General features: G+C 65.8%; 64 protein-coding genes, 1 tRNA gene and 2 pseudogenes (1 of these 67 cut by a window edge). 47 read left to right on the forward strand and 20 right to left on the reverse strand.

The window, feature by feature from the left end:
• Positions 1 to 168 precede the first annotated feature (168 nt).
• From rpsJ to ACZL02_RS05265, 36 genes are all read left to right on the forward strand, one after another.
• The gene (gene rpsJ / locus ACZL02_RS05090) at positions 169 to 477 is read left to right on the forward strand and encodes a 30S ribosomal protein S10 (RefSeq protein ID WP_007066362.1); all 309 of its coding nucleotides are present in this window, start codon (positions 169 to 171) and stop codon (positions 475 to 477) included.
• Positions 478 to 502: 25 nt separating this feature from the next.
• Entirely contained in the window at positions 503 to 1225 is a 723-nt protein-coding gene (gene rplC, locus ACZL02_RS05095) for a 50S ribosomal protein L3 (RefSeq protein WP_472937529.1), read from the forward strand.
• Positions 1225 to 1845 (forward strand): 50S ribosomal protein L4, encoded by a 621-nt coding sequence (gene rplD, locus ACZL02_RS05100; protein ID WP_472937530.1) that lies wholly within the window; start codon positions 1225 to 1227, stop codon positions 1843 to 1845. The genes rplC and rplD overlap by 1 nt, the downstream gene beginning before the upstream one ends.
• A complete protein-coding gene (locus ACZL02_RS05105) occupies positions 1842 to 2135 on the forward strand; it encodes a 50S ribosomal protein L23 (protein ID WP_472933198.1) in 294 nt (97 codons plus the stop codon). The genes rplD and ACZL02_RS05105 overlap by 4 nt, the downstream gene beginning before the upstream one ends.
• 22 nt (positions 2136 to 2157) lie before the next feature.
• Entirely contained in the window at positions 2158 to 2994 is an 837-nt protein-coding gene (gene rplB / locus ACZL02_RS05110; RefSeq protein WP_472937531.1) for a 50S ribosomal protein L2, read from the forward strand.
• 15 nt (positions 2995 to 3009) lie between these two features.
• Positions 3010 to 3288 (forward strand): 30S ribosomal protein S19, encoded by a 279-nt coding sequence (gene rpsS / locus ACZL02_RS05115; protein ID WP_472933201.1) that lies wholly within the window; start codon positions 3010 to 3012, stop codon positions 3286 to 3288.
• A gap of 2 nt (positions 3289 to 3290) precedes the next feature.
• On the forward strand, positions 3291 to 3680 hold the full coding sequence (gene rplV / locus ACZL02_RS05120; RefSeq protein ID WP_472933202.1) for a 50S ribosomal protein L22: 390 nt from the start codon (positions 3291 to 3293) through the stop codon (positions 3678 to 3680).
• On the forward strand, positions 3680 to 4387 hold the full coding sequence (gene rpsC / locus ACZL02_RS05125; protein ID WP_472937532.1) for a 30S ribosomal protein S3: 708 nt from the start codon (positions 3680 to 3682) through the stop codon (positions 4385 to 4387). Before rplV ends, rpsC begins: the two co-directional genes overlap by 1 nt.
• A 25-nt stretch (positions 4388 to 4412) precedes the next feature.
• On the forward strand, positions 4413 to 4826 hold the full coding sequence (gene rplP / locus ACZL02_RS05130; protein WP_472933204.1) for a 50S ribosomal protein L16: 414 nt from the start codon (positions 4413 to 4415) through the stop codon (positions 4824 to 4826).
• An 11-nt stretch (positions 4827 to 4837) separates the two neighbouring features.
• Entirely contained in the window at positions 4838 to 5038 is a 201-nt protein-coding gene (gene rpmC / locus ACZL02_RS05135) for a 50S ribosomal protein L29 (RefSeq protein ID WP_472933206.1), read from the forward strand.
• Positions 5039 to 5049: 11 nt separating this feature from the next.
• The gene (gene rpsQ, locus ACZL02_RS05140; RefSeq protein ID WP_472937533.1) at positions 5050 to 5295 is read left to right on the forward strand and encodes a 30S ribosomal protein S17; all 246 of its coding nucleotides are present in this window, start codon (positions 5050 to 5052) and stop codon (positions 5293 to 5295) included.
• Between the two features lie 146 nt (positions 5296 to 5441).
• The gene (rplN, locus tag ACZL02_RS05145) at positions 5442 to 5810 is read left to right on the forward strand and encodes a 50S ribosomal protein L14 (protein ID WP_472933210.1); all 369 of its coding nucleotides are present in this window, start codon (positions 5442 to 5444) and stop codon (positions 5808 to 5810) included.
• A 12-nt stretch (positions 5811 to 5822) separates the two neighbouring features.
• Positions 5823 to 6146: a 50S ribosomal protein L24 gene (gene rplX / locus ACZL02_RS05150; protein ID WP_472937534.1), complete on the forward strand. Its 324-nt coding sequence runs from the start codon at positions 5823 to 5825 to the stop codon at positions 6144 to 6146.
• Positions 6139 to 6696 carry a 50S ribosomal protein L5 gene (rplE, locus tag ACZL02_RS05155; RefSeq protein ID WP_472933212.1) on the forward strand — a complete coding sequence of 186 codons (558 nt, stop codon included), beginning with the start codon at positions 6139 to 6141 and terminating at the stop codon, positions 6694 to 6696. Before rplX ends, rplE begins: the two co-directional genes overlap by 8 nt.
• 25 nt (positions 6697 to 6721) lie before the next feature.
• Entirely contained in the window at positions 6722 to 7027 is a 306-nt protein-coding gene (gene rpsN / locus ACZL02_RS05160) for a 30S ribosomal protein S14 (RefSeq protein ID WP_472933214.1), read from the forward strand.
• Positions 7028 to 7039: 12 nt separating this feature from the next.
• A complete protein-coding gene (gene rpsH, locus ACZL02_RS05165; RefSeq protein WP_472933215.1) occupies positions 7040 to 7438 on the forward strand; it encodes a 30S ribosomal protein S8 in 399 nt (132 codons plus the stop codon).
• A gap of 41 nt (positions 7439 to 7479) precedes the next feature.
• Positions 7480 to 8013 carry a 50S ribosomal protein L6 gene (rplF, locus tag ACZL02_RS05170; protein ID WP_472933217.1) on the forward strand — a complete coding sequence of 178 codons (534 nt, stop codon included), beginning with the start codon at positions 7480 to 7482 and terminating at the stop codon, positions 8011 to 8013.
• Position 8014: 1 nt separating this feature from the next.
• Positions 8015 to 8377, forward strand: a complete 363-nt coding sequence (gene rplR, locus ACZL02_RS05175) for a 50S ribosomal protein L18 (RefSeq protein ID WP_472937535.1) — start codon at positions 8015 to 8017, stop codon at positions 8375 to 8377.
• A gap of 168 nt (positions 8378 to 8545) precedes the next feature.
• Positions 8546 to 9106 carry a 30S ribosomal protein S5 gene (gene rpsE, locus ACZL02_RS05180; protein ID WP_472933221.1) on the forward strand — a complete coding sequence of 187 codons (561 nt, stop codon included), beginning with the start codon at positions 8546 to 8548 and terminating at the stop codon, positions 9104 to 9106.
• A 51-nt stretch (positions 9107 to 9157) separates the two neighbouring features.
• Positions 9158 to 9361 carry a 50S ribosomal protein L30 gene (gene rpmD, locus ACZL02_RS05185; RefSeq protein WP_472933222.1) on the forward strand — a complete coding sequence of 68 codons (204 nt, stop codon included), beginning with the start codon at positions 9158 to 9160 and terminating at the stop codon, positions 9359 to 9361.
• A gap of 19 nt (positions 9362 to 9380) precedes the next feature.
• Positions 9381 to 9863, forward strand: a complete 483-nt coding sequence (gene rplO / locus ACZL02_RS05190; protein WP_472937536.1) for a 50S ribosomal protein L15 — start codon at positions 9381 to 9383, stop codon at positions 9861 to 9863.
• Positions 9864 to 10023: 160 nt separating this feature from the next.
• On the forward strand, positions 10024 to 11367 hold the full coding sequence (gene secY, locus ACZL02_RS05195) for a preprotein translocase subunit SecY (RefSeq protein ID WP_472937537.1): 1344 nt from the start codon (positions 10024 to 10026) through the stop codon (positions 11365 to 11367).
• Positions 11364 to 12008: an adenylate kinase gene (locus ACZL02_RS05200; protein WP_472937538.1), complete on the forward strand. Its 645-nt coding sequence runs from the start codon at positions 11364 to 11366 to the stop codon at positions 12006 to 12008. Before secY ends, ACZL02_RS05200 begins: the two co-directional genes overlap by 4 nt.
• A 178-nt stretch (positions 12009 to 12186) precedes the next feature.
• Positions 12187 to 12555 (forward strand): 30S ribosomal protein S13, encoded by a 369-nt coding sequence (gene rpsM, locus ACZL02_RS05205; RefSeq protein ID WP_472937539.1) that lies wholly within the window; start codon positions 12187 to 12189, stop codon positions 12553 to 12555.
• Positions 12556 to 12646: 91 nt separating this feature from the next.
• Complete coding sequence (gene rpsK / locus ACZL02_RS05210) at positions 12647 to 13033, forward strand: 30S ribosomal protein S11 (RefSeq protein WP_472933228.1); 387 nt, start codon at positions 12647 to 12649, stop codon at positions 13031 to 13033.
• Between the two features lie 244 nt (positions 13034 to 13277).
• Complete coding sequence (locus tag ACZL02_RS05215) at positions 13278 to 14297, forward strand: DNA-directed RNA polymerase subunit alpha (protein WP_472937540.1); 1020 nt, start codon at positions 13278 to 13280, stop codon at positions 14295 to 14297.
• 184 nt (positions 14298 to 14481) lie between these two features.
• Positions 14482 to 14901, forward strand: a complete 420-nt coding sequence (rplQ, locus tag ACZL02_RS05220) for a 50S ribosomal protein L17 (RefSeq protein WP_472937541.1) — start codon at positions 14482 to 14484, stop codon at positions 14899 to 14901.
• Between the two features lie 166 nt (positions 14902 to 15067).
• The gene (locus ACZL02_RS05225; RefSeq protein ID WP_472937542.1) at positions 15068 to 15649 is read left to right on the forward strand and encodes a YqaA family protein; all 582 of its coding nucleotides are present in this window, start codon (positions 15068 to 15070) and stop codon (positions 15647 to 15649) included.
• 7 nt (positions 15650 to 15656) lie between these two features.
• The gene (locus ACZL02_RS05230; protein ID WP_496258417.1) at positions 15657 to 16691 is read left to right on the forward strand and encodes an NAD-dependent epimerase/dehydratase family protein; all 1035 of its coding nucleotides are present in this window, start codon (positions 15657 to 15659) and stop codon (positions 16689 to 16691) included.
• 281 nt (positions 16692 to 16972) lie between these two features.
• Entirely contained in the window at positions 16973 to 17104 is a 132-nt protein-coding gene (locus ACZL02_RS05235) for a hypothetical protein (protein ID WP_472937544.1), read from the forward strand.
• A gap of 223 nt (positions 17105 to 17327) precedes the next feature.
• Positions 17328 to 18731: a DegQ family serine endoprotease gene (locus ACZL02_RS05240; RefSeq protein WP_472938134.1), complete on the forward strand. Its 1404-nt coding sequence runs from the start codon at positions 17328 to 17330 to the stop codon at positions 18729 to 18731.
• Between the two features lie 21 nt (positions 18732 to 18752).
• Positions 18753 to 20099 carry a replication-associated recombination protein A gene (locus ACZL02_RS05245; RefSeq protein WP_472937545.1) on the forward strand — a complete coding sequence of 449 codons (1347 nt, stop codon included), beginning with the start codon at positions 18753 to 18755 and terminating at the stop codon, positions 20097 to 20099.
• Positions 20100 to 20402: 303 nt separating this feature from the next.
• Positions 20403 to 20783 (forward strand): fluoride efflux transporter CrcB, encoded by a 381-nt coding sequence (crcB, locus tag ACZL02_RS05250; protein WP_472937546.1) that lies wholly within the window; start codon positions 20403 to 20405, stop codon positions 20781 to 20783.
• A 37-nt stretch (positions 20784 to 20820) separates the two neighbouring features.
• Entirely contained in the window at positions 20821 to 21807 is a 987-nt protein-coding gene (locus tag ACZL02_RS05255) for an RluA family pseudouridine synthase (RefSeq protein ID WP_472937547.1), read from the forward strand.
• A gap of 1 nt (position 21808) precedes the next feature.
• Positions 21809 to 22504 (forward strand): HAD-IA family hydrolase, encoded by a 696-nt coding sequence (locus ACZL02_RS05260; protein ID WP_472938135.1) that lies wholly within the window; start codon positions 21809 to 21811, stop codon positions 22502 to 22504.
• 31 nt (positions 22505 to 22535) lie between these two features.
• Complete coding sequence (locus ACZL02_RS05265; protein ID WP_472937548.1) at positions 22536 to 23318, forward strand: ATP12 family chaperone protein; 783 nt, start codon at positions 22536 to 22538, stop codon at positions 23316 to 23318.
• A 124-nt stretch (positions 23319 to 23442) separates the two neighbouring features.
• Here the strand turns inward: ACZL02_RS05265 and ACZL02_RS05270 are convergent, their stop codons facing one another.
• Positions 23443 to 24585, reverse strand: coding sequence for an acyltransferase family protein (locus ACZL02_RS05270; RefSeq protein WP_472937549.1), 1143 nt, complete (start codon positions 24583 to 24585; stop codon positions 23443 to 23445).
• Positions 24586 to 25025: 440 nt separating this feature from the next.
• On the opposite strand from ACZL02_RS05270, the gene ACZL02_RS05275 reads away from it, so the two are divergent.
• A complete protein-coding gene (locus ACZL02_RS05275; protein WP_472937550.1) occupies positions 25026 to 26558 on the forward strand; it encodes an acyl-CoA carboxylase subunit beta in 1533 nt (510 codons plus the stop codon).
• Between the two features lie 15 nt (positions 26559 to 26573).
• On the opposite strand, the gene ACZL02_RS05280 is transcribed toward ACZL02_RS05275, so the two are convergent.
• The 5 genes from ACZL02_RS05280 to ACZL02_RS05300 form a co-directional block, all read right to left on the reverse strand.
• On the reverse strand, positions 26574 to 26975 hold the full coding sequence (locus tag ACZL02_RS05280; protein ID WP_472937551.1) for a hypothetical protein: 402 nt from the start codon (positions 26973 to 26975) through the stop codon (positions 26574 to 26576).
• Positions 26976 to 26980: 5 nt separating this feature from the next.
• Positions 26981 to 27253 carry a DUF433 domain-containing protein gene (locus tag ACZL02_RS05285; protein ID WP_472937552.1) on the reverse strand — a complete coding sequence of 91 codons (273 nt, stop codon included), beginning with the start codon at positions 27251 to 27253 and terminating at the stop codon, positions 26981 to 26983.
• 49 nt (positions 27254 to 27302) lie between these two features.
• A complete protein-coding gene (locus ACZL02_RS05290; protein WP_472937553.1) occupies positions 27303 to 28082 on the reverse strand; it encodes a molybdopterin-dependent oxidoreductase in 780 nt (259 codons plus the stop codon).
• The gene (locus ACZL02_RS05295) at positions 28082 to 28894 is read right to left on the reverse strand and encodes a cytochrome b/b6 domain-containing protein (RefSeq protein ID WP_472937554.1); all 813 of its coding nucleotides are present in this window, start codon (positions 28892 to 28894) and stop codon (positions 28082 to 28084) included. The genes ACZL02_RS05290 and ACZL02_RS05295 overlap by 1 nt, the downstream gene beginning before the upstream one ends.
• Positions 28895 to 29064: 170 nt before the next feature.
• Positions 29065 to 29550, reverse strand: coding sequence for a YaiI/YqxD family protein (locus ACZL02_RS05300; RefSeq protein WP_472937555.1), 486 nt, complete (start codon positions 29548 to 29550; stop codon positions 29065 to 29067).
• A 33-nt stretch (positions 29551 to 29583) separates the two neighbouring features.
• Between ACZL02_RS05300 and ACZL02_RS05305 the strand changes: the two genes are divergently transcribed.
• The 3 genes and pseudogenes from ACZL02_RS05305 to ACZL02_RS05315 form a co-directional block, all read left to right on the forward strand.
• Entirely contained in the window at positions 29584 to 30564 is a 981-nt protein-coding gene (locus ACZL02_RS05305) for a DMT family transporter (RefSeq protein ID WP_472937556.1), read from the forward strand.
• 197 nt (positions 30565 to 30761) lie between these two features.
• Positions 30762 to 32474, forward strand: a pseudogene (locus ACZL02_RS05310) (acetyl-CoA carboxylase biotin carboxylase subunit); the annotation flags it as partial.
• A gap of 18 nt (positions 32475 to 32492) precedes the next feature.
• Positions 32493 to 32762 (forward strand): annotated as a pseudogene (locus ACZL02_RS05315) (acyl-CoA carboxylase biotin carboxyl carrier protein subunit); the annotation flags it as partial.
• A 3-nt stretch (positions 32763 to 32765) separates the two neighbouring features.
• On the opposite strand, the gene lipB reads toward ACZL02_RS05315, so the two are convergent.
• Positions 32766 to 33524, reverse strand: a complete 759-nt coding sequence (lipB, locus tag ACZL02_RS05320; RefSeq protein ID WP_472937557.1) for a lipoyl(octanoyl) transferase LipB — start codon at positions 33522 to 33524, stop codon at positions 32766 to 32768.
• A gap of 143 nt (positions 33525 to 33667) precedes the next feature.
• On the opposite strand from lipB, the gene ACZL02_RS05325 reads away from it, so the two are divergent.
• The 3 genes from ACZL02_RS05325 to mgtE all read left to right on the forward strand — a co-directional run bounded on the left by ACZL02_RS05325 (position 33668) and on the right by mgtE (position 36235).
• Positions 33668 to 33752: transfer RNA gene (locus ACZL02_RS05325), tRNA-Leu, on the forward strand.
• Between the two features lie 181 nt (positions 33753 to 33933).
• A complete protein-coding gene (locus tag ACZL02_RS05330; protein WP_472937558.1) occupies positions 33934 to 34614 on the forward strand; it encodes an HAD-IA family hydrolase in 681 nt (226 codons plus the stop codon).
• Between the two features lie 169 nt (positions 34615 to 34783).
• Positions 34784 to 36235: a magnesium transporter gene (mgtE, locus tag ACZL02_RS05335; protein ID WP_472937559.1), complete on the forward strand. Its 1452-nt coding sequence runs from the start codon at positions 34784 to 34786 to the stop codon at positions 36233 to 36235.
• Between the two features lie 19 nt (positions 36236 to 36254).
• Here mgtE and ACZL02_RS05340 read toward each other — a convergent pair whose 3' ends face one another.
• Positions 36255 to 36938 carry a glutathione S-transferase family protein gene (locus ACZL02_RS05340; RefSeq protein ID WP_472937560.1) on the reverse strand — a complete coding sequence of 228 codons (684 nt, stop codon included), beginning with the start codon at positions 36936 to 36938 and terminating at the stop codon, positions 36255 to 36257.
• Between the two features lie 327 nt (positions 36939 to 37265).
• On the opposite strand from ACZL02_RS05340, the gene ACZL02_RS05345 reads away from it, so the two are divergent.
• The 4 genes from ACZL02_RS05345 to glnT all read left to right on the forward strand — a co-directional run bounded on the left by ACZL02_RS05345 (position 37266) and on the right by glnT (position 41633).
• The gene (locus ACZL02_RS05345) at positions 37266 to 38174 is read left to right on the forward strand and encodes a class II glutamine amidotransferase (RefSeq protein ID WP_472937561.1); all 909 of its coding nucleotides are present in this window, start codon (positions 37266 to 37268) and stop codon (positions 38172 to 38174) included.
• A gap of 34 nt (positions 38175 to 38208) precedes the next feature.
• Complete coding sequence (locus ACZL02_RS05350) at positions 38209 to 38895, forward strand: GltB/FmdC/FwdC-like GXGXG domain-containing protein (protein ID WP_472937562.1); 687 nt, start codon at positions 38209 to 38211, stop codon at positions 38893 to 38895.
• Between the two features lie 15 nt (positions 38896 to 38910).
• Positions 38911 to 40239, forward strand: coding sequence for an FMN-binding glutamate synthase family protein (locus ACZL02_RS05355; protein WP_472937563.1), 1329 nt, complete (start codon positions 38911 to 38913; stop codon positions 40237 to 40239).
• 86 nt (positions 40240 to 40325) lie between these two features.
• Positions 40326 to 41633: a type III glutamate--ammonia ligase gene (gene glnT, locus ACZL02_RS05360; protein WP_472937564.1), complete on the forward strand. Its 1308-nt coding sequence runs from the start codon at positions 40326 to 40328 to the stop codon at positions 41631 to 41633.
• Positions 41634 to 41724: 91 nt separating this feature from the next.
• Here the strand turns inward: glnT and ACZL02_RS05365 are convergent, their stop codons facing one another.
• From ACZL02_RS05365 to ACZL02_RS05420, 12 genes are all read right to left on the reverse strand, one after another.
• The gene (locus ACZL02_RS05365; RefSeq protein WP_472937565.1) at positions 41725 to 42225 is read right to left on the reverse strand and encodes a cupin domain-containing protein; all 501 of its coding nucleotides are present in this window, start codon (positions 42223 to 42225) and stop codon (positions 41725 to 41727) included.
• Positions 42226 to 42380: 155 nt separating this feature from the next.
• A complete protein-coding gene (locus tag ACZL02_RS05370) occupies positions 42381 to 43574 on the reverse strand; it encodes an MFS transporter (RefSeq protein ID WP_472937566.1) in 1194 nt (397 codons plus the stop codon).
• 278 nt (positions 43575 to 43852) lie between these two features.
• Entirely contained in the window at positions 43853 to 44560 is a 708-nt protein-coding gene (locus ACZL02_RS05375) for a GntR family transcriptional regulator (RefSeq protein WP_472937567.1), read from the reverse strand.
• 47 nt (positions 44561 to 44607) lie between these two features.
• Positions 44608 to 45711 carry an ABC transporter ATP-binding protein gene (locus tag ACZL02_RS05380; RefSeq protein WP_472937568.1) on the reverse strand — a complete coding sequence of 368 codons (1104 nt, stop codon included), beginning with the start codon at positions 45709 to 45711 and terminating at the stop codon, positions 44608 to 44610.
• Positions 45708 to 46508, reverse strand: coding sequence for an ABC transporter permease (locus ACZL02_RS05385; protein WP_472937569.1), 801 nt, complete (start codon positions 46506 to 46508; stop codon positions 45708 to 45710). The genes ACZL02_RS05380 and ACZL02_RS05385 overlap by 4 nt, the downstream gene beginning before the upstream one ends.
• A 1-nt stretch (position 46509) precedes the next feature.
• Entirely contained in the window at positions 46510 to 47385 is an 876-nt protein-coding gene (locus ACZL02_RS05390; RefSeq protein ID WP_472937570.1) for an ABC transporter permease, read from the reverse strand.
• Positions 47386 to 47508: 123 nt separating this feature from the next.
• Complete coding sequence (locus tag ACZL02_RS05395) at positions 47509 to 48516, reverse strand: ABC transporter substrate-binding protein (RefSeq protein WP_472937571.1); 1008 nt, start codon at positions 48514 to 48516, stop codon at positions 47509 to 47511.
• Positions 48517 to 48576: 60 nt separating this feature from the next.
• On the reverse strand, positions 48577 to 50040 hold the full coding sequence (locus ACZL02_RS05400) for an aldehyde dehydrogenase (RefSeq protein ID WP_472937572.1): 1464 nt from the start codon (positions 50038 to 50040) through the stop codon (positions 48577 to 48579).
• A gap of 5 nt (positions 50041 to 50045) precedes the next feature.
• On the reverse strand, positions 50046 to 51086 hold the full coding sequence (locus tag ACZL02_RS05405; RefSeq protein WP_472937573.1) for an LLM class flavin-dependent oxidoreductase: 1041 nt from the start codon (positions 51084 to 51086) through the stop codon (positions 50046 to 50048).
• Between the two features lie 3 nt (positions 51087 to 51089).
• On the reverse strand, positions 51090 to 52016 hold the full coding sequence (locus tag ACZL02_RS05410; RefSeq protein WP_472937574.1) for a flavin reductase: 927 nt from the start codon (positions 52014 to 52016) through the stop codon (positions 51090 to 51092).
• 23 nt (positions 52017 to 52039) lie between these two features.
• Entirely contained in the window at positions 52040 to 52825 is a 786-nt protein-coding gene (locus tag ACZL02_RS05415; protein WP_472937575.1) for an alpha/beta fold hydrolase, read from the reverse strand.
• Positions 52800 to 53407, reverse strand: partial view of an amino acid synthesis family protein gene (locus tag ACZL02_RS05420; protein ID WP_472937576.1) — the 3' portion only. 10 nt of this gene lie beyond the right edge of the window; 608 of the gene's 618 nt are visible here — the last part of the coding sequence; the start codon falls outside the window, past its right edge — the gene reads right to left on this strand; it ends in the stop codon at positions 52800 to 52802. Before ACZL02_RS05420 ends, ACZL02_RS05415 begins: the two co-directional genes overlap by 26 nt.

The raw sequence follows: 53407 nt of genomic DNA on the forward strand, positions 1-53407 counted from the left end.
TGAAATCTGAGTGGGGTCTGCCCGTTCCCGGTGGGAGCGGGCAGGTCCTGGCCCGCAAGGGCGGTTGGCGCGCCGGAGTTCGGCGTTCCGTTTGAAGCGGCTGAAGACTGACAAGCGCTCGGATGATTGCCGGCGACCCGGCAAATCTCCGACGAGAGGACCAATTCCATGAACGGCCAGAATATCCGCATTCGCCTCAAGGCGTTCGATCATCGGGTTCTCGACGCTTCGACGCGCGAGATCGTGTCGACCGCGAAGCGTACCGGTGCGAACGTGCGCGGACCCATTCCGCTGCCGACGCGAATTGAAAAGTTTACGGTGAACCGCTCGCCCCACATCGACAAGAAGTCGCGTGAGCAGTTCGAAATGCGCACCCACAAGCGGCTCCTCGACATCGTCGACCCGACGCCTCAGACGGTCGATGCGCTCATGAAGCTCGACCTCGCCGCCGGCGTCGATGTCGAGATCAAGCTCTGATAAGAGCACGGGAAGGATAACGCCCATGCGTTCAGGTGTGATTGCACAGAAGCTCGGCATGACCCGCGTCTACAACGACGCCGGAGAGCATGTACCGGTTACCGTTCTCCGCGTGGAGAACCTCCAGGTTATCGCCCAGCGGACCGAGGACAAGCACGGCTACACCGCCGTGCAGCTCGGCGCCGGGGTTGCCAAGGTCTCGAGAACCTCGAAGTCCATGCGCGGCGTGTTCGCGCAGGTCTCGGTCGAGCCGAAGAAGAAGCTCGCTGAGTTTCGCGTCTCTGCCGACAACATGATTGAACTCGGTGCCGAGATCACGGCCGAGCATTTCGTCCCCGGCCAGAAGGTCGATGTGACGGGTACCTCGGTCGGCAAGGGCTTCCAGGGTGTCATGAAGCGCCACAACTTTGGTGGTGGCCGCGCGACCCACGGTAACTCGGTCTCGCACCGTTCGCACGGTTCGACCGGCCAGCGCCAGGACCCCGGCAAGGTGTTCAAGGGCAAGAAGATGGCCGGCCACATGGGTGATACCCGCGTGACCACGCAGAACCTCGAAGTCGTCCGCACGGACGCCGACAAGGGCCTGATCCTGATCCGCGGCGCGGTTCCGGGTTCCAAGGGCGGCTGGATCTACATCCGCGACGCGATGAAGATCGCGCTGCCGGAGAATGCTCCGAAGCCGGCTGGTCTTCGCGCAGTTGCAAACAGCGGCTCTGAAGTCGCGGCAGCGTCCGAGGGAGCTGAATAATGGACATCACGGTCAAATCTCTCGACGGCAAGGATGCGGGAACGCTTTCGCTCGCCGAGGCCATCTACGGCCTGGAGCCGCGCGAGGACATCCTGCAGCGCATGGTTCGCTGGCAGCTGGCCAAGCGCCAGCAGGGCAGCCACTCGACCCTCGGCCGCGCCGAGATCGCCCGTACCGGCGCCAAGCTCTACAAGCAGAAGGGCACCGGTCGTGCCCGTCACGGCTCGGCGCGTGCGCCGCAGTTCCGCGGTGGTGGCAAGGCGCACGGCCCGCAGCAGCGGAGCCACGCCCATGACCTGCCGAAGAAGGTTCGTCAGCTCGCGCTGCGCCACGCCCTCTCGGCCAAGTTCAAGACCGACTCGATCATCGTCATCGACGATCTGACCGCGTCGGACGCCAAGACCAAGCAGATGGTTTCGACCATCGCAGGCCTCGGCCTCACCAATGCGCTGTTCATCGGCGGCGCCGAGCTGAACGAGAACTTCTCTCGCTCGGCCCGTAACATCCCGAACATCGACGTGCTGCCGATCCAGGGCATCAACGTCTACGACATCCTGCGCCGGCATACCCTGGTCCTGTCCAAGGCGGCTGTCGAAGCCCTGGAGGAGCGGTTCAAATGAGCGACCTTCGCCACTACGACGTGATCACCAGCCCGGTGATCACCGAGAAGTCGACCATGGTGTCCGAGTACAACCAAGTCGTCTTCAACGTACCGAACACGGCGACGAAGCCGCAGATCAAGGCCGCCGTTGAGTATCTCTTCGGCGTCACGGTCACCGCGGTGAACACGCTGAACCGCAAGGGCAAGACGAAGCGCTTCCGTGGTCGCGCCGGTCGCCAGAGCGATCAGAAGAAGGCCATCGTGACGCTTGCCGAAGGCCAGTCGATCGACGTGTCGACCGGACTCTGAAGCCGAGCTTGGGATTTAAGTCATGGCATTGAAAAATTACAATCCGGTGACGCCGAGCACACGCCAGCTCGTGCTCGTCGACCGTTCGGGCCTCTGGAAGGGCAAGCCGGTCAAGCAGTTGACCGAAGGTCTTTCCAAGAAGGGCGGCCGCAACAACACCGGCCGCATCACCGTCCGCTTTCAGGGCGGCGGTCACAAGCGGACCTACCGTCTGATCGACTTCAAGCGTCGCAAGTTCGACGCGATCGGTACGGTCGAGCGGCTGGAATACGATCCGAACCGCACCGCCTTCATCGCGCTGATCCGCTACGAGGACGGCGAGCTGGCCTACATCCTGGCGCCGCAGCGTCTGGCAGCTGGCGACAAGGTCGTTTCCGGTCTGTCCGGCATCGACGTCAAGCCGGGCAATGCGATGCCGCTGTCGGCCATGCCGGTCGGCACCATCATCCACAACGTGGAGATGAAGCCGGAGAAGGGTGGCCAGATCGCCCGCTCCGCCGGCACCTATGCCCAGCTGGTCGGCCGCGATGCCGGCATGGCGATCCTGCGGCTCAACTCGGGCGAACAGCGCCTGGTGTCGGGCTCGTGCTTCGCCACGGTCGGTGCGGTCTCGAATGCCGATCACGGCAACATCAATCTTGGCAAGGCCGGTCGTAACCGCTGGCTCGGCAAGCGCCCGCACGTTCGCGGTGTCGCGATGAACCCGGTCGACCATCCGCACGGCGGCGGCGAAGGCCGCACCTCCGGCGGCCGTCACCCGGTTTCGCCGTGGGGTCAGCCGACGAAGGGCAAGCGGACGCGTCAGAACAAGTCGACCGACAAGTTCATCATGCGCTCGCGCCACCAGCGCAAGAAGTAAGAAGGGGATTTCTTCATGACACGTTCCGTCTGGAAGGGTCCGTTCGTCGATGGCTACCTTCTCAAGAAAGCCGAGAAGGTCCGCGAGGGTGGCCGCAACGAAGTGATCAAGATCTGGAGCCGTCGTTCCACGATCCTGCCGCAGTTCGTCGGTCTCACCTTCGGCGTCTACAACGGCAACAAGCATATTCCGGTCAATGTCAACGAGGACATGATCGGCCATAAGTTTGGTGAGTTTTCTCCGACCCGCACCTATTACGGGCACGGCGCCGACAAGAAGTCGAAGAGGAAGTAACGATGGGCAAGCCGAAGCTGGAACGCCAGCTGAAGGATAACGAGGCGCGCGCTGTCGCCCGCACGATCCGCGTCAGCCCGCAGAAGCTTAACCTCGTCGCTGCGATGATCCGTGGCAAGAAGGTTTCGTCGGCACTCGCCGACCTGACCTTCTCGCGCAAGCGGATCTCCGAGACGGTGCTGAAGACGCTGCAGAGCGCCATCGCCAACGCCGAGAACAACCACGACCTCGATGTCGACGCTCTCGTCGTCTCCGAGGCCTATGTCGGCAAGTCGATCACCATGAAGCGTTTCCACGCTCGTGGTCGTGGTCGCGCCAGCCGTGTCGAGAAGCCGTTTTCGCATCTGACGATCGTCGTTCGCGAAGTCGCGGAAACCGAGGAGGCCGCCTGATGGGTCAGAAAATCAATCCGACCGGTTTCCGGCTCGGCATCAATCAGACCTGGGACAGCCGTTGGTACGCCAACACCGGCGAGTACGGCATCCTGCTCCACGAGGACCTTGCGATCCGCAAGTACCTTCTCGATGAGCTGAAGCAGGCGGCGGTCTCCAAGATCGTCATCGAGCGCCCGCACAAGAAGTGCCGTATTACGATCCACTCGGCACGTCCGGGCATCGTCATCGGCAAGAAGGGTGCGGACATCGAGAAGCTTCGCAAGAAGCTCGGCACGATGACCAAGGCCGAGACGCACATCAACATCGTTGAAGTGCGCAAGCCCGAGACCGATGCGACCCTGGTCGCTCAGTCGATCACGCAGCAGCTTGAGCGCCGCGTGGCGTTCCGCCGGGCGATGAAGCGGGCGGTTCAGTCGGCCATGCGTCTAGGCGCTGAAGGCATCCGCATCAATTGCGGTGGTCGTCTTGGCGGCGCGGAAATCGCGCGCATGGAATGGTACCGCGAGGGCCGGGTTCCGTTGCACACGCTGCGTGCCGATATCGATTACGGCACGGCCGAAGCCCACACCGCCTACGGCGTCTGTGGCGTGAAGGTCTGGATCTTCAAGGGCGAGATCCTGGAGCATGATCCGATGGCTTCCGAACGCCGGGCCGTCGAGGGTGATCAGTCGGGTGGTGGCAATCGTCGCCGCGAACACGCCTGATCGGAAGGGTTTCGGAGTAGAATAGATGCTGCAGCCAAAGCGCACGAAGTACCGGAAGGCGTTCAAGGGACGCATTCACGGCACCGCCAAGGGTGGGACGAACCTTGATTACGGCACGTTCGGCCTGAAGGCTGTCGAGCCCGAGCGGGTTACCGCCCGCCAGATCGAAGCGGCCCGCCGCGCGATCACCCGTCAGATGAAGCGCCAGGGCCGCGTCTGGATCCGGATCTTCCCGGATGTGCCGGTCACCGCCAAGCCTACCGAAGTCCGCATGGGCAAGGGTAAGGGCTCCGTCGAATATTGGGCCGCCCGGGTGCATCCCGGCCGTATCATTTTCGAGATCGATGGAGTATCGGAGGAGCTTGCTCGCGAGGCCATGCGTCTCGGTGCCGCAAAGCTGCCGATCAGAACGCGCTTCGTCCAGCGCATCGCCGAATAAGGAGAGGTTAAGTGAAAGCCTCCGACATCACCACCAAGACCCCCGATGAGCTGACGGATGCTCTCGGCAAGCTGAAGAAAGAGCAGTTCAACCTGCGCTTCCAGGCGGCCACCGGGCAGGTCGAGAACACCGCCCGCGTACGCCAGGTGCGTCGCGATATCGCGCGCATCAAGACCATCGCCCGCCAGAAGGCGGTCGAGGCAAAGGCCTGAGGTAGAACACTATGCCCAAACGCGTTTTGCAGGGGACAGTGGTCTCCGACAAGAATGAGAAGACGGTTGTCGTCCTCGTCGAGCGTCGCTTCACGCACCCGCTGTTCAAGAAGACGGTGCGGCGCTCGAAGAAGTACAAGGCTCACGACGAGAACAACCAGTGCAAGGTCGGCGATGTCGTCTCCATCGAGGAGACCCGGCCGATCTCGAAGGACAAGACCTGGATCGTGCTTCACGGCGAAGCAGTCTCCAGCTGATGGACAGATCCGGGTCACGCGGTAGCTTCCGCCGACCCGGACACCGGGCGTCTCCTTGTGGGACGCTCCTGTTTTAGAATTGAACACGGTTCGATCTTCCGGCATCGCCGGGCGGCCGCGTTCTCAGAGTTTGAAGGCGGCCTGACATGATTCAGATGCAAACAAACCTCGACGTGGCCGACAACTCGGGCGCTCGTCGTGTCATGTGCATCAAAGTGCTTGGCGGCTCGAAGCGGAAGTATGCCTCGGTCGGCGACATCATCGTCGTCTCGATCAAGGAAGCCATCCCGCGCGGCCGTGTCAAGAAGGGCGACGTGATGAAAGCCGTGGTGGTGCGTACTGCCAAGGATATCCGTCGCGCCGACGGCTCGGTGATCCGGTTCGACCGGAACGCTGCCGTTCTGATCGATAACAAGAAAGAGCCGGTCGGCACGCGTATCTTCGGACCGGTCCCCCGCGAGCTTCGTGGCAAGAACCACATGAAGATCATCTCGCTGGCGCCTGAAGTGCTGTAAGGAACCGGACCCATGCAAAAGATCAAAAAGGGCGACAAGGTCGTCGTGCTGGCCGGCAAGGACAAGGGCCGTGCCGGTGAAGTGCTGAAAGTCATGCCGAAGGACGATCGCGCCGTCGTGCGCGGGATCAACATGGTCAAGCGCCATACCCGCCAGTCCGCGAGCCAGGAAGCCGGCATTATTTCCAAGGAAGCCTCGATCCACCTGTCGAACCTGTCTGTTGCCGACCCGAAGGACGGCAAGCCGACCCGCGTCGGCTTCAAGATCGTCGGCGAGGGCGAGAACGCCAAGAAGGTTCGGGTCGCTAAGCGGTCGGGAGAACAGATCGATGTCTGAGACCCAGTACATTCCACGCATGAAGCAGGTCTACCGCTCGGAGATCCGCAAGGCGCTTCAGGAGCAGTTCTCCTACGCCAACGAGATGATGATCCCGCGTCTGGACAAGATCGTGATTAACATGGGCGTCGGTGAGGCGACCGCTGATTCGAAGAAGCCAGCCGTTGCGGCTGAGGACCTCGCGATGATCGCCGGCCAGAAGCCGGTCATCACCAAGGCCCGCACCTCGATCGCCGGTTTCAAGGTTCGCGAAGGCATGCCGATTGGCGCCAAGGTGACCTTGCGCCAGGACAAGATGTACGAGTTCCTCGACCGTCTGATCCAGATCGCGCTTCCCCGGGTCCGCGATTTCCGTGGCCTGAACCCGAAGAGCTTCGATGGCCGCGGCAACTTTGCCATGGGCGTCAAGGAACACATCGTCTTCCCCGAGATCAACTACGACAAGGTCGATCAGATGTGGGGCATGGACATCATCGTTTGCACGACGGCGAAGACCGACGACGAAGCCCGCGCGCTGCTCAAGGCGTTCAACTTCCCGTTCCGCCAGTAACGGCATACGAGCAAAGGACAAAGATATGGCCAAGAAAAGCTCGATCGAGAAGAACAAGCATCGCCAGGAACTGGTGAAGAAGTTCGCCGCCAAGCGTGCCGCCCTCAAGGTCGTCACCAAGGATCAGAGCGCCACGATGGAAGCGCGTTTCCGCGCCCAGCTGGAACTCGCCGAATTGCCGCGCAACGGCTCGAAGGTACGCATCCGCAACCGTTGCGAAGTGACGGGCCGCCCGCGCGCCTATTACCGCAAGCTGAAAATGTCGCGTATCGCGCTCCGGGACCTTGGCAATAACGGCCAGATTCCCGGTATCGTGAAGTCGAGCTGGTAAGGAGTAGTCATCATGTCTTTGTCAGATCCCCTCGGCGATATGCTGACCCGCATCCGCAATGCCATCATGCGGAACAAGTCCTCCTGCTCCACCCCGGCTTCCAAGCTGCGTGGCCGCGTGCTCGACGTCCTGAAGGACGAGGGCTACATCCGCGGCTACACCGAGACCGCTTTCGAGAACGGCAAGTCCGAGTTCGAGATCGAGCTGAAGTACTACGAGGGCGCTCCGGTTATCCGCGAGATCGCCCGCGTGTCGAAGCCTGGCCGTCGCGTCTACGTTTCGGCGAAGACGATCCCGCACATCGCCAACGGCCTCGGCATCTCCGTGCTGTCGACGCCGAAGGGTGTCATGGCCGATCACAATGCTCGCGAGCAGAACGTCGGCGGCGAGATCCTCTGCCGCGTCGTCTGACGCTGCAGGAACTCAACGCGTAGAAACGGACAGGTTCTAAGATGTCTCGTATTGGTAAGAAGCCCATTTCCATCCCTGAGGGCGTCACCGCGTCGGTCGACGGCCAGACGGTGACTGCTAAGGGCACGAAGGGCGAACTCGTTTTCGTCGTCAACGACGAGGTCCTGGTCAAGATGGAGAACGGCGCGATTGCCGTCGAGCCCCGTGACCAGACCAAGACTGCGCGCTCGAAGTGGGGCATGTCCCGCACGATGATCGGGAACATCCTGGTCGGCGTGAAGGGCGGCTTCGAAAAGAAGCTTGAGATCAACGGCGTTGGTTACCGCGCCTCGCTGCAGGGCAAGAACCTGCAGCTGGCACTTGGCTTTAGTCACGATGTGCTCTATCCGGTGCCGGAAGGCATCCAGATCACCGTGCCGAAGCCGACCGAGATCGTGATCAACGGTATCGACAAGCAGCGCGTCGGCCAGGTTGCCGCGGAAATCCGCGAATACCGCGGTCCCGAGCCCTACAAGGGCAAGGGCGTGAAGTACGCTGGCGAAAAGATCGTCCGCAAGGAAGGCAAGAAGAAGTAGGATGGCTACTCAGAAAGAATCCCTCCGGCTTCGCGCTGCGCGCGTCCGCCGCTCGCTGAAGAAGGTCGCCAACGGACGTCCGCGTCTGTCGGTTCACCGTTCTTCAAAGAACATCTATGCCCAGGTCATCGACGACGTCGCTGGTCGTACGCTCGCGTCCGCGTCGACCCTCGACGTCGATCTGCGCAAGGGCTTGAAGACCGGTGCCGACACGGACGCTGCTGCGGCCGTCGGCAAGCTGGTTGCCGAGCGCGCGAAGGAAGCTGGCGTCACCGACGTCGTCTTTGATCGCGGCTCCTTCATCTACCACGGCCGCATCAAGGCCCTGGCGGAGTCGGCTCGCGAAGGCGGGCTGAACTTCTAGCATCGGTCGGCGAGGGCGACTGTCGTCCTCTTTGCGGAGGGCGACGGTCGCTCTTCGCATGTCGGGTATAATCTGCCCGCGGCATGACCGCATGCTGTTTCGAACTGGTCAGGCTCAAAGAGCCGGCCGATACCCTGGACGCCTCCGGAAAAGAATAAGGATAGGATCATGGCGCCAAGAGACGATCGTAACAATCGCAACGATCGCAACGAGCGGGACGACGGTTTCGTTGACAAGCTCGTGCATATCAACCGCGTCGCCAAGGTGGTGAAGGGTGGACGTCGCTTCGGCTTCGCCGCGCTCGTCGTCGTCGGCGACCTCAAGGGCCGCGTCGGCTTCGGCCACGGCAAGGCCCGCGAAGTGCCTGAGGCCATTCGCAAGGCAACTGAAGCTGCCAAGCGCGACCTGATCTTCGTGCCGCTGCGCGATGGTCGCACGTTGCACCACGACATCGCTGGCCGCCACGGCGCCGGCAAGGTCTACCTTCGTTCGGCCGAAGCGGGTACCGGCATCATCGCCGGTGGTCCGATGCGCGCCGTGTTCGAGGCTGTCGGCATGCATGACGTCGTCGCCAAGTCGCTCGGTTCGTCGAACCCCTACAACATGGTGCGCGCGACGTTCGATGCGCTCAAGGGTTCGATGCATCCGAAGGACGTCGCGTCGCGTCGGGGTATCAAGTACTCCACGCTGCAGGCCCGTCGCCGCGATCTCGTTGGCGCTGAAGATTGATGACAGGGCAGGTCGCTGAGCGGCCTGCGCCTTGAACGAAGGAGCCTATCGATGGCCGATACGAATTCCACGGGCAAGACTGTCACGGTCGAACAGATCGGCAGCCCGACCCGCCGCCCGGTCGAACAGCGCCAGACGCTGGTCGGTCTTGGCCTCAACAAGATGCACCGTCGCCGCACGCTCGAGGACACCGCCTCGGTTCGTGGCATGATTGCCAAGGTCAGCCACCTCGTCCGCGTTGTGGACGAGGCCTGATCCCGAGGAGCACATTTCGATGAAACTGAACGAGATTTCCGATGTGGCCGGCGCCACCCATCAGCGCAAGCGCGTTGGTCGTGGTATCGGCTCCGGCTCGGGCAAGACCGGTGGTCGCGGCGTCAAGGGACAGAAGTCCCGGTCGGGCGTTGCCATCAACGGCTTCGAGGGTGGCCAGATGCCGCTCTACCGCCGCCTGCCCAAGCGCGGCTTCGTCAACATCTTCTCGAAGAAGTTTACCGTCGTTTCGGTCGGCCGCATCCAGGCCGCCATCGACGCCGGCAAGCTTGACGCGACGAAGACCATCGACATGGCGGCGCTGAAGATTGCCGGCATCGTCAACCGCACGCAGGACGGCGTCCGTATCCTGGGCGGCGGCGAGCTGACCTCGAAGGTCGCGATCTCGGTCGCCGGCGCTTCCAAGGGAGCCGTCGAGAAGATCGAGAAGGCTGGTGGTTCGATCGACCTCCCGGTCGTTGCAGCGGCTGAAGCCGAAGCCTGATCCAGTTTTAAGGCGGAAGGTCATCCTTCCGCCTTTCAGCTTTTTGCGGAGGGCTCAGCCTTTCGCTTGATTGCGATGCCCCTGCCGCTTATCTCGTGGTCCCTCGGGGGAGGGGGCAGTCCTTCCGTACCCCCAGAGGCGATCCGGAGATATCCACAAGATGGCATCGGCTGCGGAACAACTTGCCGCCAATCTAAACTTCTCGGCCTTTTCCAAGGCCGGTGACCTCAAGAAACGCATCTGGTTCACGCTGGGTGCTTTGCTCGTGTACCGACTCGGGACCTACATCCCGCTGCCCGGGATCAATCCCGAAGCGTTGGCCCAGGCCTTCAAGCAGCAGTCGACCGGCATTCTCGGCCTGTTCAACATGTTTGCCGGCGGTGCCGTCGGTCGCATGGCGATCTTCGCCCTCGGCATCATGCCTTACATCTCCGCCTCCATCATCATCCAGCTGATGACCTCGGTCGTCCCGGCGCTGGAGACGTTGAAGAAGGAAGGCGAGCAGGGCCGCAAGGTCATCAACCAGTACACCCGCTACGGCACCGTGCTGCTGGCGCTGGTGCAGGCTTACGGCATCGCTGCCGGCCTCGAATCATCCACCAACATCGTCTCCGATCCCGGCACCTTCTTCCGGATCTCGACCGTTCTGACGCTGACTGGCGGCACGATGTTTCTGATGTGGCTCGGCGAGCAGATCACCGCCCGAGGCATCGGCAACGGCATCTCGCTGATCATCTTCGCCGGCATCGTCGCCAACCTTCCGAGCGCGATTGCCAATCTCCTCGAGCTCGGCCGCACCGGCGCCTTGTCGACTGGCATCATCCTGCTCGTTATCATCGTGGCCATCGCCTGCATCGCCGGCATCGTGTTCTTCGAGCGTGCCCAGCGCCGCTTGCTGATCCAGTATCCGAAGCGCCAGGTCGGCAACCGGATGTTCCAAGGCGACACCTCGCACCTGCCGCTCAAGCTGAACACCGCCGGCGTCATTCCGCCGATCTTCGCGTCCTCGCTGCTGCTGCTACCGGTGACCGTGGCGAACTTCGCCAACACCAGCGAGCTTCCGGGCTGGGCGACCGCGATCATCGCCTCGCTCGGCCACGGCAAGCCGCTCTACATGCTGCTCTATGCGGGCATGATCGGCTTCTTCGCCTTCTTCTACACGGCCGTCGTCTTCAATCCGAAGGAGACCGCCGACAATCTGAAGAAGCACGGCGGCTTCATGCCGGGCATCCGTCCGGGCGACCGGACCGCTGACTACATCGACTACGTCCTCACCCGGATCACGGTGATCGGCGCTATCTACCTCATCATCATCTGTCTATTGCCCGAATTCCTCATATCGGCGGCTGGCGTGCCGTTCTATCTGGGTGGTACGTCGCTGCTGATCGTGGTCAGCGTGACGATGGATACGGTCGCACAGGTGCAAGGTCATCTGCTGGCGCATCAGTACGAAGGTCTCGTCAAGAAGGCGAAGCTTCGTGGGGGGAAACGAGGAGCAAGATGAGGCTGATACTGCTTGGGCCCCCAGGGGCGGGGAAGGGCACGCAAGCCCATCGGCTGATCGAGAAATACGGCATTCCGCAGCTGTCCACCGGGGACATGCTGCGGGCGGCGGTGGCAGCGGAGACGGAAGTCGGCCTGAAGGCGAAAGCCGCGATGGCCTCGGGTGGTCTCGTCTCCGACGAGATTGTCAACGCCATCATCGCCGAGCGGGTCGAACAGCCCGACTGTGCGAACGGCTTCATCCTGGACGGTTACCCGCGCACACTGCAGCAGGCTGATTCGACCCAGGACATGCTGAAGCAGAAGGGCATGGAGCTCGACCACGTGATCGAGATGCGGGTGGATGACGAAATCCTCGTCCACCGTGTTTCCGGCCGCTTCACCTGCGGCAATTGCGGGGCCGTTTACCACGACACCGACAAGAAGCCGAAAGTCGAAGGCGTCTGCGACACCTGCGGCCATTCGAACTTCAAGCGTCGCGCCGACGACAACGCCGATACCATGCGGGTTCGGCTGCGGGCCTACTACCGGGAGACTTCACCCCTGGTCGGCTACTACCACTGCAAGGGCATCCTCAGTTTCGTCGACGGCATGAAGGCGATCGACGAGGTTACGGAAGACATTGCCGCCATCATTACCTGAAAGCCGACTCGGTTGACTTGAGATAGCTTTCTCCGTTATATCCCGCGCCTATTCGCGATAGACTTTGCGATCGGCGTGGGCTTCCCTTGGGAGCACGGTGCCGGTCGCATTCGCTTACCGGCTTCTGTTCCTTGACTGACAAGGGCGTTGGAGCCCCCCATACAAGGAGAATACGGACTTGGCCCGTATCGCTGGCGTTAACATTCCGACCAACAAGCGCGTGATCATCGCGCTTCAGTACATCCACGGCATCGGTCCGACCTTCGCGAAGGAAATCGTCGAGAAGGTTGGTCTTGGTCCCGAGCGTCGGGTCAACGACCTGACCGACGGCGAAGTCCTTCAGATCCGCGAGATGATCGACCGGGACTACCAGGTCGAGGGTGATCTTCGCCGCGAGACCTCGATGAACATCAAGCGTCTGATGGACCTCGGCTGCTACCGCGGCCTGCGTCATCGTCGTGGCCTTCCGGTCCGCGGCCAGCGCACCCACACCAATGCCCGCACCCGTAAGGGGCCTGCCAAGGCCATCGCCGGCAAGAAGAAATAATCAACCCGACCAAGCACGGCGCGCTTTTTGGCGCGTCGTTGGTGGAGCCGCTGGTATTACGGCGGTGTAGAGATCTCAGGAAAGTACCGATATGGCCAAGGAACAGCGCATTCGCCGCCGCGAGCGCAAGAACATCTCGTCGGGCGTCGCCCACGTGCAGTCGACCTTCAACAACACGCTGATCACCATCACCGATGCCCAGGGCAACACGATTGCCTGGTCGTCCGCTGGCGCGCAGGGCTTCAAGGGTTCGCGTAAGTCGACCCCGTTCGCTGCCCAGATCGCTGCCGAGGATGCCGCCAAGAAGGCGCAGGAGCATGGCATGCGTACGTTGGAAGTCGAGGTCGCCGGTCCGGGTTCGGGTCGTGAGTCGGCGCTGCGCGCGCTGCAGGCTGCCGGCTTCACGATCACTTCGATCCGTGACGTGACGCCGATCCCGCACAACGGCGTCCGCCCGCGCAAGCGTCGGCGCGTCTAAGGCCTCAACGGTTCGTCGTGCTCTGCCGTCCCTCTCAGGAGGGGCGGCTTTGTCGCGACGGGGCGCGCCGCTTCCTCACAGAGGGATGTCGCGCGACAGACCGCTTCATATCCAGAGGATCCGGTGTTCGGTTGGGGTCAACCGATTTCCGGATCTTCTCGGCCCTCCGGAGAGGGCGCCGCTCTCTTCGATCAGATCTATCGCCACGATTGGATGGTGGCGAGGTAACTGAAAGGCGAATGCCATGATTTCCAGCAACTGGCAGAATCTCACCAAGCCCAACCAGGTCGTTTTCAAGAGCGGCGGCAGCCGCACGAAGGCCTCGCTGACCGCGGAGCCTTTGGAGCGCGGCTTCGGCCTGACGCTCGGCAATGCCCTGCGCCGCGTGCTTCTCTCCTCGCTCCAGGGCGCGGCCGTCACCGCGATCCAGATCGACGGCGTCCTGCACGAGTTCTCGTCGATCCCGGGCGTCCGCGAAGACGTCACCGACATCGTCCTCAACGTCAAGGAAATCGCCATCGGCATGCAGGGCGAAGGCCCGAAGCGGATGGTGCTGCGCAAGTCCGGCCCGGGCATCGTTCGCGCCGGCGACATCCAGACCGTCGGCGACATCGAGATCCTGAACCCCGAGCATGAGCTCTGCACCCTCGACGAGGGCGCCGAGATCCGTATCGAGTTCACCGTCAACACCGGCAAGGGCTACGTCCCGGCCGACCAGAACCGCGCCGAAGACGCGCCGATCGGCCTCATCCCGGTCGACTCGTTGTTCTCGCCGGTCAAGAAGGTGTCCTACAAGGTCGAGGCGACCCGCGAGGGCCAGGACCTCAACAAGGACAAGCTCACCATGCAGATCGAGACCGATGGCTCGATCACCGGTGAGGATTCGGTCGCCTATGCCGCCCGCATCCTGCAGGATCAGCTTTCGATCTTCGTGAACTTCGAGGAGCCGCAGCGCGAGACCCGCGGTGCCGAGGAGCACATCGCTGAGCTCGCCTTCAACCCGGCGCTTCTCAAGAAGGTCGACGAGCTCGAGCTGTCGGTTCGTTCGGCGAACTGCCTGAAGAACGACAACATCGTCTACATCGGCGACCTCATCCAGAAGACCGAGGCGGAAATGCTCCGCACTCCGAACTTCGGCCGCAAGTCGCTGAACGAGATCAAGGAAGTGCTGGCCTCGATGGGCCTGCACCTCGGCATGGAAGTCAGTGCCTGGCCGCCGGAGAACATCGACGATCTGGCCAAGCGCTACGAAGACCAGTACTAGGACCTTCTCTCCCGCCGTCTCCGGACGGCGGGATTGCATACCCCGCCTTGGGAGGCGGGTTCTGACAGACTGCCAACGACCAGACTGCCCAATCATTCAAAGGCACATGCACATCGCCAGTAGGCGTGGATGCGAGGATGCCGTCCCCCGGTGAATATGCCGGCCCTTTCGAAGGAATACACTCATGCGTCACGGAAGCCGCGGCCGTAAACTCAATCGTACCGCCGAACACCGCAAGGCGATGTTCGCCAACATGGTGGCCTCGCTGATCCTGCACGAGCAGATCGTCACCACCTTGCCGAAGGCGAAGGATCTTCGCCCGATCATGGAAAAGATGATCACCCTCGGCAAGCGCGGCGACCTCCATGCCCGTCGCCAGGCGATCTCCAAGGTTCGCGACGAGACCTGCATCAAGAAGCTGTTCGACACCCTCGCGCCGCGTTACGCCGAGCGCCAGGGCGGTTACTGCCGCGTTCTGAAGGCCGGTTTCCGCCGCGGCGACAACGCCCCGATGGCCGTCATCGAGTTCGTCGACCGTAACCCGGAAGCCCGCGGCCAGATCGACCGCGACCGCGTCGAAGCCGATGCGGCTGCCGAGGCGTAATCGCTTCGCTTTCCAGACCATGATGAAGGGCCCTTTCGGGGCCCTTTTTCGTATCAGCTTCTGGCCGGTTTAGCGCTGGCCAGCCGACCCCGCGGCCATCGCTCGCGCCGATGCAGGGAGCCCTGCGGGTGCCGCCGGATGTCCGCACGACCCGCAAGGTGTCCGCATGATTCGCAAGATGTACGACTGGGCCATGCGGATGGCCAACCACCGGCACGCGCTGTCGGTGCTGTTCGGCGTGAGCTTTGCCGAGAGCTCGTTCTTCCCGATTCCGCCCGATGCGATGCTGGTGCCGATGGTGATGGCGAACCCGCGCCGTGCCTGGCTCTTCGCGTTCATCTGCACGCTCGGCAGCGTGCTCGGCGGGCTTCTCGGCTACGCGCTCGGCTCGGTGTTCTACGACACGATCGGCCATCGCATCATCGAGTTCTACCATCTGCAGGCCCAGGCCGACCATTTCCGCACGCTCTACGCCGACTACGGGGCGGAGATCATCCTGCTGAAGGGGCTGACGCCGATCCCGTTCAAGCTGGTGACCATCGCGTCGGGTCTCGCGGCCTATCCGCTGCTGCCCTTCGTCATCCTCTGCACGATCACCCGGGGCGCGCGGTTCTTCCTGATCGCCGGCCTGCTGCGGTGGAAGGGCGAGGCGGCGCGCCTGTTCATCGAGAAGCACCTCGAACGCATCACGCTGGCGTTCCTTGCCGTCATCGTCCTCGGCTTTGCGGCCTTCGTCTATTTCGCTTGATCTGATGATGACGGACACCCGCATGACGGCAGACCGCGTCCTCCTGACGGGGGCATCTGGCTTCGTTGCCCAGCACATTCTTCTGAGGCTGCTGGCGGCGGGATACGCGGTTCGCGCCACCGTGCGATCTGCCGCGAAGGCCGAGCGGCTCCGGCAGATGCTGGCGGAGCAGGGGGCAGACGCATCGCGCCTCGAATTTGCCGAACTCGACCTGCTCGCCGAAGCCGGCTGGGGGGCGGCGATGACCGGCTGCCGTTTCGTCCTGCACACCGCCTCGCCGTTTCCGGCGCGCCTCCCGCGCGACCGGTTCGCGCTGGTGCCCGCGGCCCGCGACGGCACGCTCCGGGTGGTCGATGCGGCCATCCGGGCGGGCGTCGAGCGGCTCGTCCTGACCTCGTCGGTCGCCGCGATCTATTATGGTCATCCGGACCAGGCGGGACGGCGGTTCACCGAGGCGGACGTCACCGACACCGACTCGCCGCTCACCTCCGCCTACGCGCTGTCGAAGACGCTGGCCGAGCAAGCGGCCTGGTCGCGCATCGGGGGAACGGCCCTGGAACTCGCGGTGATCAATCCTTCCGTGGTCCTCGGGCCACTGCTCGGGCCGGAGGTCACGACGTCCACCTCGCTGATCCGGATGATGCTGCGGGGACGCCTGCCGCTGGTGCCGAACGTCTCCCTCGGGCTCGTCGACGCCCGCGACGTCGCCGAGGCGCACTTCCGGGCGATGACCGTCGAGGAAGCCGCGGGCAGGCGGTTCATCGTCTCCGGCGGTTCACGGTCGTTGTGGGAGATCGGCGAGGCCCTCGCGCAGGTTTTCCCCAGCTATCGCTGGAAGCTGCCACGCGGCGTTCTGCCGGATGGCCTCGTGCGCGCAGCCGCTCTCGTGATGCCGCCGGCGCGGCAGATCGTACCCGAACTCGGGGCCGCCAAAGTGCTGGTGACAGAGGCCGCGGAGCGCGTTCTCGGCCTGACTTTTCGCAACCCGGAGGAGGCGATCGCGACAACCGCCGCGTCCCTCGTCGAGCAGAAGCTCGCCTGATCGGATCGAGGTGAGCGGACAGGTGAAACTGTGCCCTCGCTGCCACGCATCCCGTCGTTTGCAGACTGTTGCAGCGCTGGTACAGCCGGCGGGGCGGCGGTGTGCGATATCCCCGCTCGACCAGGACGCATCTAAATTTTGAATTGTCTGCAACCAAAGATAGGGCATGGCATTTTCATGTCGACAATCGGACGGAACGCCCCGAAATGTGGCCGGTTTACGCGGATTAAATGATTCAAATGCAAGATGTTGCCACCGAACTCAAAACGAGCGAACTGTCCATGCGCCGCACTCTTCTGACCCTTCTCGGCGCCATCGGCGCGTTTGGCGTGCTGACCGCAAGCTATGCGACCGCCGATCTTCCGACCCCGGCTTCGGCAGCGACGATTTCGCAGACCGCGTCGGCGCGCTAGTCTAATTATCGCCATCTGATACTATGCTTAAAAGAGGGGTCGCATCGCGGCCCCTTTTTCGTTGCAATGGCATGGCGTATCCGGGTCTGAAGGCGATGTCGGTGTCCGACGTCGGACAATGAGAGCTGAGCCCGTGAAAAAGCTTCTTCTGATAAGTGCAGCGTCCCTGGTGATCGCCGTTCCCGTTGCCACCGCCGCCTCGAGCGACGGTTGGCTTGGCGGGCTGCTGTCGGGCTCGACCGAGGTCGCCCAAAACACCGCGCCGCCGGCGACGCCCGTGCCGGTCAAGCCGCTGACCGCGGCGACCGCCGTCCCCGCCAGCCCGTCCGAGATCAAGCTGTCCTTCGCGCCCCTGGTGAAGGCCGGCGCGCCCGCGGTGGTCAACGTCTACGCGGCGCGGGAGGTCGTGCCCCAGCGCTCGCCCTTCGCCAATGATCCCTTCTTCGAGCAGTTCTTCGGCCGCCAGCTGCCGCAGCAGCGCCCGCGCGTCCAATCCTCGCTCGGCTCCGGCGTCATCGTCGACGCTTCCGGCATAATCGTCACCAACAACCACGTGGTCGCCGACGCGGACGAGGTGAAGGTGGCACTGAGCGATGGCCGCGAATATCAGTCGAAGATCCTGATGCGGGACGAACGGGCCGATCTCGCCGTCCTCAAGATCGACGGCGACAAGCCGTTTCCGGCCATGCCGATCGCCGATTCGGATGCGCTCGACATCGGCGACCTCGTGCTCGCCATCGGCAACCCCTTCGGCATCGGCCAGACCGTGACCAACGGCATCGTCTCGGCGCTCGCGCGCACGCATATCGGCGTCAAGGATTTCGGCTACTTCATCCAGACCGATGCCGCGATCAATCCCGGCAATTCCGGCGGCGCGCTGATGGACATGCGGGGCCAGCTGGTGGGCGTCAACACCGCCATCTTCTCGCGTTCCGGCGGCTCCAACGGCATCGGCTTCGCCATTCCCTCCAACATGGTGCGGGTCTTCGTCGAGGCCGCCAAGAAGGGCGGGCGGTTCGAGCGGCCGTTCATCGGCGCGAGCTTCACGCCGGTGACCCCGGATGTCGCCGAGGCGCTGGGTCTGGAACTGCCGTCGGGCGCCCTGGTGCAGGACGTCGTCGGCAGCGGCCCTGCCGGTGCGGCGGGACTGAAGGCCGGCGACGTCGTCCTGGCGATGGACGGCTTCCCGATCGGCGATCCCGATGCGCTCGGCTACCGCCTGGCGACGTCGGGCATCGGCAAGAGCGTGAAGCTCGACGTTCTCTCCGCCGGCAAGCGGGAGGAGCTTTCGATGGCGCTCGAGGTTGCGCCGGAGCTTCCCGCCCGCGACGTGAAGATCCTCGAAGGCGAGACGCCGTTCTCCGGCGCCACGGTTGCCAACCTGTCGCCGCGCGTCGCCGACGAGCTGGATCTCGCCCCCACCCTGAAGGGCGTAGTCGTGACCGAGGTGGCCGAGCGCTCCTTCGCCGCTCGTTTCGGCCTGCAGCCGAAGGATGTGATACTGACGCTGAACGGCAAGGCCGTCACCTCGACGAAGATGCTCGAGGCGATGGCGGAGAACACGCGCCGCGGCTGGAAGTACGAGATCGAGCGTGACGGCAAGACACTGCGGCAGGTCGTCCGCTAACATAGGGTTGGGGCAGGCGGCATGAGCGATCTCTTCGGGGCGGTGAAGCAGCCGGACGGGCAGGCGGCACGCCCCGACCGCCCGGGCATGCCGGAACCCGCACGACCGCTCGCCGACCGGCTCCGCCCGAAGACGCTGGACGAGGTCGTCGGCCAGGAACACCTGACCGGTCCGACCGGCGTCATGACCCGCATGCTGGCGACCGGCACGCTGGGCTCGATGATCTTCTGGGGGCCGCCGGGCACCGGCAAGACCACCGTTGCGCGGTTGCTCGCCGGGCAGGTGGATTTCGCCTTCGAGCAGATTTCGGCGATCTTCTCGGGTGTCGCAGACCTCAAGAAGGTGTTCGAGGCCGCGCGCCTGCGCCGCTCCAATGGGCGCCAGACACTTCTCTTTGTCGACGAGATCCACCGCTTCAACCGCGCCCAGCAGGACAGTTTCCTGCCGGTGATGGAGGACGGCACCGTCGTCCTCGTCGGTGCGACCACGGAGAACCCGTCCTTCGAGCTCAACGCCGCGCTGCTGTCGCGCGCCCGGGTCCTCACCTTCCACCCGCACGATGCGGCCAGCCTCGCCCAGCTTGTCGCCCGCGCCGAGGCGATCGAAGACCGCGCACTGCCGCTCGACGCGTCGGCACGGGAAGTTCTGCTGCGCCTCGCCGATGGCGATGGCCGCGCCATCCTGACGCTCGCCGAGGAGGTCTGGCGTGCGGCCCGGCCGGGCGAGGTGTTCGATGCCACCGAGCTGCAGACCATCGTCCAGCGCCGCGCTCCGGTCTACGACAAGGGGCAGGACGGCCACTACAACCTGATCTCGGCGCTGCACAAATCCGTCCGCGGCTCGGATCCGGATGCGGCGCTCTACTACCTCTGCCGCATGCTCGATGCCGGCGAGGACCCGCTCTATCTCGGCCGCCGCCTGGTGCGCATGGCCTCGGAGGATATCGGCCTTGCCGATCCGCAGGCGCTGGTCATCGCCAGCGCCGCCAAGGATGCCTACGACTATCTGGGCTCGCCGGAGGGCGAGCTGGCGCTGGCGCAGGCGACCGTCTATCTCGCCACCGCGCCGAAATCCAACGCCGTCTACACCGCCTACAAGGCCGCCATGCGCGCCGCCAAGGAAAACGGCTCGCTGCTGCCGCCCAAGCACATCCTCAACGCCCCGACCAAGCTGATGAAGGGCGAGGGCTACGGCACCGGCTACCGCTACGACCACGACCAGCCTGACGCCTTCTCCGGCCAGGACTACTTCCCCACCGAACTCGGCCGCCAGAGCTTCTACCGCCCCGTCGAGCGCGGCCTCGAGGCCACGCTGAAGAAGCGCATGGACCACTGGGCGCGGCTCCGGGCGGAGCGGGGCGAGGCGTAGGGTTGGGGGCAGGTGCCGATTCGGAGTAGCTTTTGAGTCGATCAAGGCCGAGCCAGACAAAGCCGGAACCTCCGAACTTCGTCATCCCGGACTTGACCTCAGCGAAACCGTTGGTTTCGCAGAGGTCAAGCCCGGGATGACGAAGCTGAAGGGTCGGCAGCAATCTCGCTGCCCGCGGAAGCAAGCCCAGGATGACGAAGCTGAGGCGTCGTCCGCAATTCCACTCCGCCACATCCTCCCGCGTTCGACAGCCCCGCGATCAAGCGCTAAACTTCGCCAGCCTGGAATCCCGAAAGCCATCCCATGCTGCGCCAAATCCTTCTCGTTGCCGTCGGCGGTGCCGTCGGCTCCGTTGCCCGCCACCTCGTCGGCGTGGCCAGCCTCCGCTTTTTCGGTTCGGGCTTTCCCTACGGCACGCTGATCGTCAACCTCGTCGGCGCTTTCGTCATGGGCGTCTTCATCGAGATCCTCGCGCGTCGCTTCGGGGGATCGACCGATCTGCGCCTGCTGATCGCCACCGGCGTCCTCGGCGGTTTCACGACTTTCTCGTCCTTCGCCCTCGACACGGCGGTCCTCTTCGAGCGCGGCGAGCTGGTTTCGAGCTTCGTCTACGTCGCCGTAACGCTCATTCTCGGCCTTGCGGCGCTGTTTCTCGGTCTCGGTCTCGCGCGAAACTTCGCCTGATGCTATCTGCAGGGCGAACGAAGAAGGTGTTATGCGCATGGCGGTGGTCGAACAGATAAAGGTCGAAGAGGACGAAGCCGGGCTTCGCCTCGACCGCTGGTTCAAGCTGCACTATCCCGGCCTCGGTTTCGGGCACCTGCAGAAGCTTCTGCGCTCGGGCCAGGTCCGGGTCGACGGCGGCCGGGTGAAGTCGGACACGCGCATCGCGCCGGGCCAGATGGTCCGCATCCCGCCGATCGGCGCGGACGCCGCGCGTGGGAAGACCGCGCCGCTGACGACCAACCTGATGAAAGGGCGCGAGGACGACGACGTCCTGCGCCAGATGCTGATCTACGAGGACGAGAAAGTGCTCGTCTTCAACAAGCCTGCAGGCCTTGCCGTGCAGGGCGGCTCGGGCATCGCCCGGCATGTCGACGACATGCTGGAGGCCTGGCGCAACAAGCGCGGCGAGAAGCCCCGGCTGGTCCACCGTCTCGACCGCGACACCTCCGGCGTCCTCGTCGTCGCGCGCACCCGGAGTGCCGCGGTGTTCCTCACCAAGATGTTCCGCGAGCGCGACACCAAGAAGACCTACTGGGCGATCGTCAAGGGCGTGCCGGTTCCAAAGGGAGGCCGGATCTCGACCTATCTGGTGAAGGAAGAGACGCCCGACGGCGACCGTATGCGGATCGCCAAGCACGGCGATCGCGGCGCCGACCACGCGCTGACGCACTACAGGGTCGTCGACCAGGCGGCGCAGAATTTCGCCTGGGTCGAGTTCGAGCCCTATACCGGCCGCACCCACCAGCTGCGCGTCCACGCCGCCCATATCGGCATTCCGATTCTCGGCGACCCGAAATACTTCGAGCACGACACCAATTGGGAGTATCCGGGCGGCGTGCAGAAGCGCCTGCATCTCCATGCCCGCCGCATTGCCATCCCGCATCCGGATGGCGGGCTGATCGAGCAGATGGCGCCCTTGCCGCCGCACATGGTGCAGACCTTCAACCTCTTCGGCTTCGACGAGTCGGAGACCGGTGACTGAGATGAAGCTCGTCCTGTTCGACTGCGACGGTACGCTCGCCGACAGTTTCGGCCTGATCTGCGAGGCAATGCGGCTGACCTTCCTCGAGCATGGCCTCGCCGCCCCCGAGGATGCTGCGACCCGCGCCATCATCGGCCTGTCGCTGCACACGGCGATCCAGGACCTCGCACCAACGGCGCCGCCGGCGCTGATCGAGGCAATGGTCGCCAGCTACCGCACCAATTTCCGCGCCACCCGCGAGGATCCGGCGTTCCGCGAGGCGCTGTTTGCCGGCATCAAGCCGATGCTGGACGACCTGGTTCGCCGCCAGGATGTCCGGCTCGGCCTCGTTACCGGCAAGACCCGGCGGGGTGTCGACGCGGTGGTGTCGGCGCATGCGCTGGAAGGAATGTTCCAGGCGATCCGCACGGCCGACGACTGCCCGTCCAAGCCGCATCCGGCGATGGTGCTGGAGTGCTGCGCCGAGCTCGGCGTCGATCCGACCGCGACGATCGTCGTCGGCGATGCGATCCACGATATCGGCATGGCGCTCGCCGCCGGCGCCGAGGCGATCGGCGTGCCTTGGGGCGCTGCCTCGCCGGAAATGCTGCTGGATGCCGGTGCCGCCCGCATCGCCGCCGATGTGCCCGATCTCGCCGCGCTCCTCGACGCCTGGATCGCCGGACGCTGGTCGCCCGAGCAGGCGGCCTACGCCTGATCCCGTTTCCCTGACCGCCTGAGAAGACCCGATGTCCGATACCCCGAAGATCAGCCGCCCCGAGCTGCCGAAGCGCTTTTACACGGACGTCATCGTTTCCGAGGTCGAGCAGAGCGCACCGGTCGGGCCGAGCTCACTCGGCGAGGGAGCGTTCACCGTCCTCCTCGATGGTCGGACGCTGCGCACGCCGCTGCGGCGGCCGTTGATCGTTCCGGCGCAGCGTCTTGCCGAAATCCTGGCGGCTGAGTGGGCCGCACAGGGCGAGCGGATCGACCCCGCCACCATGCCGCTGACCCGCCTCGCCAGCACCGTGATCGACGGCGTTGCTGACGATACAGGGGGCGTGCGCGCCGATCTCGCCGGCTATGTCGAGACCGACATGCTCTACTACCGCGCCGGCTATCCCGACCGGCTGGTCGAGAGCCAGCGCGCGCACTGGGATCCGGTGGTCGCCTATGCCGAAAGCCGGCTCGGCGCGCGTTTCCTGCTGGCCGAGGGGGTGATGCATGTGGCCCAGCCGCCGACCTCGATCGCGGCTTTCCGCGCCTGGATCGATGCGGTCGAGCATCCCTTCGCGGTCGCCGCTCTGCACCAGATGACGACGCTTACCGGATCGGCGCTGCTGCCCTACGCCTTCGCCGAGGGCCATCTGGACCTCGATGCGACCTGGGCCGCCGCACATGTCGACGAGGACTGGAACATCGGCCTCTGGGGCACCGACGCAGAAGCCGAAGCCCGCCGCGCCAACCGTTTCGCCGACATGCGCACCGCTGCCGAGGTGCTGGCGGCGCTGAAGGGCGTCCGGATGGCCTGAGCTTCAAAGCATTCTCTGATTGGGTGGCCTCACCCATCAGAGAAAGATGGCCCCATCAAAGAAACATGCCCTTAGGTCAAAAGGACAGAGCGTCCTTTGTGCATCCAATCGGATGCACGGCGCTCTAGGCCCGGCGCGGTTCGAGCGCGGCGGAGCGCGTCAGCGGCGGCGCGCCATGCCCGGCGTTGAAGGCCGCGAGCAGCGGCCTCGACCACGCGATGACCTGCAGGCCCACGACCGCGCTGACCACCGCCAGCATTGGCAGAGTTAGGAAGGTCACCAGGAACAGGTCGTCCCCGTAATTGCCGAACACCCGGCGAAAGGCAATGCCGCTGAACTCGAACAGGATGGCATGGCTGCAGAAGATGAAGAACGTATAGGGTTCGAGCCAGGTGCAGAAGCCGGCGAAGGACGACCGGCGCACCCATTCCGTCAGCCGCCAGAACGCCGCCGCCATGGTGATCCTCAGGAGGATGTCGAGGCTTGTCTGGAGGCTGTCGTTCAGCTCGCCGATCGGGACGCGGTCGATCCGCAAGGTAAGGTAGACCGCGGCCATCACGAGGAGGCCCCAGGACAGCGGACGGGCCATCCGGTCGATGGCCGCCTCGTCGTTTCCAGCCACGCGCACCCACATGCCCACCCCGAAGAACAGCAGCAGCGAGGGGCGCTGCAGCACCATCAGCGGATCCCCGAGCATGGTGAAGGCGAGGAGTGCGATCATCGTCGCCAAAGGCTTGCGCTGGAGACCGAACAGCAGCAACGGCGCCAGCAGCACGCAGACGAAGAGATCCCGCAGAAACCACAGCGGCACCACTGCCGGCCACTCGGTCAAGGCGAGCAGGGCATTGCCAAGGCCGAGCGGCGTCATGTCCGGCAGGTTGTCCCACTTGCCGGTGAGGGCGCCGTAGACGACCAGCAGCGTCAGCATCACCAGGTTCCAGGCGACCAGCGGCACGACCAGCGTCCTGAACTTGGACGCATAAAGCTGCCGCGCGCCGAGCTTGCTGTAGGTCGACACGATCAGATAGCCGGAAACCAGGCTCAGCAGCGACACCGAGCTGAGGCCGATGATCCGCGTCATCAAGAAGTAGAAGATGTCGAACGCCCCCGCACTGCGGAGATAGACGTTGTCGGCGACGCCTTGCGGCACGTGGACGAAGGTCATGCAGACGATGCACATCGCCCTGGCGATGCGGATCCGGTCGGAGAACGAAGACCGGATTTTCGGCGTGGATTTCGGCAAGCCGGAGGCGGCAATCGCGCTCATGGGGGCGCCTTTCACATCTGACACCCGTGCACGGCCGGGTCTCGGCCCCTGCAGGGTTTGTTCCGGAGCGGGGGACAGGCATGCCCCCGAACACCTCGCCTCGTCCGATCTGCGGGCCGAGATCAAGATAATGACAAGGTCTGTTTACTAATTGCTGCAGCGCCGCATGGCTAGCCCGAAGTTGAGAAATGGCCTGTTCTGCTGGTCCGGAGGTCTTCGCGACGCCGATGTCCCAGAGCCCAAGTCTCTGGGAGTGCGAGAGAATGCGCCGATCTTTTCGCGCCCGCCCCAGTGCCCGTGCCCGCGTCTCCTCGGCGCAGAGGCATGCCGAACTTAGGTCATCCGTAGGCCGAAAGTAGAGACCCGGCGGGGCTGCTGCCCCGTTCCGGGCCGCCAAGGCCCATGCTAGACCGGCGGGGTCTAACTGCTGGGGCTCTGCCATGAAGGACGTCATCCTCGAACTCGAACGCCGCCGCGAGCGGGCCCGGCAGGGCGGTGGCGCGCCGCGGATCGCGGCGCAGCATGCCAAGGGCAAGCTGACGGCGCGCGAACGTCTGTCGGTGTTCCTCGACGAGGGCTCGTTCGAGGAGTTCGACATGTTCGTCGAGCACCGCTCCACCGACTTCGGCATGGCCAACCAGCGCGTTGCGGGCGACGGCGTCGTCACCGGCTGGGGCACGGTCAACGGGCGCACCGTCTTCGTCTTCGCCAAGGATTTCACCGTCTTCGGCGGCTCGTTGTCGGAGGCGCATGCCGAGAAGGTGCAGAAGATCCAGGACATGGCGCTGCGCAACCGGGCGCCGATCATCGGCTTCTACGATGCCGGCGGCGCGCGCATCCAGGAGGGCGTCGCCGCGCTCGGCGGCTATGCCGAGATCTTCCAGCGCAACGTTCTGGCCTCCGGCGTCATCCCGCAGATCTCGGTGATTATGGGCCCTTGCGCCGGCGGCGACGTCTACTCGCCGGCGATGACCGACTTCATCTTCATGGTCCGCGATACCAGCTACATGTTCGTCACCGGCCCCGACGTCGTGAAGACCGTCACCAACGAGACCGTGACCGCCGAAGAGCTCGGCGGCGCTTCGGTGCACACGCGCAAGTCCTCGATCGCCGATGGCGCCTATGACGATGACGTCGAGGCGCTGCTGGAGATGCGCCGCCTCGTCGACTTCCTGCCGGCGTCCAATACGGCGGCGGTTCCCGAGCTGCCGTTCACCCAGTCGGTGACCGAGATCGACCTGTCGCTCGACAGCCTGATCCCCGACAGCGCCACCAAGCCCTACGACATGAAGGAGTTGGTCCGCAAAACGCTCGACGAGGGCGACTTCTTCGAGATCCAGGAGGCGTTCGCCGCCAATATCGTCACCGGCTTCGGCCGGATCGAGGGGCGCACCGTCGGCGTCGTCGCCAACCAGCCGATGGTGCTCGCCGGGGTCCTCGATTCCGACGCCTCGCGCAAGGCCGCCCGCTTCGTGCGCTTCTGCGACTGCTTCTCGATCCCGATCGTCACCTTCGTCGACGTGCCCGGCTTCCTGCCCGGCACGGCGCAGGAGCAAGGCGGGCTGATCAAGCACGGCGCGAAACTCCTCTTTGCCTATGCCGAGGCGACGGTGCCGAAGGTCACCGTGATCACCCGCAAGGCCTTCGGCGGCGCCTACGACGTGATGGCCTCGAAGCATCTGCGCGGCGACGTCAACTATGCCTGGCCGACGGCGCAGATCGCCGTGATGGGCGCGCGCGGCGCGGTCGAGATCATCTACCGCCGCGATCTTGCCGACGCTGACAAGATCGCCGCCCTCACCAAGGCCTACGAGGACCGCTTCCTCTCACCCTTCGTCGCCGCCGAGCGCGGCTACGTCGACGAGGTCATCCTGCCGCACTCCACCCGCCGCCGCGTCTCCCGCGCGCTCGCCATGCTGCGCAACAAGGATCTGAAGAACCCTTGGAAAAAGCACGACAACATTCCGCTTTAGGCTAATCGGCGGTGGTCACCGGCGTCCGAGCCCGAACCGTTCGACTGGCGGCATCTGTGTTCGAATCAAGCGACCGTCCACGACTTCGATCACCGTTCGACTGCCGTCCCACTCCATAAGGACATGCTGTCCTGGCCTTGCACGCAGGATGGTGTCGGCTATGTCGCCGGCCCTGCTGACGATGTGAGGCTGGCGGTTATGCGGGAGCGCAATGATCGCCAACTGTCGGCCGGCGAGACTTTGCTGACTTGCAATGTTCTTGTCGTTGGTCACCAGCGCCGCGAAGCCAAGGCTTTCGAGCATCGTGATCAGTTGCCCGTTTCGCGTGCCGAACCATTGCTGTGGGAACCGTGTGGCATCGATTTTAAGGTTGACGAGCGCCGTGACGAGAGAACGCGGCACGCCTTCGTCGACCATCACCCTCATGCCGCGGCAGCGGGCCTGACGAGTGCGGATGATGTAAGCTCCAGAACCCGGATCACGTCGCTGCGGGCAAGCGACTCGTAGTCTTCCAGGATTTCATCGACAGTCATTCCCATCGCGAGGTTCTCAAAGAGCACCTCGATCGGAACCCTAGTGCCGCGAAAGACGAGCGCACCGCTCATGACGTCCGGGTCGGATGTCAGCAGGTCGTTCAGGCCAGGTTGCTGATCCATCGCCGCTTCTCCGCCGGTTTCGGCATCCTTCTGCGTCATCGAACCTAAGCCGGGAAGGCAGTCGATTCAAATCAAACCGCATCCGAGATCAGATCCCCGCGAACCAGTCGTAGCCGTTGTCTTCCCAGTAGCCGCCGCGGCCGGAACCGAAACCGGCGAAGCTGTCGACCAGTTCGATGCCGGCGATGTATTTCGACATCTTGTAGCCGAGCTGTCGCTCGACCCGCACGCGCAGCGGCGCGCCGTTGGCGACGGGGAGGCGTTCGTTGTTGAGACCGTAGGCGAGGATCGTCTGCGCATGGTGGGCGTCGACGAGGTCGATCGAGCCATAGAACTGCACCGGACCGGTGAAGCTGACGCCGTAGCTGTCGAAGCAGTGGAAGACGACGAAACGCGCTTCCGGCTTTACGCCGGCGGCGTCGAGGATGGGGCCGAGCGGCGTGCCCGTCCATTTGGCGATGCAGCTCCAGCCCTCGACGCAGTCGTGCCGGGTGATCTGGGTCCGTGCCGGCATCGCCCGGATTTCGTCCAGCGACAGGCTCAGTGGCTTCTCGACCAATCCACTAACCGACAGGCGGTAGTCTCTGAAATCGTTGGAAACGTGGGTGAGATAGGCCTCGTCCTGCGGGTCGGTCGAACCGTTCGGACGCTGCGGTTGGCGGATCTCGCTCTCGGAGAATTCGGTGGCGAGGTTGTCGCTGCCGAGAAGCAGGCGCTGCGCGCGGTAGGTCAGGGAATTGGCGTATTCGAGGACGCTGCGCACATCGCTTCGCCCGGCAATGTCGAAGCAGCCGCTGAGCGGGGCGGCGGCGGCGACCACGGCCGAGCCGGTGAGAAAGCGGCGGCGGGAAAGCTGCAAGGCGGCCATTACTTTGCCTCCGGGTCGGTGCGGTACCAGCCGGTAACGATCGAGCGCAGCTCGTTCAGCGGACCGGCGGCGATCACCATCAGAATGTGGACGACGAAGAACAGGACCAGCGCCAGCATCACCAGAAAATGGATCGTGCGGGCGGTCTGCCGGCCGCCGAACACCTCGACCAGCCACGGCGCGAAGGCATTCATGCCCGGCGACATCGTCAGCCCGGTCAGGATCATCAGCGGCAGCGCCACAAAGAGCACGCCGGCATAGGACAGCTTCTGCAGGACGTTGTATTTCCGGCCGTGGTGGAAGCGCAGCCGAGCGTGGTCGGCGACATCCTGCGGCAGTTGCCGCAGATCGGTCGGCGTCGGCACCACGTCGCGCCGGAGGTGTCCGTTGACGACGCTGGCGACCAGCCAGACCAGCAGCGTCGCGACCAGGATCCAGGCGAAGAAGAAATGCACCACGCGCCCGGTGCCGAGGTCGCGGTAGGACGGGATGGTCATCCATCCCGGGAAGGTCTTGCCCTCGAGATTGCCGTCGACCCAGATCGCGCCGAGCCAGCCGGTGGTGTCGAAGCGGTAGCCGAAAATCTCGGTGACGCCGCGCATGTTCGGGCCGTCGAAGCCGGCGCCGATGGTGAGGAAGGAGTTGTCGAAGCCGAAGCCGGATTGGGCGCCGATGTAAAGGTCGGGCCGCGCCATGAAGATCTGCAGGCCGGAGAGCAGCAGGAAGAACAGGCAGAGCGCCCACAGCCAGTGCGTCGCGCGCGTCGCCAGCTTCTGCTTGTAGACCAGAGGTCCCTTGGGTGTGGTGGCCATATCCGAGGCTCTCCGGCAGACTTGCTGCTGCACCCTGTCATGGTCGCAGTCCGGCCGCAGCGTCAAGCTGGCCGCTCTCACAAGCGCTGGGGCGCCCTTACAACTTCGCGTGCTTCAAGCTTCTGTCAGCCCGGCGCGGCGCGCTGGAAACAAAGCTTTGTTAAGCCCCTTCAAATGCTTCGAGCCGCATTCTTCAGACTCCGGTCGAGGCTCTGGCGAAAGCGCGAGCGGTCGGCGGGGGTGAACACCGCATAATAGCCCTTGCTCTCGCCGGTCTCGCGCAGATGCTGGCTGAAGGCGCGCATCGACAGCGCCGTCCCGATGCTCTCGGGCGTGAAATCGCGGCCATTGGAGTTCAGCACCAGCGCGCCTTTCTCCAAGGCGCGGGCGGCCAGCGGAATGTCGGCGGTGACGACGACGTCGCCACGCACGGCCTGCTCGACGATCCAGTCGTCGGCGACATCGGCCCCGGCGGTGACGGTTACGATGCGGGCAGAGGGATAGCGCGATGGGCGCATGCCGCCGTTCGACACCAGCACGCATTCCGCGCCATGCCGCTCGGCGATCTCCAGCGCCTCATCCTTCACCGGGCAGGCATCGGCATCGATGTAGAGAATGGTCACGTCGGCGGGTTCCTTGTGGGCTGGTTCTGACATAGCGGCCTCCTGACCGTTCTGCCATGGTCGGGCATGACCGTTTCCCCCGCGATTCCCGACAGCACGCCGTCCGAGATCAAGCTCGGCATCCTGCTGGTGACGCTTGCCGCGCTGCTGCTGCCGGTGCTCGACGCGTCGGCGAAATATCTCGGCGAGAATCACGGGCTGCCCGCCGTCGAGATCGCCTTCGTGCGGTTCGCCTTGCAGGCGCTGCTCTCGCTGCCGCTGCTGCTCTGGCAGGAGGGCATCGGCGGGCTGCGGCCGAGCGATCTCGCTTTGAACCTCCTGCGCGGCGTGCTGCTGGCCTTTGGCAGCTACCTGTTCTTCACGGCGCTGACCGCGATGCCGATCGCCGATGCGATCGCGATCTTCTTCGTCGAGCCGATGGTCATCACGCTCCTCTCGGCTGTCATGCTGAAGGAGACGATCGGCTGGCGACGCTCGCTCGCCGTCCTCACAGGCTTCATCGGCGCCGTCATCGTCATCCGCCCGAACTTCGCAGTGCTCGGTCCCATCGCCACCTTGCCGGCGCTCAGCGCCGTCTGCGTCGCCGTCTACCTGGTGCTAGGGCGCAAGCTGTCGCGCGGCAGCTCGCCGCTCTCCATGCATTTCTACGCCGGCATCGGCGGCACGCTCTTCCTCGGCGCCGTGCTCGCCGTCGGAGCCTGGCTCCCGGTGCCGGAACTGACGATGGTGATGCCGGTCGGCTGGCTCAGCTGGAGCCTCCTTTTCCTGATCGGGCTCGTCGGGATGATCGGTCATCTGATGTTCGGCTACGCCTACCGGATGGCGCCGGGGTCGGTGCTGGCGCCATTCGGCTATTTCGAGATCGTCACCGCCACGCTTTTCGGCCTCGTCCTGTTCGGCGATTTCCCGGATGCGATGAAGTGGCTGGGCATCGCCATCATCATCGCCTCCGGCATCTACATCGTCTGGCGCGAAAGCGTCGTCCGGGCGCGGGATTCCGACGATGCAGATGCGGCGCCACCCGCGTTCCCACCGACGCTTCCTTGAAAGTATTATAGAACATTGGTCTTTGGCAGTCCGATGAACCAATGATTGAGGTGTCCTGCGCCCTTTCGGCGTCGGGAATGCGAACCCTATGCGGGACAGTCTTGGCCGCAAGCAGCATCGCGCAACTTTGGTCCGGCTTGCCGAGCGCCGAGCGAGCCGCCAGAAGTTGTCCGGTCGTGCCGCGCCGGAGAAAGCCCATGTTCCAGAAGATCCTGATCGCCAACCGTGGCGAAATCGCCTGCCGCGTGATCAAGACCGCGCGGCGGATGGGGATCGCCACGGTCGCGGTCTACTCGGACGCCGATGCCGACGCGCTGCATGTGGAGATGGCGGACGAGGCGGTACACATCGGCGCATCGCCGGCCAATGAGAGCTACCTTCTCGGCGTGCGCATCCTCGACGCCTGCCGGCAGACCGGCGCCGAGGCAGTCCATCCCGGCTACGGCTTCCTGTCGGAGAACGCCGAGTTCTGCGAACTGCTCGAGGCCGACGGCATCGTGTTCATCGGCCCGAAGCCCAAGGCGATCCGGGCCATGGGCGACAAGATCCAGTCGAAACTCTTCGCCAAAGCCGCCGGCGTCAGCGTCGTGCCCGGACATCTCGGCGTCATCGCCGATGCAGAGGAGGCGGTGCGGATCGCCGCCGGTATCGGCTATCCCGTCATGCTGAAGGCCTCCGCCGGCGGCGGCGGCAAGGGCATGCGCATCGCCTGGAACGAGGCCGAGTGCCGCGACGGCTTCGAGCGGGCCCGGTCGGAGGCCGCGTCCTCCTTCGGCGACGACCGGCTCTTCGTCGAGAAGTTCGTCGTCGATCCCCGGCACATCGAGATCCAGGTGCTCGGCGACGCGCATGGCAACGTCATCCACCTCGGCGAGCGCGAATGCTCGATCCAGCGCCGGAACCAGAAGGTCGTCGAGGAGGCGCCCTCGGTGTTTCTCGACGCCGAAACGCGCGCCGCAATGGGGGCGCAAGCCGTCGCCTTGGCCAAGGCGGTGGATTACCAGAGCGCCGGCACCGTCGAGTTCATCGTCGACGCCGAGCGGAACTTCTATTTTCTCGAGATGAACACCCGCCTGCAGGTCGAGCACCCCGTCACCGAGCTCGTCACCGGCATCGACCTCGTCGAGGAGATGCTGCGGGTTGCCGCAGGCGAGACGCTGCGCCGGACCCAGGACGACGTCCGCCTCGAGGGCTGGGCGGTCGAAAGCCGGATCTATGCCGAGGACCCGTTCCGCAGCTTCCTGCCGTCGATCGGCCGGCTGACCCGCTATCGTCCGCCCGTCGAGGGCTCGCTCGGCGATGCGGTGGTGCGCAACGACACCGGCGTCACCGAGGGCGCCGAGATCTCGATGTTCTACGATCCGATGATCGCCAAGCTCTGCACCCACGCCGAAACCCGGGAAGCCGCGATCGAGGCGATGATCGCGGCCCTCGAGCGATTCGAGATCGGTGGCATCGCGCACAACATCCCGTTTCTCTCGGCGCTGATGCGCCATCCCCGCTGGCAGGAAGGGCGGCTGTCGACGGCCTTCATCGCCGAGGAATATCCGGAGGGCTTCTCCCGTCCGCCGCTCGGCGTGGACGCCCGTCGCCGTGCCGCCGCTCTGGCCGTGGCCATCGAGATCGCCGCGCAGCAGCGTCTGGCCCGCCACGCGGACCGGCTGCGGCCGTCAGGGGCCGGGGCGTCCGCCTTCGAGGTGAAGATCGACGGCAGCTATGTCGCCGTGCAGCTGGCGGGCCCGGCGGATGACGCGGTGCTGGCGCTGACGGTCGATGGCATTGCTATGCGCCTTGTCGGCCGGCCAGTTCACGGCCAGAGCCATGTCGCGCTCGAACTCGGCGGCATTCCGGTCTACGCGCAGGTCCGCACGTCGCCGAAGGGCGTCTCCATCCTCATCGACGGGTTCTGGATCCTCACCCGTACTTTGTCGCCCGCCGTCGCGGGGCTCGACCGGCTGATGCTGGTCAAGCTGCCGCCGGACACGTCGAAGCTGCTGCTGTGCCCGATGCCCGGGCTCGTCGTCTCGGTGCTCGTGACGGAAGGGCAGGCGGTGAAGGCGGGCGAGACGCTCGCCGTCGTCGAAGCCATGAAGATGGAGAACGTGCTGCGGGCCGAGCGCGATCTCGTCGTCGGCCCGGTCCGCGCCACCGCCGGCGATACGCTGGCGGTCGACGCGGTGATCATGGAATTCGCCTGATTCTCAAACCTCGTCCTCGGCGCGCGCGTCGACCGTCGGCCCGAACACGTCCTCGAAGCTGCCGCGCAGCACCCGGTCGACATCCGGCATCGACACCGGCAGGCCGAGATCGACGAGGCTGGTGACGCCGTGGAGGCGGACGCCGCAAGGCACGATGCCGCCGAAATGCTCGAGGTCGGGATCGACGTTGAGGCTGATGCCGTGGAACGTCACCCATTTGCGCAGGCGGATGCCGATCGCGGCGATCTTGTCCTCGGCCATGCCGCCATCCGGCATCAGCGGGCGGTCCGGCCGCCGCACCCAGACGCCGACCCGGTCCTCGCGCCGCTCGCCGCGCACCTGGAAGCCGTCGAGCGTTCCGATGATCCAGTTCTCCAGCGCCGAGACGAAGGCGCGCACGTCCTGCCGCCGGCGTTTCAGGTCGAGCATGACATAGGCCACCCGCTGTCCGGGGCCGTGATAGGTGTACTCGCCGCCGCGGCCGCTCGCATGCACGGGGAAGCGCTGGGGATCGACGAGGTCGCCGGCGTCGGCGCTGGTGCCGGCGGTGTAGATTGGCGGGTGCTCGACGAGCAGCACCGTCTCCGGCGCCGCGCCTGACGCTATTCCCGCCACGCGGGCCTCCATGAAGGCCACAGCGTCATCGTAGCCGGTCAGGCCGTCGAAGATCAGCCATTCCACCGGCGGCGCGCCGGCAATCGCATGAAATTGCCGGGCTTCGACATCGAGGCGCGGCGAGGCGGGCAGGGGAAGAGCGTCCATGCCTCTATCTAGCGATCGCGGCGGCTGGGGAAAAGCAGGCCGCCGTGACGAATATCGAAGAAGCTGCGCAATTCGGCTTGTGCCCGTGCCGGGGGTTTGTTACATGCCCGCAGCCGGTCGGAAACGAGCGGTGAACACGGTGTGCGGCCGTGGCGGAATTGGTAGACGCGCAGCGTTGAGGTCGCTGTGGGGCAACCCGTGGAAGTTCGAGTCTTCTCGGCCGCACCAGTTTTCCCAGACGGGAAAGCTTGAAGTGTTCGGTACATTCCGGTCTACCAACCGGAATGCCAATGTAACAGAAAAGCCGGGTGTCTCACGACCCCGGCTTTCTGCATTTTGGGCCGGCGTGCATGAGGGCGCGTCGCCCTGTTCGGAGCGGCCAGGCGGCTGCCGGCGAAAGGACGAGAGTTTGGCCTCGCATTTCCAGCATCCCCTGCGGGCGAAAGCCCTGATCTTCGACATGGACGGCACGCTCCTCCTGTCCGCCGCCGTGTTCGAGCGGATCTGGCGGCAGTGGGGCGAGGAGAATGGCATGGACGGCGAGGCGATCATCGCCGTCGCGCATGGTCGCCGGATGATCGACACCGTGCGCGAGGTCTGCCCGCCCGGGCTCGATCCCGACGCCGTCGCCGCCGAACTCAGCCGGCAGGAGCGCGAGGACGTCGAGGGAATCGTCGCAATCGCCGGCGTCGCGGCCTTCCTCGCCTCGATTCCCGCTGATCGCTGGGCCATCGTCACCTCGGCCGACCTCGATCTCTGCCGCATCCGCCTCGCGGCCGCCGGTATCACGCCGCCAGACGTTCTCATCACCGCCGAGGACGTCACGAAGGGCAAGCCGGACCCGCAGGGCTACATCGAGGCTGCCCGCCGGCTCGGCGTCGCGCCGGCCGACGCGATCGTCTTCGAGGACGCCCCGGCTGGTATCGCCGCCGGCAAGGCCGCCGGTTCCCCGGTTCTCGTCATCGCCTCGATGCTGAAGCCGGAGACCCTCGGCGGGGAGAACTGGAGCCTCGACTATACCGGGCTCACCGTCTCCGTCGGCGCGGATGGCGATCTCACCATCGAGGCCGGCAGCCCGCGCGCCGCCTAGCGAGAGAGCGCTGCCGGCGAGAGAGCTGGAAGCACGGCGCCCGGCCGGCTTTCCGGCCTGCCGCGGACGTTCTTCAGGCTTCTCGCGGGCAAGCGGAAAAGCGGTTTCCTATTTCGGTTGCCATGTTCTAAGCCCAAGCTGATTTGCAAGCGGCGTCAGGAGGGCGGCCATGGCTGAGCTGAAGCCCGAGAGCGACGCGTTGGATACCCGCATCCCCGGTGTCGCGGTCCCCGAGACTGGCGAGGCGCGTCGCGAGATCTACGACGCCGACGGCGACTTCGATTCGGGCTTCCTGCACAGCGTTACCGAGGCGCTGTCGCGCGATGATGCCGAACACCTGAAGCAGGACGTTGCCTCGCTGCACGAGTCCGAGCTTGGCGACCTTCTGGAGCATTTGAGCCAGGACGATCGCCAGAGCCTCGTCCGCTTGATGGGCGACGAGTTCGATTACACCGCGCTCACCGAGGTCGACGAGGCGATTCGCCTGCAGATCGTCGGTGCGATGCCGAACGCCCAGATCGCCGAGGCGGTGCGCGAGCTCGATTCGGACGACGCAGTCTACATCCTCGAGGACATGAACGAGGACGACCGCAAGGAAATCCTCGACCAGCTGCCGTTCCGCGAACGCGTCCGCCTGCGCCGCGCGCTGGAGTATCCGGACGAATCGGCCGGCCGGCGGATGCAGACCGAGTTCGTCGCGGTGCCGCCGTTCTGGACGGTCGGCCAGACCATCGACTACCTCCGCGAGGAGGACGGCCTGCCCGACAACTTCTCGCAAATCTTCGTCGTCGACCCGTCGTTCAAGCTGCAGGGCGCCGTCGATCTCGACCGGATCCTGCGCGCCCGCCGGCCGGAGACGATCGACGAGATCATGCACGAGACGCGCCACGCGATCCCGGCGGGCATGGACCAGGAAGAAGCCGCGCAGATCTTCGAGCAGTACGATCTCCTGTCCGCCGCGGTGGTCGACGAGAACGAGCGGCTCGTCGGCATCCTCACCATCGACGACGTCGTCGACGTCATCCAGGCCGAGGCCGAAGAGGATCTGCTGCGGCTCGGCGGCGTCGGCGACGAAGAGCTGTCGGACACCGTGCTGACGACGGTGCGCTCGCGCTTCCTCTGGCTGCTGATCAACCTCGGCACCGCGATTCTCGCCTCGCTGGTCATCGGCCTGTTCGACGCGACCATCGAGCAGATGGTGGCGCTCGCCGTGCTGATGCCGATCGTCGCCTCGATGGGCGGCAATGCCGGCACGCAGACCATGACGGTGGCGGTCCGCGCGCTCGCGACGCGCGACATCGACATCTACAATGCCGGACGCGTGGTGCGCAGGGAACTCCTGGTCGGCCTCATCAACGGCGTGGTGTTTGCGCTGATCATCGGCGTCGTCGCCGGCCTCTGGTTCGAGAATGCCGGGCTCGGGCAGGTCATCGGCCTCGCCCTCATCATCAACATGATCGCCGCCGCGCTCGCCGGCATTCTCATTCCCCTGGTGCTCGACCGGGTCGGCGCCGACCCGGCCATCGCATCTGGGACCTTCGTGACGACGGTGACGGACGTCGTCGGCTTCTTCGCCTTCCTCGGCCTTGCCGCCTGGTGGTTCGGCATCGGCGGCAGCTGACGCTCTTGCCGCCGCCGGTTTACGCGGTGGCGCGGCGGTCCTCGGTCCAGGGGCCGACGGCGCGGATCTCATCCTCGTGCCCTTCCTCGCGGAAGGTTTCCGCCTCGGCTTCCGCCGCCCAGTCGCGCATTGCCGGCAGGTCGAGGAGGCGCGGTGCGTAGTCGGCGGCAGCGCCGGTGATGACGAGGCCGAAGGTCTTGATGCGGAAGGCCACCGGCGCGAAGAAGGCGTCGACCGCGGTGAAGCTGTTCCCGGCAAGATACGGTCCGCCGAAACGCGACAGTCCCTCGTTCCAGAGCGCGGACAGCCGGGCGAGATCGGCGGTGACCGCGGCGGAGGGCGAGGGCAGGCTGACCGTCAGCCCGACATTCATCGGACAGGCACTGCGCAGCGCCGTGAAACCCGAATGCATCTCGGCGGCGGCCGAGCGGGCGAAGGCGCGGGCCTCCCGGTCCGCCGGCCAGACGGTGGGATGGGTCTCGGCGAGGTACTCGCAGATCGCCAGCGAATCCCAGACCAGCAGGCCGCCATCGTCGAGGCACGGCACCATGCCGGTCGGCGAGAAGTCGCGCGGCGGGGCGTCCGGTCCGTAGGCGAAGGGCCGCATCCGCTCCTCGAAGGGAATGTCCAGCGTCTTCATCAGCACCCAAGGCCGCAGCGACCAGGACGAATAGTTCTTGTTGGCGATGTAGAGCGCGAGCATCTGCGTCTTCTCCGTGCTGTCCCGGGGCATCCTGCGGTCGGGTCGACCCATCCCTGCAACGGGAGAGGATACGGAGTCTAGAACACCTTGTTCGGGATGCTGCCTTTTCGGGCTATGCCAGGGGCGAGGACATTTTGCGCGAGGTGTCGAGGCGCGTCTCGGCGGTCCCGTCGACGGCGCAAGCGGCAGCATAACGCTCACGCAAACGCCCGACATTTCTCCTCAGGAGAAATAGTGTTTCTTCTCAGTTGAACTCCTGTCCGTGATTTGCCATACCTTGGGGATCGAACTCTCCCTTGGGGGTCGAACTCTCGGAAAGGCCTCATCATGTGCGGGATCGTCGGACTGTTCCTCAAGGACAAGGCGCTGGAGCCGCAGCTGGGCGGCCTCCTCTCGGCCATGCTGGTCACGATGACCGACCGCGGCCCGGATTCGGCCGGCATCGCCATCTACGGCGCCCCGGCGGACGGGATGGCGAAGATCACCGTGCAGTCGGCCCAGCCGGACGTTGATTTTCCGGCGCTGGAGGCACGCCTTGCCGGGCTGACCGGCGGGACGGCGAGGGTCATCCGCAAGAGCTCGCACGCCGTCGTGACGCTCGATCACCTGCATTTCGGTCCGGTGCGGGAGGCGCTGAGGCAGCTTTCGCCGACGCTCCGCGTCATGGGGACCGGCGACAGTGTCGAGATCTACAAGGAGGTCGGGCTGCCGCGGGATGTCGTCGCCCGCTTCGGCGTCGCCGGCATGGCGGGAACGCACGGCATCGGCCACACCCGCATGGCCACCGAATCCGCCGTCACCACCATGGGGGCGCATCCGTTCTCGACCGGTGCCGACCAGTGCCTCGTCCACAACGGCTCGCTGTCGAACCACAACAACCTCCGCCGCACGCTGGTGCAGGAGGGCATGACCTTCGAGACCCAGAACGACAGCGAGGTCGCCGCCGCCTACCTCACCGCCGAGATGGGCCGGGGCAAGGACCTCGGCGAGGCGCTGACCTCGGCGCTCGACGATCTCGACGGCTTCTTCACCTTCGTCGTCGGCACGAAGTCCGGCTTCGGCGTTCTGCGCGACCCCATCGCCTGCAAGCCGGCGGTGATGGCCGAGACCGACCGCTACGTCGCCTTCGGCTCCGAGTACCGGGCGCTGGTCGACCTGCCGGGCATCGAGACCGCCAGCGTCTGGGAGCCCGAGCCGGCCACGGTCTATTTCTGGGATCACCGCACGGCCGCCTGAGCCTTTTCCCGCCCGCGCGTTTCAAGGATCTGCCATGCCCGTCTTCGACCTCTCGGTCACGCCGCTGCGTGACTTGAACCAGGCGCTCCACGCCATTGCGCCCGGCGCCAACGACACCGCCTTCGAGGTGATCAACCCGCGCGGCAGCCATTCGGTGGCCGTCGGCATCGATGCGCCGGTGACGGTTACTGTGCAGGGCTCGGTCGGCTACTACTGCGCCGGCATGAACGATGGCGGCGCCGTCACGGTGCACGGCTCGGCCGGGCCGGGGGTCGCCGAGAACATGATGTCGGGCACCGTCGTGATCGAGGGCGACGCCTCGCAGTATGCCGGGGCTACCGGCCGCGGCGGGCTTCTCGTCATCCGCGGCAATGCCGCCTCGCGCTGCGGCATCTCGATGAAGGGCATCGACATCGTCGTCGAGGGCTCGATCGGCCACATGTCGGCCTTCATGGCGCAGTCGGGCAACCTCGTGGTGCTCGGTGATGCCGGCGAGGCGCTCGGCGACAGTCTCTACGAGGCCAGGCTGTTCGTCCGCGGCAGCGTCAAGAGCCTCGGCGCCGACTGCATCGAGAAGGAGATGCGGCCGGAGCACCTGGAGATCCTCGAGGGTCTCCTTGCCAAGGCCGGGGTCGAGGGCGCCAGCGCCGGCGAGTTCAAGCGCTACGGCTCGGCACGCACGCTCTACACCTTCAACATCGACAATGCCGACGCGTACTGAGCTGAGGGAACCGTCATGAGCTACCAGAACCCGCCGACGCCGCCGCGCAAGTCCGCGACCTTCGACGACCACACGCTGGCCGAAATCCGCCGCGCCGCTGCGACCGGCATCTACGACATCCGCGGCGGCGGCTCCAAGCGAAAGCTGCCGCATTTCGACGACCTGCTGTTTCTCGGCGCGTCGATGTCGCGCTATCCGCTCGAGGGCTATCGCGAGCGCTGCGATACCTCGGTCGTGCTCGGCACGCGCTTCGCCAAGAAGCCGATCCATCTGAAGACGCCGATCACCATCGCCGGCATGAGCTTCGGCGCCTTGTCCGGCAATGCCAAGGAGGCGCTCGGCCGTGGCGCGACGCTGGCCGGCACCTCGACCACCACCGGCGACGGCGGGATGACCGACGAGGAGCGCGGCCATTCCGAGGTGCTGGTCTACCAGTACCTGCCGTCCCGCTACGGCATGAACCCGAGGGACCTCCGCCGCGCCGACGCGATCGAGATCGTCGTCGGGCAGGGCGCCAAGCCCGGCGGCGGCGGCATGCTGCTCGGGCAGAAGATCTCGCCGCGCGTCGCCCGCATGCGCAACCTGCCGGAAGGGATCGACCAGCGCTCGGCCTGCCGCCATCCCGACTGGACCGGGCCGGACGACCTCGAGATCAAGATCCTCGAGCTGCGCGAGATCACCGACTGGCAGAAGCCGATCTACATCAAGGTCGGTGGTGCCCGGCCTTACTACGACACCGCGCTGGCGGTGAAGGCGGGGGCGGACGTCGTCGTGCTCGACGGCATGCAAGGCGGCACCGCGGCGACGCAGGACGTGTTCATCGAGAACGTCGGCCAGCCGATCCTCGCCTGCATCCGGCCCGCCGTGCAGGCACTGCAGGATCTCGGCATGCACCGCAAGGTGCAGCTGATCGTCTCCGGCGGCATCCGCAACGGGGCCGATGTCGCCAAGGCGCTGGCGCTGGGGGCCGACGCCGTCGCCATCGGCACCGCGGCGCTCGTCGCCATCGGCGACAATGATCCGAAATGGGAGGCGGAGTACAACGCGCTCGGCACCACCGCCGGCGCCTATGACGACTGGCACGAGGGCAAGGATCCCGCCGGCATCACCACGCAGGATCCGGAGCTCGCGCAGCGGCTCGATCCGGTCGCGGCCGGCCGTCGCCTCGCCAACTATCTGAAGGTCATGACGCTCGAGGCGCAGACCATCGCCCGGGCCTGCGGCAAGAACCATTTGCACAACCTCGAGCCGGAAGACCTCTGCGCCTTGACGCTGGAAGCCTCGGCGATGGCGCAGGTGCCGCTCGCCGGGACCAGCTGGATTCCCGGCAAGGGGAATTTCTAGACCTTCGAACCGGCGGCCGGCCGCTTCGGGGGGAGCGACCGGACCACCGTCGCCTCCGCCCATCGCAGCCGATCCAGGGGACCGCCATGACCACCGATCTCTCCGCCTACGCCGCCGAGCGCGGCATCAAGTACTTCATGATCAGCTATACCGACCTGTTCGGTGGACAGCGCGCCAAGCTGGTGCCGGCGCAGGCGATCGCCGAAATGCAGGCGAACGGCGCGGGGTTCGCAGGCTTTGCCACCTGGCTCGACCTCACCCCCGCCCATCCAGATCTCTTCGCCATGCCCGACGCGTCCTCGGTGATCCAGCTGCCCTGGAAGAAGGACGTCGCCTGGGTCGCCGCCGATTGCGTGATGGAGGACGCGCCGGTCGAGCAGGCGCCGCGCGTCGTCCTCAAGCGCCTGGTCGGTGAGGCGGCGGCGATGGGCTTGCGGGTGAAAACCGGCGTCGAGGCGGAGTTCTTCCTGATCACGCCGAAGGGCGACCGGATCTCGGACGAATACGATACGGCCGGCAAGCCCTGCTACGACCAGCAGGCGGTGATGCGCCGCTACGACGTCATCGCCGAAATCTGCGATGCCATGCTGGAACTCGGCTGGAAGCCCTACCAGAACGACCATGAGGACGCGAACGGGCAGTTCGAGATGAACTGGGAGTACGACGACGCCCTCGTCACCGCCGACAAGCACTCCTTCTTCAAGTTCATGGTGAAGTCGATCGCCGAGAAGAATGGTCTGCGCGCCACCTTCATGCCGAAACCTTTCGAGGGGCTCACCGGCAATGGTTGCCATTGCCATGTCTCGGTGTGGAATGCCGACGGAACAACCAATGCGTTCGCCGACAAGGCGATGCCTTTCGGCCTGTCGGCGAAGGGGCGGGAGTTTCTCGGCGGGATCATGCAGCACGCTTCGGCGCTCGCCGCGGTCACCAATCCGACCGTCAATTCCTACAAGCGCATCAACGCCCCGCGTACCATCTCCGGCGCCACCTGGGCGCCGAACTCGGTCACCTGGACCGGCAACAACCGCACCCACATGGTCCGCGTCCCCGGACCCGGCCGCTTCGAGCTGCGCCTGCCGGACGGAGCGGTGAACCCTTATCTCCTCCAGGCGATCATCCTCGCCGCCGGCCTCGACGGCATCCGCACGAAGGCCGATCCCGGGCCGCACCATGACATCGACATGTACCGCGACGGCCATACCGTCACCGGTGCGCCGAAACTACCGCTGAACCTGCTCGACGCCTTGCGCGCCTTCGAGGCGGACGAGGGCCTGCAGCAGGCGATGGGAACCGCCTTCTCCGCCGCCTACCTGAAACTCAAGCACGGCGAATGGACCACCTTCTGCAGCCACTTCACCGCCTGGGAACGCGAAACCGCGCTCGACGTCTGATCCGGCCCGGTCAAGCCGCCCCTGTTGGGAGCCTGCCGCCGCTCGACCCTGTCGCCATGCCGAGAGCGCTGGCGATTTCCCCGACCGAGCCTCAGCTCGCCGGGTGCTTGTGGATCGGGTCGACCCAGTAGACTTCCTCGGGCTTTTCCACCGGGTCGACATCGGTGATGTTGACGACCACGGCCTCGTTGTCGGAGCGCACGAGCACGCATTGCAGCGGCTGCGCGGGGTCGGCGTTGATCTCCTGGTGCGGCACGTAAGGCGGCACGAAGATGAAGTCGCCGGGATCGGCCTCGGCGACGAACTCCAGCCGGTCGCCCCAGCGCAGCCGCGCTCTGCCGCTGACGACGTAGATCACGCTCTCCAGCGCACCGTGATGGTGCACGCCGGTCTTGGCATCCGGCGCAATGCTCACCGTGCCCGCCCAGATCTTCTGCGCACCGACGCGCGCGGCGTTGATCGCCGCCTGGCGGAACATGCCGGGCGTCTGCGGGGTGTTGGAGTCCAGCGCATCGCCCTTGATGACGCGAATGCCATCATGCTTCCAGCGCGGCTCGTCGTTCTGGTGCGGGTGCGGGTGATCGTCGCTCATCGAAATCTCCTTCGGCATGCTGCGATGGGAACGGGCGCCGGGGTAGCTTGGATGATCTCACGTTTTCCCGGCCACGGCGAACCGGCTTGCGCATCTTGCCTCGCGCAGGACGGCTTCCCCCACCGACGCTTCACTCTGCTCCGAAGAGTTTCGGCTCAGGCGCGTTTGAGCTTCGGCAGGAAGATCGTCGCGACGCCGAGGATCGGCAGATACGAGATCACCTGGTAGACGAAACCTATGCCGTTCGTATCGGCGATCGTGCCGAGCAATGCCGCCCCGAGCCCGCCGGCGCCGAACGCGAAGCCGAAGAAGATGCCGGCGACGAGGCCGACCCGGCCCGGCAGCAGTTCCTGCGCAAAGACGACGATGGCCGGGAAGGCCGAGGCGAGGATCAGGCCGATGGTGACGCTCAGGACGCCGGTGAAGAAGAGGTTCGCATAGGGCAGCATCAGCGCGAACGGGATGACGCCGAGGATCGAGAACCAGATCACGAAGCGCGCGCCATACCGGTCGCCGATCGGCCCGCCGGCAAAGGTGCCGACCGCCGCGGCGCCGAGAAACAGGAACAGCATCAGCTGCGCGTCGCGGACGCTGAGCCCGAAACGGTCGATCGTGTAGAAGGTGAAGTAGCTCGAGAAGCTCGCCATGTAGACGTTCTTGGTGGCGGTCAGGAGGATCAGGATCCCCAGCGCCAGAAGGACGTCGCCTTTCGGCAACGGCAAGGCGCGGCTCGCGGCAGGGCGTCCGGCATTGGTGCGCCGGTGCGCGGCGTACCAGCGGCCCGTGAAGGTGAGGATGATCATCCCGGTGAGCGCGATGCCGGCGAACCAGGCGATGCTCTCCTGGCCGTAGGGCAAGACGATGAAGGCGGCGAGCAAGGGACCGACCGCCGTTCCCGCATTGCCGCCCAGCTGGAACAGCGATTGCGCAAAGCCGTGCCGGCCCCCGGATGCCAGACGGGCGACGCGCGATGCTTCGGGATGGAAGATCGACGATCCCAGGCCGACGAGGCAGGCGGCGCCGACCAGCATGCCGAAACTGCCGGCATGGGCGAGCAGCACCAGCCCGACCAGCGTGCTGGCCATGCCGGCGGGCAAGGCGTAGGGCATCGGCCAGCGATCGGCGACGACGCCGACGGCCGGCTGCAGCAGCGAGGCCGTCACCTGGAATGCCATGGTCAGCAGGCCGATCTGCACGAAGTCCAGGCCGTAGTTCGCCTTGAGCAGCGGGTAGAGCGAGGCCAGCAGCGACTGCATCACGTCGTTCAGCAGGTGGCAGCCGCTGACCGCGAGGAGAATGGAGAGCGTGGCCGTGCCAGCCCGCGCCGGAGCGATCGCGATCGTCGTCATGCCCAACTCCCCTTGGACCTCGCGTCGCCACGCCGATGGCGAAGCGGCCTCTCGGCCTCTGCGGCAGCAACCCGCGCTTGCAGGAAATTCCGTTTACCGCTTTACCGCGGCTTAGGCGAACGGATGCGCCGGTGCAACTGGCTGAGTGTCGCAGCGCCGCCGTTGACGGGCGTTTGGACTCGTCGAGAACTTAGGCAAAGCGGCGGGGGAGGTCGGCGCTATCGGCGGGGCATCGCAGAGCGCTCGGCGCGCCCTTGGCGATCGGCCGCTTTCGTTACTTACGGAGCCCGGCGGCTGAGCAACGCCACGGCGATGCGGGATGCGTTCGTCACGTGCTGTGCGGCGGCCTCGGTGGCGTCGTTTCGGTTTCGCGCGCGGATGGCGGCGATGACCCGGTCCATCTGGGCCGGACCCTCGACGTCGCGGTGCTTGGTCTTGATCGTCATCGAGCGGAGATGGTTGATCCGAGCGGTGAGGGAACTCACGATGTTCCAGGCGATGTCGCATTCGGCCTCCTCGAAGAGGACGCGGTAGAACTCGCTGGTTTCAGCGAGGACCTGTCGCATGTCGCCGGAGGCGTAGGCCGCACGGATCTGCCCGAGGATGACTTCCAGCTTGTCGGCTGCCGCAGCGCCGCGGCGTTCGGCGCAGATGCCGGCCGCCAGTCCTTCCAGCGCACCGCGGACGTCGTAGATCTGGCGTGCCTCCTCGAGCGAGGTTTCCGCGACGATCGGGCCGCGCTGCGCGACGTTCGACACCAGGCCCTCCGATTCGAGGTGACGGAGCACCTCGCGGACGATCGTCCGGCTGACGCCGAGCTGCTCGCAGAGGTCGCGCTCGACCAGGCGCTCCCCGGGCTTGAAGTATTGCTCCAGGATCGACTCGCGCATCTTCTCCAGCGTCAGTTCCCGCAGCGTCCGCTGGGGACGCTCGACGCGCATGCTCGCCATGCGTGAACTGGGTGTCGTGGACGCTGCTTCCGTCATGCTGCTGTCGTTCCCTCGGTCGAAATCCGTGTCGAAAGCCGACTGTATCAGCAGAAGACGTGCGTGGCTTGAGGATCGAAGCCGAGCCAGACGGTATCGCCGCGCGAAAGGCCGCTGATCGCCTCGTGTCCGAAGGGCAGGCGGACCGAGACGTCCTCGCCCCAGCCGGTCGTCGCGGCGACGTGCACGTTGCTTCCGAGAAAGGTGAGGTCGCGGACGCTGACGGGAAGCGTCTGCCCGTCCGCCGGCTGGCGCCGATGCAGATGGATGCGTTCGGGACGCAGCAGGAGGGCGCCCTTCGCCTGCCCGCTTTCGCCGCCGTGCACCGGGACTCCGCCGCCGTGCACCGGGACGCCCGGCACGATGACGTCCGATCCAAGGCGGACGTCGGCGGTGCGGCCGTTCGAGGCCATCACCGAGCAGGACAGGAAGTCGCTGTCGCCGATGAACTCGGCGACGAAGCGCGTCGCCGGATGGGCGTAGAGTTCGGGTCCGGTACCGACCTGGTCGATGACGCCTTTGGAGAAGACCGCGATCCGGTCCGACAGGCGCAGCGCCTCCTCCTGGTCATGCGTGACGTAGAGGATGGTCACCTCGGTTTCCTGGTGAATCCGCCGGATCTCGACCTGGATCTCCTCGCGCAGCTTCTTGTCGAGCGCCGACAGCGGCTCGTCCATGAGCAGCACCGGTGGGTCGTAGGAAAGCGCCCGCGCCAATGCCACGCGCTGCTGCTGGCCGCCCGACATGTCTGCGGGGCGGCGGTCTTCGAAGCCCTCCAGGCGCACGAGCTTCAGCATCTGGCGTACCTTGGCGTCGATGTCGGCGCGCGAGCGGCGCCGGACCTTCAGCGGAAAGCCGATGTTCTCGGCGACCGTCAGATGCGGGAACAGGGTATAGCGCTGGAACACCATCCCGATTTGGCGAAGGTGCGAGGGCGTCGACAGGATGGATTTCCCCTCGAGAAGGATGTCGCCGGCGGTCGGTTCCTGGAAGCCCGCGAGGATGTAGAGCGTCGTCGACTTGCCGGAGCCGGACGGGCCGAGGAAGGTCATGAACTCGCCGCGGCGCACATCGAGGTTGACGTCCTGCACAGCGGTGACGGCTCCGTAGTCCTTGCGGATGCCACGGATCTGGAGATAGGGCGCAGTCACGACTTGAATCCTTTGCGCACGAGGGCGACGAGCATCATCAGGACGATGGTGAGGAGGACGAGAAGCGTGGAGGCGCTGGCGACCACCGGCGTCAGGTCCTGGCGGAGCGTCGTCCAGATCCGGACCGGCAGCGTCTGCAGCGTCGGGCTTGCCATGAAGATGGCCAGCACCACCTCGTCCCAGGACGTCAGGAACGAGAAGATCGCCGCGGAGAAGAGCCCGTGGCCGATCGCCGGCAGCGTGATCCGGACCTTTGCCTCCCAGGGGTTAGCTCCGCAGAGGACCGCCGCGTCCTCGATCGACCTGTCGAAGCCTTCCAGCGCATTGGTGATGGCGAGGATCGAGAACGGCAGCGCCACGACGAGATGGGCGAGCACGAAGCCGGTCACCGTGCCGTTGAGCCCGAGCCGCAGGAAGAACGCGTAGAGCGCCACCGCCAGCACCACCACCGGCAGGATCATCGGCGTCAGGAACAGCGCCTTCAGCGCCTCTCTTCCGCGGAACGTGCCGCGGACGAGGGCGAAGGATGCGCTGAGACCGATGCCGACCGAGCAGACCGTGACGATCGCGGCGATCTTAAAGCTCGTCCAGGCAGACTCCAGCCACCGAGGGTCGGCGAAGAATTCGCGGTACCAGCGCAAGGTCCAGGACGGCGGCGGAAAGATCAGCCATTGCGAGGAGCCGAAGGACAGGGCGGCAATGAAGAGGATCGGCAGGAGCAGGAAGGCCGTGGTCAGCGAAGTGATGCCGACGAGGAGCCATTTCCACCAGCCGAGGCGCTCGAAATTCAGCAGCATCTCAGCGCCCCCCCATCTGCGATGGGCCGAACAGCCGGAGCTGGAGCGCATAGAGGGCGAGCGTTGCCACCAGGAGGACGAAGGCCGCGGCGCTTCCCATGCCCCAGTTGACGAGGCTCTGGACGAACTGCGCGATGAGCTCGGCCAGCATCATGTTGCTGGTGCCGCCGAGAAGCGCCGGGGTGACGAAATAGCCGAGCGACATGACGAAGACCATCAGCCCGCCCGCCGCCATGCCCGGAGCCGCCAGCGGCAGCAGGATGCTCCACAGCGACTGCCACCGCGTCGCGCCGCACAACGCTGCCGCCTGCAGGATGGAGGCGTCGATGCGGCGGATCACGCCATAGAGCGGCAGGATGATGAAGGGCAGCATGATGTAGACCATGCCGATGGTGACGCCGACCAGGTTGTTAACGAGGGTCAGCGGCTGGTCGATGAGCCCAAGGTTCATCAGCGTCTTGTTGATGATGCCGGTGCGCTGGAGCAGCACCATCCACGCATAGGTTCGGGCGAGAAGATTGGTCCACATCGAGAGAAGCAGGATCGCGAAGACGATCCGCGACCAGCGCGCCGGCATGATCGCCAGCGTCCAGGCGACGGGAAAGCCGACCAGCAGCGCAATCGCCGTCACGAGACCGGAGACGAGGAAGGTGTTGAGGAAGACGCGAAGGTAGGTCGTGGAGCCCAGCAGCTCAGCGTAGTTGCCGAGACCCGGCTCGGGCTCCAGCACGCTGCGCAGGAGCAGCGAGACCACCGGGACGACAAAGAACAGCAGCAGGAGCAGGAGCGCCGGGGCGGCCGGACTGAGGCCGGCGGGCAGCCATCCTCGACGCTTCGATGGCCCGGCGAGGGCTGTCGCGTGCGGTGCATGGGTCATGGAATCAGCCGGTCTCCCGATCAAATGTTCCCGCTGCGGCACCCGCGGCCTCCGCGGCACCCGCGCAGGCGCGCGCGGCGCTGCGCGGGCGTGGCCTCGGTCGGCGCAGCGCGAGCGACGCCGCTACTGCGCCTGCCAGGCGTACCAGCGCGTGCCAATCTCATCGCGATGTTCAGCCCAGTAGGCCATGTCCGCGTTGACCTGGCTGGCGGTCTGCTGATTGGGCAAGGTTTTCGCGATCGCCGGGTCCATCAGCGCCGGCGAGTCCAGATTGGTCGGCGCATAGCCGGTCGCAGCCGCCATGTCGGCCTGGGCCTGGGCGGAGGTGGCGAGCGCGATGAACTTCATCGCCGCGTCCTTGTTCTTGGCGCCCTTCGGCACGACCAGGGAGTCGGCGGCGGTGATGTTGTCGTTCCACGATGTCTTGATCGTCATGCCGTCCGCGGCAAGCGCCGTCAGACGCCCGTTCCAGAACGAGCCGAAAGGCGCCTCGGCGGAGGCGAGGAGCTGCTGCGACTGGGCACCGCCGGACCACCAGATGATGTCGGCCTTGATGGTGTCGAGCTTCTTGAAGGCGCGGTCGAGATCGAGCGGATAGAGCTTGTCGGGCGCGACGCCGTCGGCAAGGAGCGCGGCCTCGATCACGCCGGGCGCGGACCATTTGTAGAAGGTGCGCTTACCCGGAAACTTCGCACTGTCGAAAAGATCGGCCCAGGTTTCCGGGCAAGCCGCGACGGCGTCCGCGTTGCACCCGATCACGAAGGAATAATAGAACGAGCCGACCGAATGGTCGGTGACGAAGCGCGGATCCAGCTTGGTCTTGTCGATCACGGTGAAGTCGAGCGGCTCGAGCAGCCCCTTCGTCCCGGCCTGTACGGCATAGTCGCCCTCGACGTCCACGGCATCCCAGGTGACGCCGTTCGCCTCCACCATGGCCTTCAGCTTCCCGTAATCTGTCGGTCCGTCCATCAGGACATTGACCCCGCTGGCGGCGGTATACTTGTCGACCCAGGCCGCCTTCTGCGCATCCTGGGTGGTGCCGCCCCAGCTCGTGAACACCATGTCCTCGGCGGCCGCGGCGCCGACGAGCGCGATGGATGCCGCCAGCGCGGCGATGAGTGTCTTCTTCATGTCGTCCTCCCAGTGGATGCGTGTTGGGCTGTTCCGGCCCGGCTTTTCGCCGTTCGGCCGTCAGCGCATGACGAACGGATCCGGAATCGGATCGTCGGATGTCCTCAGCCAGACCGTCTTGGTGCGCGTGTAGTCGAGGGCGGCGGCAAGGCCTCCCTCGCGTCCATGGCCGGACAACTTTGTGCCGCCGAACGGCGCGATCGGCGAAACGGCGCGGTAGGTGTTGACCCAGACCACCCCGGCCCGGAGCGCCCGCACCATGCGGTGGGCCTTGGCGAGGTTGGTCGTGAAGACGCCGGATGCGAGGCCGAAGCGCGTGTCGTTGGCGATCTCGATTGCCTCTGTTTCGGTGTCGAAGGACACGGCGGAGAGGACGGGGCCGAAGAACTCCTCCGCCAGCGCCGGCGATCCGCCGGCGTCGCAGTCGAGAATGGTCGGCGGATAGAAGTGGCCGGGGCCGTCCGGCACGCGCCCGCCGGTCAGGATCCGCCCGCCGGCCGCGACCGTGCGATCGACCAGCGCCTGGATGTGCGCGCGCTGCCGGAGCGTGCAGAGCGGACCGACCTCTGTCGCCATCTCCTGCGGCGCCCCGATCGCGATGCGCTCCGCCTTCTCGCGGAGGATCGCGAGGAAGCGGTCCTTGACGCTGCGCTCCACCACCAGGCGCGAGCCGGCGACGCAGCTCTGGCCGGTCGCCGCGAAGATCGCCGCAACCTGCGCATTGGCGGCGCTCTCGAGATCGGCATCGGCGAAGACCACGAACGGCGACTTGCCGCCAAGCTCCAGCGAGGTCGATGCAAGGTTCTCGGCGGTGCCGCGCACGACATGGCGCGCCGTCTCCGGTCCCCCGGTAAAGGCTACATGGGCGACGAGGGGATGGCGCGTCAGCGCCGAGCCGCAGGACGGACCGAAACCGGTGATGACGTTGACGACGCCCGCGGGAAAGCCCGCCTCGTGAACCAGGCGCGCGAAATGCAGCAGCGGCGCCGGTCCATCCTCGGACGCCTTGACGACCAGCGTGCACCCGGCGGCGAGAGCCGGGCCGATCTTGACGGCGGCGAGGAAGAGCTGGCTGTTCCACGGCACGATCGCGGCGACGACGCCGATCGGCTCGCGCCGGGTCCAGACCTCCATGTCCGGCTTGTCGATCGGCAGCACCGCGCCTTCGATCTTGTCGGCAAGCCCGGCATAATAGCGATAGTAGTCGGCGACGTAGGCGATCTGCGCCGACGTCTCGCGGATGATCTTGCCGGTATCGCGCGTTTCGAGTTCCGCGAGTTCGGCGGCATTCGCCGCGACGAGGTCGGCGAGGCGGTAGAGGAGGCGGCCGCGGGCGCTCGCCGTCAGCCTCGGCCAGGGGCCGTCGCGAAGGGCGCGGTCTGCCGCACGCACCGCGCGGTCGACGTCGGCCTCGCGCGCCTCGGGCATGTCGGCCCAGGCTTCGCCGGTCGACGGGTCGAGGCTCGCGAAACTTGCCTCGCCGTCGGTGAAGTCGCCGTCGATGTAGCTCTGGAACCGCCGCATCTGCTTCACTCCGCGAAGGCCGGCATGACGTCGGCGATGAACCGCTCCAGCGAGGCGCGCTTGCGCTCGAAGGGCATGCCGGTGTCGATCCAGAACGAGTATTCGTCGTAGCCCATGGCCTCGTAGGCCTTGATGCGACCGATCACTGCCGCGGCGTCGCCGACGACGTTGTTGGCGCGCATGACCTCGGCCGAGACCATGGTGTTGGCCGCCAGGTCCTCGGCCGAAAGGCGCTGCATCAGGCCCTGGCTGACCGGGCGCTCGTTCTTGAACCAGGCGAAGAAGTAGTTGTAGTAGACCGACAGCTCGCGCGCGGCCTCGGCGACATCGGCTTCGTTCGAACCGACATAGGTGTGGCGAAGCAGCATGATCTTCGGCCGCGCCTTGTCCGGGTGCGCCGCGCAGGCCGCCTCGAAGCGGTCCATCAGCGTGCGGACCTCCCCGTCGTCCTGCCAGAGCGGGGTCACCTGGACGTTGCAGTCGTTGGCGACGGCGAACGCATGGCTGTTCGGATCGCGGGCGGCGACCCAGATCGGCGGGCCCGGCTGCTGCACGGGCTTCGGCGCCGAGGTCGTCGCGGGAAACTGGTAGAACTCGCCCTCATGGGCGTAGTCGCCGGCCCAGAGCGCCTTGGTCGCCGGAATGAGCTCGCGCATGCGCTGCCCGGCACCCCAGGCGTCGAGCCCGGGATGCAGCCGCTCGTACTCGTAGGAATAAGCGCCGCGGGCAATGCCGATATCGAGACGCCCGCCGGTGATCAGATCCGTCATCGCTGCTTCGCCGGCAAGCTTGATCGGGTGCCAGAAGGGCGCGATCACCGTTCCGGTGCCGAGGCGCACGTTCTTCGTCCGGTTGGCGAGATCGGCGATCGTGACGAACGGGTTCGGCGCGATCGTGAAGTCCATGCCGTGGTGCTCGCCGGTCCAGATCGCATGCATGCCGCCCTGGTCCGCGATCTCGCAGAGGGCAAGAAACTCGCGGTAGAGGTCCTCCTGGCGCTGGTCCGCGCCGAGCCGCTCCATGTGGACGAAGAGGGAGAACTTCATGGCTCAGGCCTTTCCCGGGAGGGGATGAACCCGCCCCGTCGTTTCGTTGCCGACATAGACGCCGAAATTGCCGAGCGTGCTCTCGGCGACGTAGCGGCGCAGGATGTCTGCCGTCTGTGGATTGGCAAGGCGGTCCATCGGGAGCGCGTCGATGGCGAAGAAGGTCGCTTCGCGGGGTTCGCCGCGCGCGGCGCTGGCCCGGTAGACGATGTTTTGCTGGCCGCCGGTTCGGTCCTCGAACACCGAGAACAGGTAGCCGGCCGTCGCCGAGACGTCCGTCCGGGATCGAAGATCGTCCTCGAAGGCTTCCGCCGGATCACGCGGGCCGATCACGGTGCCGGGCAGCGCGAAGCGGTCGGTGCCGGAGGGAACGAGGAGGATTTCGCCGGCGCGCTCGACCACGGCGGAGACCCGCGTCTCGCCGTCGCCGGCCGCGCGCAGCGCCTTGGCCTCCAGCGCCGGCGTGAAATAGCCGCCGCGCACGTAGCCGAGGCCGTTGCGGCCGGAGTTCTCGAAGCCGGCGACCCGGCCGATCAGGATCGCATGATCGCCGGCGTCGACGATCTGCTCGGCCGTGCAGTCGAACCAAGCCGCGGCCCCCGGGAAGACCGGCGAGCCGGTCGGCCCGTCGTGCCACTCGACCGCAGCGAATCGGTCCTCCACGGGCTTGGCGAAGGTGTTGGAGACGTCCTTCTGATCCTCCGCCAGAACGTTCACCGCGAACGCCCGCGCGGCCGTCATGTTGGCGAAGTTGCGGGACGTCTTGGCGAGGCAGATGAGCAGCAGCGGCGGGTCCAGCGACACCGACGCGAAGGAGTTCGCCGTGAAGCCGATCGGCGTTCCGTCGCCCGTGCGGCTGGTGACGACGGTGACGCCGGTGGCAAAGGCGCCGAAGGCATCTCTGAGGGCGCGGGGATCGAAGGTGGTCATGCTCGTTTCTCCCAGTTCAGGCGTCAGCGGCGGAGCCAGTCGGCGAGGTGTTGGTTCACTTCGTCCGGCGCGGTGAGGTTCACCATGTGACGGTGCCCCCGGATGATCACCGCTCGCCCGTGCGGGGCGGCCTCTGCCATCGCCTGCGCCATTTCAGGCGTCGAGTTCGGATCGCCGTCGCCGGTCATAAACAGCGCCTCGGCGTCGACCTTCGGCCAGGCGTCGGCATAGGTATCATCGCCGCCGGCAAAGGCGGCATAGGCGGTGGCGTAGCCGGCGAGGTCGACGCCGGCGAGCCAGTCGCGCGTCAACCGGTAGGCCGTCTCGGTCTCGGCACCATCCCCGAACCAGCGCCGGAGCGGTCCCTCAAGGTCGACCCCGCCCGCCGCGATTTCTCTCGCCCGCTGCTCGACCGCCGCCCGGGCATCCGGCGAGCGGCGGTGCACGCCGTTGAGGAGGGCGACGCGCCGGATGCGCTGCCCGAAGGTCGCCGCGGCCCCGCCCGAGACCAGGGCGCCCATCGAATGCCCGGCAAGGTTCACCGCGTCGAGACCGAGTTCGTCCAGCGTCCGTCCGAGCCATTCGACGAAGTCTTCGAGGGGCGAGCCCGCCGGCAAGGCATCGCTGGCGCCATGCCCCGGCAGGTCCAGCGCGATGACCCGGTGCGTCGACGACAGCGCGGCTATCTGAGGGTCCCACGCCTCGGAGCGCATGCCGACGCCGTGGATCAGCAGCAGCGGTTCGCCGCAGCCTGCCTCCCGGAAGGCGGCGCCGCCGGACGTTCTAGACCGAGGCAGGGTTGGAGACATCGTGGCCCAAATCCTTGAGGTCCTGATAGCGGTCGCCGATCCGGTGATGCGGTCGCCCGCCGACCGAGGCGCCGAGCGCAACCAGGATCTCTCCTGCCGCCGGCGCGTCCGGCACGGCGGTCTGGATGGTCAGGTAATGCGACCGCCGTCCCTCGTCGTTCTTGTCCATCAGCGGGATCATCACCGGCGCGTTCGCTGGGCCCCGCGTGTTGCAGAAGGCGAGGTAGGATTTGGCACCGACGGCCTGGCGGTAGTGGTTGCCGAAACGCAGCGTGTGGATCAGCGCCGACGCGTGCTCGATCTCGCCGTCCAGCCCGACCACAGCGGCCTTGCCGTAGGCTTCGACCGCTTCGCCGGAGCCGACGGCATCGAGGATCATCCGGGTGAGAAGCTCGCCGAGGATCGGCGCGCCGGCATGGATCTCCGGCCTCAGGTCCTCGACGAAACCCCGGCCGGCCCACGGATTGCGGACGACGGCGATCGCGGTGAAGAGCTTCAGCGGCGTCGGCGCCGCCTTGCCGCCTTCGATCAGGGTGGTCTCGACCTGAAGAAGCGTCTTGCGGATGTCCATCGGTGGATCGT

The sequence above is a fragment of the Mesocryomonas fontinalis genome, assembly GCF_055730125.2.

Bases quoted from the DNA above. Each gene is read 5' to 3' on its own strand.
- mgtE (WP_472937559.1), top strand. From the start codon at position 34,784: ATGGCTGAGCTGAAGCCCGAGAGCGACGCGTTGGATACCCGCATCCCC.
- rplC (WP_472937529.1), top strand. From the start codon at position 503: ATGCGTTCAGGTGTGATTGCACAGAAGCTCGGCATGACCCGCGTCTAC.
- ACZL02_RS05255 (WP_472937547.1), top strand. From the start codon at position 20,821: ATGGCGGTGGTCGAACAGATAAAGGTCGAAGAGGACGAAGCCGGGCTT.
- ACZL02_RS05295 (WP_472937554.1), bottom strand. From the start codon at position 28,894: ATGGCCACCACACCCAAGGGACCTCTGGTCTACAAGCAGAAGCTGGCG.
- ACZL02_RS05340 (WP_472937560.1), bottom strand. From the start codon at position 36,938: ATGCTCGCGCTCTACATCGCCAACAAGAACTATTCGTCCTGGTCGCTG.
- ACZL02_RS05245 (WP_472937545.1), top strand. From the start codon at position 18,753: ATGAGCGATCTCTTCGGGGCGGTGAAGCAGCCGGACGGGCAGGCGGCA.
- rplR (WP_472937535.1), top strand. From the start codon at position 8,015: ATGGCTACTCAGAAAGAATCCCTCCGGCTTCGCGCTGCGCGCGTCCGC.
- rpsK (WP_472933228.1), top strand. From the start codon at position 12,647: ATGGCCAAGGAACAGCGCATTCGCCGCCGCGAGCGCAAGAACATCTCG.
- ACZL02_RS05215 (WP_472937540.1), top strand. From the start codon at position 13,278: ATGATTTCCAGCAACTGGCAGAATCTCACCAAGCCCAACCAGGTCGTT.
- rpsC (WP_472937532.1), top strand. From the start codon at position 3,680: ATGGGTCAGAAAATCAATCCGACCGGTTTCCGGCTCGGCATCAATCAG.
- ACZL02_RS05370 (WP_472937566.1), bottom strand. From the start codon at position 43,574: ATGACGACGATCGCGATCGCTCCGGCGCGGGCTGGCACGGCCACGCTC.
- rplB (WP_472937531.1), top strand. From the start codon at position 2,158: ATGGCATTGAAAAATTACAATCCGGTGACGCCGAGCACACGCCAGCTC.
- lipB (WP_472937557.1), bottom strand. From the start codon at position 33,524: ATGGACGCTCTTCCCCTGCCCGCCTCGCCGCGCCTCGATGTCGAAGCC.
- ACZL02_RS05345 (WP_472937561.1), top strand. From the start codon at position 37,266: ATGTGCGGGATCGTCGGACTGTTCCTCAAGGACAAGGCGCTGGAGCCG.
- rplF (WP_472933217.1), top strand. From the start codon at position 7,480: ATGTCTCGTATTGGTAAGAAGCCCATTTCCATCCCTGAGGGCGTCACC.
- ACZL02_RS05395 (WP_472937571.1), bottom strand. From the start codon at position 48,516: ATGAAGAAGACACTCATCGCCGCGCTGGCGGCATCCATCGCGCTCGTC.
- ACZL02_RS05405 (WP_472937573.1), bottom strand. From the start codon at position 51,086: ATGAAGTTCTCCCTCTTCGTCCACATGGAGCGGCTCGGCGCGGACCAG.
- ACZL02_RS05235 (WP_472937544.1), top strand. From the start codon at position 16,973: ATGCGCCGCACTCTTCTGACCCTTCTCGGCGCCATCGGCGCGTTTGGC.
- ACZL02_RS05410 (WP_472937574.1), bottom strand. From the start codon at position 52,016: ATGACCACCTTCGATCCCCGCGCCCTCAGAGATGCCTTCGGCGCCTTT.
- ACZL02_RS05375 (WP_472937567.1), bottom strand. From the start codon at position 44,560: ATGACGGAAGCAGCGTCCACGACACCCAGTTCACGCATGGCGAGCATG.
- secY (WP_472937537.1), top strand. From the start codon at position 10,024: ATGGCATCGGCTGCGGAACAACTTGCCGCCAATCTAAACTTCTCGGCC.
- ACZL02_RS05265 (WP_472937548.1), top strand. From the start codon at position 22,536: ATGTCCGATACCCCGAAGATCAGCCGCCCCGAGCTGCCGAAGCGCTTT.
- rpsJ (WP_007066362.1), top strand. From the start codon at position 169: ATGAACGGCCAGAATATCCGCATTCGCCTCAAGGCGTTCGATCATCGG.
- rpsN (WP_472933214.1), top strand. From the start codon at position 6,722: ATGGCCAAGAAAAGCTCGATCGAGAAGAACAAGCATCGCCAGGAACTG.
- rplO (WP_472937536.1), top strand. From the start codon at position 9,381: ATGAAACTGAACGAGATTTCCGATGTGGCCGGCGCCACCCATCAGCGC.
- ACZL02_RS05280 (WP_472937551.1), bottom strand. From the start codon at position 26,975: ATGGTCGACGAAGGCGTGCCGCGTTCTCTCGTCACGGCGCTCGTCAAC.
- rpsS (WP_472933201.1), top strand. From the start codon at position 3,010: ATGACACGTTCCGTCTGGAAGGGTCCGTTCGTCGATGGCTACCTTCTC.
- ACZL02_RS05285 (WP_472937552.1), bottom strand. From the start codon at position 27,253: ATGACGCAGAAGGATGCCGAAACCGGCGGAGAAGCGGCGATGGATCAG.
- crcB (WP_472937546.1), top strand. From the start codon at position 20,403: ATGCTGCGCCAAATCCTTCTCGTTGCCGTCGGCGGTGCCGTCGGCTCC.
- ACZL02_RS05200 (WP_472937538.1), top strand. From the start codon at position 11,364: ATGAGGCTGATACTGCTTGGGCCCCCAGGGGCGGGGAAGGGCACGCAA.
- glnT (WP_472937564.1), top strand. From the start codon at position 40,326: ATGACCACCGATCTCTCCGCCTACGCCGCCGAGCGCGGCATCAAGTAC.
- ACZL02_RS05275 (WP_472937550.1), top strand. From the start codon at position 25,026: ATGAAGGACGTCATCCTCGAACTCGAACGCCGCCGCGAGCGGGCCCGG.
- ACZL02_RS05365 (WP_472937565.1), bottom strand. From the start codon at position 42,225: ATGAGCGACGATCACCCGCACCCGCACCAGAACGACGAGCCGCGCTGG.
- ACZL02_RS05400 (WP_472937572.1), bottom strand. From the start codon at position 50,040: ATGCGGCGGTTCCAGAGCTACATCGACGGCGACTTCACCGACGGCGAG.
- ACZL02_RS05390 (WP_472937570.1), bottom strand. From the start codon at position 47,385: ATGACCCATGCACCGCACGCGACAGCCCTCGCCGGGCCATCGAAGCGT.
- ACZL02_RS05105 (WP_472933198.1), top strand. From the start codon at position 1,842: ATGAGCGACCTTCGCCACTACGACGTGATCACCAGCCCGGTGATCACC.
- rpsH (WP_472933215.1), top strand. From the start codon at position 7,040: ATGTCTTTGTCAGATCCCCTCGGCGATATGCTGACCCGCATCCGCAAT.
- rplV (WP_472933202.1), top strand. From the start codon at position 3,291: ATGGGCAAGCCGAAGCTGGAACGCCAGCTGAAGGATAACGAGGCGCGC.
- rplP (WP_472933204.1), top strand. From the start codon at position 4,413: ATGCTGCAGCCAAAGCGCACGAAGTACCGGAAGGCGTTCAAGGGACGC.
- ACZL02_RS05355 (WP_472937563.1), top strand. From the start codon at position 38,911: ATGAGCTACCAGAACCCGCCGACGCCGCCGCGCAAGTCCGCGACCTTC.
- rpsQ (WP_472937533.1), top strand. From the start codon at position 5,050: ATGCCCAAACGCGTTTTGCAGGGGACAGTGGTCTCCGACAAGAATGAG.
- rpsE (WP_472933221.1), top strand. From the start codon at position 8,546: ATGGCGCCAAGAGACGATCGTAACAATCGCAACGATCGCAACGAGCGG.
- rplD (WP_472937530.1), top strand. From the start codon at position 1,225: ATGGACATCACGGTCAAATCTCTCGACGGCAAGGATGCGGGAACGCTT.
- rplX (WP_472937534.1), top strand. From the start codon at position 5,823: ATGCAAAAGATCAAAAAGGGCGACAAGGTCGTCGTGCTGGCCGGCAAG.
- ACZL02_RS05290 (WP_472937553.1), bottom strand. From the start codon at position 28,082: ATGGCCGCCTTGCAGCTTTCCCGCCGCCGCTTTCTCACCGGCTCGGCC.
- rplE (WP_472933212.1), top strand. From the start codon at position 6,139: ATGTCTGAGACCCAGTACATTCCACGCATGAAGCAGGTCTACCGCTCG.
- rpmD (WP_472933222.1), top strand. From the start codon at position 9,158: ATGGCCGATACGAATTCCACGGGCAAGACTGTCACGGTCGAACAGATC.
- ACZL02_RS05230 (WP_496258417.1), top strand. From the start codon at position 15,657: ATGACGGACACCCGCATGACGGCAGACCGCGTCCTCCTGACGGGGGCA.
- ACZL02_RS05300 (WP_472937555.1), bottom strand. From the start codon at position 29,550: ATGTCAGAACCAGCCCACAAGGAACCCGCCGACGTGACCATTCTCTAC.
- ACZL02_RS05385 (WP_472937569.1), bottom strand. From the start codon at position 46,508: ATGCTGCTGAATTTCGAGCGCCTCGGCTGGTGGAAATGGCTCCTCGTC.
- ACZL02_RS05260 (WP_472938135.1), top strand. From the start codon at position 21,809: ATGAAGCTCGTCCTGTTCGACTGCGACGGTACGCTCGCCGACAGTTTC.
- rplN (WP_472933210.1), top strand. From the start codon at position 5,442: ATGATTCAGATGCAAACAAACCTCGACGTGGCCGACAACTCGGGCGCT.
- ACZL02_RS05225 (WP_472937542.1), top strand. From the start codon at position 15,068: ATGATTCGCAAGATGTACGACTGGGCCATGCGGATGGCCAACCACCGG.
- rplQ (WP_472937541.1), top strand. From the start codon at position 14,482: ATGCGTCACGGAAGCCGCGGCCGTAAACTCAATCGTACCGCCGAACAC.
- ACZL02_RS05415 (WP_472937575.1), bottom strand. From the start codon at position 52,825: ATGTCTCCAACCCTGCCTCGGTCTAGAACGTCCGGCGGCGCCGCCTTC.
- ACZL02_RS05270 (WP_472937549.1), bottom strand. From the start codon at position 24,585: ATGAGCGCGATTGCCGCCTCCGGCTTGCCGAAATCCACGCCGAAAATC.
- ACZL02_RS05350 (WP_472937562.1), top strand. From the start codon at position 38,209: ATGCCCGTCTTCGACCTCTCGGTCACGCCGCTGCGTGACTTGAACCAG.
- ACZL02_RS05305 (WP_472937556.1), top strand. From the start codon at position 29,584: ATGACCGTTTCCCCCGCGATTCCCGACAGCACGCCGTCCGAGATCAAG.